The organism is Marisediminicola sp. LYQ134 (assembly GCF_046599635.1).
Taxonomy (GTDB): domain Bacteria; phylum Actinomycetota; class Actinomycetes; order Actinomycetales; family Microbacteriaceae; genus Marisediminicola.
The window spans coordinates 336,127-392,054 of sequence record NZ_JBKIWP010000002.1 but is presented as its reverse complement, the minus strand read 5'-3'; the positions used below and the strand labels follow the sequence as shown (position 1 = coordinate 392,054).

The following is a 55,928-nucleotide window of genomic DNA, read 5'->3' as shown; positions in this document are numbered from 1 at the left end:
TCTCGCCGCGCCATTCGGCCGCGGCGTCGGCGAGCGCCGCGAGATCGACCGTGACGTCGACGGTCGCGGTGGCCGTGTCACGCTCGGCAGGCCCCTGCGGTGGTGCGGCCTCCTGGTCGAGAAAGACGCGGATCGTCACCGCGCCCCCGGCATAACCGACGACCCCGAACGCGAGATTCGGTTCGACGAACGTGAGCGTCGGGAGGGCCGGCGGCGCGACGACCATGGGGGCCTCAACCCGATCGACCACGCGAGTCAACCAGTCGTGCAGCGCCTCTGCTTCCGTCACCAAAAGCGACGGATCTCGAAACGTCCACGACGCGGATGCCGTCACCACGCGCCCCTCGACGACGAGCCAGTTGTCGTCCCAGTCATCACCCGACACCTCGGCGAACTCGTAGTCGACCGGCGTCAGCACGACCTCCGTCGCGGTGCGGGTGTCAGCGAGTCGCACGCGACATCCGTGCGTAGCGGGCCGAACTTTCGGTGCCATCCGTTCTCGTCATCGGGCAAGCCTAGGAGCTCCGATCGCCGTCGCGCCGGGCGTATCGGCATCCGCAGCCCATCTTTGCGGCGCGGATGCCGAAACGGGCGGCGGATGGTGGGCACCGGGCGGCGGGCGGGCACCGGGAAGCCACCACTTCCCGTCGACGACATCCGTGCCTCATCCGCCGGGCACAGTCAGCGTGGGTCGGCTCACACGGGCGCGAGCGGCAGCCTCTCCCCCTCGGGCAACTCCACACGGATGCTGTCACCCGCGCGCACGACGCCACCCGTGAGCACCACGGCCATCACGCCCGCCCGGCGCACGACGGTGCCGTCGGCGCCCCGCCCCACCACCTCGGCGAGCAGGCCGGGCTGGAACCCGTTGATCTGCTGACACGGGTTTCGCAGCCCGGTCACGCGGATGACGGCATCCGACCCCAGGCGCAGGATCGCACCGGTCGGCAGCCCGAGGAGGTCGACGCCGACCGTTGTGAGGTTCTCCCCCAGCTGCCCCGGGCCGACATCGAAACCGGCCTCGGCGAGTGTGTCGAAAAGCTCGGAGTGGATGAGGTGCACCTGCCGGAGGTTCTCGACGGAGGGGTCGCGTGCGACTCGCGAGCGGTGCTGCACTGTCGGGCCGGCGTGCGCGTCACCCTCTACGCCGATGCCCTCCACGAGGGTGATCGCGTCAGCGACGGGTTTGCTGAAGCGGTGGTCGTCGTCGCGTGCGACGGCGACGACGCGCGGCTCGATCGAGGGGGGAACCGCAGACGGAGCTGGCGCTGGCGCTAGTGCTGGTGAGGTCACGAAAAGATTCTGTCGCGCTCGGTGCCGGAGCGCACTCACGCCCGCCCGCGGTTCCGCCGCGCCAATTTGCATCCGCCGGCCACAGATGGGCGGCGGATGCAAGAAGGGTGAGCGGATGTCGGCGGCCCGGGCCGCGCGCAGCGCGCGGCCCGCGCGCCCGCGACCTCAGTCCATCGCGCCGAGGGCATGCACGGCCACCGCGGCCGCTTCGGCGATGAGGCGGTCGTCGCGCGCGGCGTCCGCTGCGCCCCGGCTCGACATGACCGCGATGACGATCGGCGCGCCATCCGTCGGCCACACCACCGCGATGTCGTTGCGCGTGCCGTAGCCACCCGAACCCGACTTGTCGCCCACAACCCACTCGCTCGGCAGGTCGGCCCGCACGAGGGTGTCACCCGTCTCGGTCGCCGTCATCCAGCCCACGAGCTGTGCTCGTTCGGCCGCAGGCAGGATGTCTCCGAGCACGTATTCGCGCAGGGTGTCGGCCATGGCGCGGGGCGTGCTCGTGTCGCGATCGTCGCCCGGAGTCGCCTCATTGAGCTCGGGCTCGATGCGCGACACGGTTGTGGCCTCGCCTCCCGCCTCGGCGAGCAGACGATCGAGCTCGTCGGGCCCACCGACGGCGTCGAAGAGGTAGTTGCCCGCCGTGTTGTCGCTCACGGTGAGCGCGGCGTCGGCGACATCCGCGAGAGTCATGCTCCCGCCGACACGGGTCTCGACCACGGGCGAATACGTCACGAGGTCGTCGGCCGAGACCGTCACGGTCGCCTGCGTCCCGTCGACGCCGAGCAGGTCGAGGGCGGCTCCCGCGGCGAGCGCCTTGATCGTCGACGCGTAGGCGAAACGCTCGTCGGCACGCCACTCGACGATGCCGCCCGTCGCGTCGCTGCCCGACCCGTTCTCGGGGTCGGGTGCAGCGCCGAGCGAACCGATCTGGATCGCCATCACGCCGAGCCGCGCGTCGAACCGTGCCTCGAGCTCCTCGAACTCCGCGCTCGCGTCGACGACAGCGGGAGCCGCGGATGTCGACGGGCTCGGCGTCGGGGCCGCACTCGAGCTCGAGGCTTCCGACGTCGTGCCGCACCCCGAGAGCGCGACCGAGACGAGCGCCGCCGACGCCATCGCGACGACGGCGGCGCCGCGCCTCACGCTCCGCCCCCGAGCGTCGCCGCGAAGCTCGCCGTGCGGATGCGCAAGTCGTGGATGCGCTGGAGGCGCGCGGCCGCGAGGTCGAACCCCTCGTAGGCGAGCGGCGGATCTTTGCGCACGTTGGCGGAGCACTGGAACTCCTGGCACACGAGTGTTCCGACCGTGTTGCCGTTGCGCCCGGCCGGCCCGGGCCGCTTCGCGCTGTAGAAGACCACATCGTTCGGCAACCGCACATCCTGACACCAGGAGCACTGGGCGCGCGAGCGTGGCGAGGCCTCAGCCTGCTTGAACAGGATGCCGACGGGGTCGCCGTCGAGCGTCGGGATGACCGCGTAGGCGCGGCGCGGCTGCCTCGGGTCGCGCCACCCGAGGAAGTCGAGCGACCCCCAATCGAGGTCGTCGAAATCGGTGGGGAGAGTGATGTCGGTCGTCTCCTTGCGGGACGCGTTGATGAACGAGGCGCGCACGGCCCTGTCGGTGAGGGGGAGCATGAGGTGAACCAATCGTGAGGGCTCGGCGGCGGTCGGCGCGGTCCGGACGGTCTGCATGTCTGGACGTCTGGATCGACTGAACGGACCGGGCGGCTCGAACGGAGGCGAGGCAATCCGGTCGCGCTACGGCGAACGCTGCCGAGCGGAGGTGTGGAGTGTGGGGTTGGTGCTGCGCCGGTCGACGACGGACGACACCGCGCGCCGGACCGGCAGAGGGGCGGCTACCTGATGCCGGCGAAGAGCTCGCCGACAACCCCCAGACGCCCGAAGGCTGCGTTCGACCGGATGTTCACACGCCCACACTACGACGCACGCTTCAAGCGCGCATCCCACTGTGGGTGGAGCCGCGGAGGCGTGCAGGGCGTGGCGCATGCTGGCTCCTACTCGGGGCACGAGTGACGCGGCGCACGCACTCGGCGCACCTCAGCGAGGCGCTTCAGCGCCACCCCCGGCACCCCCGACTCCGGCCCCTCCCCCGCCGCTCGGCGCAGCGCCGGCCGTCGGGGCGGTCGACGTGTCGACTCGCACGGTGAGCGAGACGCGGTATCCGGATGTGGTGTCGCCGGTCACGGTCGCGAGCTGCAGTTGCCCGCCGTCGTCGCCGAAGACGTTGTCCGACTCGAGTGAGACCTGTTCGAGGTTGGCCGACGACCCGGCGTACTCGCTCGAGGCATACACGGCGCGGCTCACGTCGTCGGGCAGGGCCACTTGCGACGTCGAGATGGCGGTCGTCGAGTCGGTGATGTCTGCGACATCCGGGTAGACCTCGAAGTGGATGTGCGGCCAGCGGCCCGAGTAGCACGCCGGAACGATGCTCGAGAAGCTCACGAGACCGTCTGCGTCGGCCACTTGCACACCGCGGAGGTACGTCTCGTCCTCCACCCCCGGCGAGTACATCGAATACAACCCGGCCGCGTCGCACTGCCACACGTAGACGGCGACTCCCGCGAATGGCGCGTCGCCGTTCGCCATGTCGAGCACGGTGAGGTCGAGGGTCATCGGCACGCCGGCGGCGGTCGTCCCGCCATCGAGACTGGTGCGGATGTCGCTCCGCACGATGCCCGACCGTTCGAGCACGTCGGGGCCGTTCGATCCGTCGCCCGGATACGGTCCCGCCGTCTCGTCGGGGATCTCGCCCTCGGCGGTCGCGGCTGAGGCGCCGTTCGACCCGCTCACTGTCGATGACCCGGTCTCGCTCGTGCATGCGGCGAGGGTGAGCGCGCCCGCCCCCAGCCCGAGCAGGCTCAGCATCCCGCGGCGGCTCACGAGGGTGCGCATGTCGAACGACGCGCCCTGGTCGACGACCTCCTCATCCGCTCGATCGAGCAGCCGCCCCTCGTAGGCGGGGCCCTGCGGGGTGCGGTCTGGCTCGGGGATGCGGCTCATGGTGGATGCTTTCGGTCGCGAGTGTTCGGTCGCGACGAGCTTTGCGGCGGGACCGGTGAACGCGACATGCGCGGCGTATGAGGTTGCTATGGACGCCCGGGTCGAGGTGCGGGGTGGGGGCGGTCCTGCGCAGGGGCGGGGTGCGTTCCGCGCCTGTTCCCGCGCGCGCGGGGTAGGACTCCACACGAGACACGCCGGGAACGCGGATGCACGCGCGGCGCGCCGCACGTCGGCTCCTGGCGGAGGCCCGCCGGCGCCACATCCGCGCCCGCAAACCCACACACACACACACACACACACGCCGAGCACGACCCCTCGCGCTACGTGCTCTCCCGCACGACGAGCTCGGTGGGGAGGGTGACGCCCGCGCGGTCCTCCCCCGCGATGAGCCCGAGGAGGAGGTCGACCATCTCTTCGCTGATGCGCTCCCACGGCTGGCGCATGGTCGTGAGGGGCGGTTCGAGGCCCGAAGCGAGTCCGGAGTCGTCGAAACCGGCGACCGCGACATCTTCGGGAACGCGGCGACCCGCCCGTCGCAGAGCGGCGAGCGCTCCCGCCGCCATGCGGTCGTTCGCCGCGAACACCCCGTCGATGTCGGGCTCACGCTCGAGGAGTGCCGTCATCGCGGCGGTTCCCGATTCGACGCTGTAGTCACCCGCCTCGACGAGGGCGGGATCGAAACTCTCGCCGAGTTCGTCGCGGTATCCGACGAGCCGGAAGCGGCCGCCCGGGGTGTCGGCGGGTCCCGTGATGGTCGCGACCCGGCGACGGCCGCGGTCGAGGAGGTGTCGCGTGACGGCGCGCGCGGATCGCTCCTCGTCGACCGACACCGCCACGACGTCGCTCTCGTGCCCGAGCGGCAACCCGCAGCACACGGTGGGGATGCCCGCGCGCAGGAGGGTGTCGAGCAGCGGGTCGGATTCGTGGGTCGAGATGAGCATGACGCCGTCGACGTGCCCGGCGGCGACGTAGTTGGCGACGTTCGCGCGCTCGTCCGGCGTGCTCGCGACGAGCAGCACGAGCGTCATCGACCGTCGCGCGAGCGACTCGGCGGCCCCGCGCAGCAGGAGGGCGAACGTGGGGTCGGCGAAGAGGAGATGTTGGGGCTCGGTGAGGAGGAAGGCGAGGGAGTTTGCCCGGCCGGTGGCGAGGCTGCGCGCGGCGTGATTGGTCGTATATCCGGTCGACACGATGGCCTCTTCGACGGCGGTTCTCGCGGGCGCCGACACCCAGTGTCCGCCGTTGAGCACTCGCGACACCGTGCCGTACGAGACGCCTGCCGCGGCAGCGACGTCCCGGATCGTCGGCTTGCGCCGGAGCGCGGTCTCGTCCACGGCTCGGAACTCTACCGTGTCCGAGTGAGGGACCGTCAGAATTCGATGACCCACCTGTAACCGGTCACAGTTAGGTAACGCTCTCGGTCGCCGGCGGCAGTTCGGCTTAGGGTTACGGAACCGACTGTGAACGGTTACAGTCTGTTCGTCGACATCGCGTCGGCACTCAACACCCTTGACTCGACGGAGCGTCATGACCCTCTCCCCCCTGTGGCCCGCGGTGCGCGGAATCGCCTACGGAGGCGACTACAACCCCGAGCAGTGGTCGCGGGAGACGTGGACCGAGGATGTCGCCCTCATGCGGGAGGGTGGAGTGACCCTCGTGAGCGTGGGCATCTTCTCGTGGGCCCTCATCGAGGTAGACGAGAACACGTTCGACTTCTCCTGGCTCGACGAGCTTCTCGACCTGCTGCACTCGAACGGCATCGCGGTCGACCTCGGAACCCCCACGGCATCGCCCCCGGCCTGGTTCTTCGCGCGCTATCCGGATGCCCGCGTCATCAACCGTGACGGCGTGGTCATGGGCTTCGGCGCTCGCGGAATGGCCTCGCCGTCGTCGGAGGCCTATCGCACGGCGGCCGTGCGCATCGCCTCGACGCTCGCCGAGCGCTACAGCGACCACCCCGCGGTCGTGATGTGGCACGTGCACAACGAATACGGCGTTCCCGTGGGCGAGGACTACTCCGAGCAATCGGTGCGGGCGTTCCGCAGCTGGTTGCGCGACAAATACGGCGACCTCGACGGGCTCAACGCCGCGTGGGGCACCGCGTTCTGGGGCCAGCACTACATCGACTGGGATCACGTCGGTGCTCCCGCCGCCGCCCCCTCGGTCGTCAACCCGTCGCAGCGCCTCGACTTCGCTCGCTTCACCGACCACCAGTTGCTCGCGTGCTACGTCGCCGAGCGCGACGCCATCCGCGAGCACGCCGCGCAGCCCATCACGACCAACTTCATGGCCAACCAGGCGTGGACCACCGACCTCTGGGCGTGGGGCCGCGAGGTCGACATCGTCGCCGACGACCACTACCTCTGGGCCGCAGACGAGGAGGGCGAGATCGGCCTCTCGATCGCGGCCGACCTCTCCCGCTCGGTGGGCGGCGGTGCGCCGTGGATCATCATGGAGCACTCGACCTCGGCGGTGAACTGGCAGCCGCGCAACCACGCGAAGAGGCCGGGGGAGCTCGCGCGCAACTCGCTCGCGCACGTCGCTCGCGGCGCCGACGCCGTGCTGTTCTTCCAATGGCGCGCATCACGGTCGGGCGCGGAGAAGTTCCACTCGGCGATGCTCCCGCACGCCGGAACCCGCTCTCGCGTGTGGCGCGAGGTCGCCGCGCTCGGAGGCGACCTCCCCAAGCTCGACGAGCTCCGCGGGTCCCGCGTGAAAGCCGACGTCGCCGTTCTCTGGGACTTCGCGTCGTTCTGGGCGCAAGACCTCGAGTGGCGCCCGTCGAACGACCTCGACCACCGCGAACGCATCCGCTCGTACTACGAGCGGCTCTGGCGCGACGACGTGACCGTCGACTTCGCCCTCCCCGGCCACGACCTCTCGGGCTACCGTCTCGTCGTCGCCCCCGCGCAATATCTCTTGAGCACCGCGGATGCCGCGAACCTCACGCGCTACGTCGAAGGCGGCGGCACCCTCGTCGTCTCCTTCTTCTCCGCGGTGGTCGACGAACGCGATGTCGTGCACGAGGGCGGGTTTGCCGCGCCCCTGCGGGATGTGCTCGGCACCCTCGTCGACGAGCATCTGCCACAGCGCGAGGGGGCGACATCCGCGCTCCGCTGGCACGACGGCTCCGAGGTCGCGGCCGACCTGTGGCAGGAGGACATCTCGGTCACGACCGCCGAGGTCGTCGCCGCCTACACCGCCGGCCCCCTCGCGGGCCAGCCCGCCGTCACGCGCAACCGCTTCGGCGCGGGAACGGCCTGGTACGTGAGCACGCGACTCGGCGACGATGCGATGCGGATACTGTTCGCCGACGTCTATGCGACGGCGGGCGTGCACCTCGGCTCCCCCGCCGATCGCGTCGAGGTCGTCACGCGGCGATCCGACGCCAGCGACTACGTCTTCGCGATCAACCACTCGGACGCCCCGGCGCAGGTGACGCTGCCCATCCGCACCGACGAGTCGGTCGAACTCCTGACGAACACCGCCGTGCGCGACGCGATCGAGGTCGCGGCGGGTGCCGTCGCGATCGTGCGAGTCGCCGCGGAAGGGAGCCCGTGACGACCCTCTCCCCTCCCGAGCCCCACGACCACCACCAACCCCACCACCACAAACCCCACGACCCACAGCTCCACGACATCCGCTCGGACCACCCGGTCTGAGCTCACCCCGGTCGCATCGCCGCGATCCGCCCAGAGGCGGCACGGCGCGACCCCTCTGGAAGGAAACAGCACATGCGCAAGACCCTGGGAATGGGTGCGGTCGCCATCGCCTCCGCACTCGTGCTCGCCGGTTGCTCCGGCGGCGACACCGAGACCGAGACCGCGAGCGGCGACGGCGCCGAACTCGTGATCTGGACGGATGCGGAGCGCGAAGACGCGATCCGCGCCGCCGCCGACGCGTTCGAGGAGGAGACGGGCGCGACCATCACGCTCGTGCAGAAGAACTTCGAAGACCTCCGCAACGATTTCATCGCCCAAGTGCCCACGGGCGAGGGACCCGACATCACCGTCGGTGCGCACGACTGGCTCGGAGCGCTCGTGACCGCGGGCGTCGTCAACACGATCGACCTCGGCGACGCGGCATCCGAGTTCGAGCCCGTCGCGCTCGAGGCCATGACCTACGACGGCCAGCTCTACGCCCTGCCCTACTCGCTCGAGACCGTCGCGCTGCTGCAGAACGTCGACCTCGTCGGCGACGAAGCCCCCACCGATTGGGACGACCTCGTCGAGCGCGGCCTCGAGTCGGGCGCCGAGCGCCCGTTCGTGATCAACACCGCGGGCGAGACGGGTGACGGCTACACGATGTACGGCCTGCAGACCTCCTTCGGCGCTCCCGTCTTCGTGCAAGACGACACCGGGTCGTACACGACCGAGGTCGGCATGGGCGGCGCGGAGGGTGAAGCCTTCGCTCAGTGGCTCTCCGAGAACGGCTCCGACGGAACCGGCTACCTCTCGACCACAATCGACTACGACATCAACCTCGAGCTCTTCCGCTCGGGCGAGACCCCGTACACCGTGCAGGGGCCGTGGGTCGTCAACGAGTTCCCCGACCTCGAGCTCGCGGTCAACCCGATCCCCTCGGCCGGTGGCGAGACCGCCGCTCCGTTCGTCGGAGTGCAGGGCTTCTACCTGAGCTCGCAGAGCGAGAACGAGCTGCTCGCGACCGAGTTCCTCGTCAACTTCCTCGGCCAGGAGGACGCCCAGCGCGCCCTCTACGAAGCGGACCCGCGCATCCCCGCCTACTCGACCGTCGCCGAGGAGGCCGCGTCCGACCCGATCACGGCAGGATTCCTCGCCTCGGCCCAGAACGGCGTGCCGATGCCGAGCATCCCCGAGATGGGTTCCGTCTGGGACCTCTGGAACTCCGCGGAGTCGCAGATCATCTCCGGCGCCGACCCCGTCGACACGTGGAACAGCATGGTCGTCGATCTCGAGAGCACCCTCGAGGGCTGACCCCATCGGGGCCGGTCGGGCGACCCGACCGGCCCCTCCCCGCACGACCCGGCACGACCCGGCACGACCCGGCCCCATCTCACCCACTCCAGTCGAGCCCGACGAGAGGTTCTCCGCATGACAATGAACTCGGCGAAACCGCTGACCGAGGTCGCGAACGAGGCAGTCGAACCGCCGCCCCGCGGCGGTCGACCCCGCGAAGCGCACTCACGTCAGTGGCGCGGGGCGGGCTGGGGCTTCCTCGTGAAGCTCCTCATCATGGCGATCGTCAACGCCCTCGGCGTCATGACGGTGCTCTCGGCCTTCGCGGCCGAATCCTGGGTCGTGCTCGGGGTGGCCGCGGGCCTCGTCATCGTCGCCGACATCGTCTACTTCACCAAGCGCGCGCTGCCCCTCAAATACCTGCTGCCGGGGCTCGCCTTCCTCGCCGTGTTCCAGATCTTCATCTTCGGCTACACCGCCTACATCGCGTTCACGAACTACGGGAGCGGGCACGCCGGAACCCAGCAGCAAGCGGTCGAGGCCACCCTCATCCAGGGCGAACGCCGCGTCGACAGCTCCCCCACCTATCCGATGGCCGTCGTCGAACGGCTCGGCGAGCTCGGGCTCGCGATCGCCGACGACACGGGCGGCGTGCAGGTCGGCTCGGCCGAGAGCGGGCTCGCCGCGGTCGACGGCGCGACCCTCGGGTCGTCGGGCGCACCCACGGAGGTGCCCGGATGGTCGGTTATCCCCCGAGCCCAACTCCTCACCGACACGGCACTGCAGCAGGAGGTCGCCGAGCTGCGCGTTCCGGTCTCCGACGACCCCAACGACGGATCGGTCCGCACTCGCGACGGCACGACGGGTGCCGTCTACACCTCGACCCTCGTGTGGGACGAAGCGGGGCAGACCATCAGCGACACCGCGTCTGGCACCGTCTACACCGCCACCGAGGATGGCCGCTTCGTCGCCGACGACGGAACCGAACTCCCCACCGGGTGGTACGTCAACGTCGGCTTCGACAACTTCCTGCGCCTCTTCGCCAACGCCGACCTCGCACAGCCCCTCCTCATGGTCACGGGCTGGACGTTCGCCTTCGCGATCCTCTCGGTCGGCATCAGCTTCGCGATCGGGCTCCTCGTCGCCCTCGTCTTCAACGACCCCCGGGTGCGCGCGCGCAAGTTCCTCCGCACCCTCTTCATCCTCCCGTACGCGTTCCCGGCGTTCATGTCGGCGCTGCTCTTCCGCGGCATGTTCAACCCCGAGTTCGGTGTCATCAACGACCTCTTCTTCTTCGGCGCCGACATCAACTGGCTCGGTGATCCGTGGCTCGCGCGCATGGCGGTGCTGTGGGTCAACGTGTGGTTGAGCTATCCGTACTGGTTCCTCGTGTGCACGGGGGCCCTGCAAGCGCTCCCGGGCGACACCCTCGAGGCCGCGTCGATCGACGGCGCCGGCCGAGGTCGGGTTCTCAGGTCGATCATCCTGCCGCTCCTGCTCGTCGCGACGGCACCCCTCGCAATCGCCTCGTTCGCCTTCAGTTTCAACAACTTCACCGTCATCTACATGTTCAACAACGGGGGGCCCGCGATACCGGGGGCACCGTATGCACTCGGGTCGACCGACATCCTCATCTCGGCCATCTACGACATCTCGGGAGTCTCGGGCGGTGCCGCCGACTACGGCCTCGCGAGCGCGCTCTCGATCGTCGTCTTCGTCGTGATCGGCATCATCTCCGCGATCGCCTTCCGCCAGACCCGCAAGCTCGAGGAGTTCCAGTGAGCACCACAGTCGCCAGACCGGACCGCGCAGCCGCCCGCCGGCGTCGCTACCTCCTCGACGTCGGGTGGAAGTATCCCGTCGCGATCCTCGTGATCGTCTACGCGACGTTCCCGCTGCTCTACGTCGTGTCGGCCTCGCTCAATCCGCGCGGCAGTCTCGCGGGCAGCTCGTCACTGTTCAGCGCGATCGACTTCAGCAACTTCGCAGCACTCGGCGACACGACCTACTGGACGTGGGCGAGCAACACCCTGCTCATCGGCGGCATCTCGTCGATCGGTGCCGTGATCATGGGGGCGGCCGCGGCATACGCGTTCTCGCGGTTCCGTTTCTCGGGGCGACGCGCGAGCCTCACGGGCCTTCTCATCATCCAGATGTTCCCCCAGGCGCTCGCGTTCGTCGCGATCTTCCTCATGCTCCTCGCGATCGGCGAGACCGTGCCCTCCCTCGGCATCAACTCGAAGCTCGCCCTCATCTGCGTGTATCTCGGCGGCGCCCTCGGAACCAACACGTTCCTCATGTACGGCTTCTTCAACACGATCCCCATCGAGATCGACGAGTCGGCACGCATCGACGGCGCGACCCACGCGCAGATCTTCTGGCGGCTCATCATGCCGCTCGTCACGCCGATCCTCGCCGTGGTGGCACTCCTCGCGTTCGTGGCCGCGTTCGGCGACTACATCCTCGCCCGCATCATCCTCGTCTCCGAAGACAACTGGACCCTCGCGGTCGGGATGTACCAGTGGGTGTCGAACCAGCTCACGTCGCGATGGGGGCTCTTCGCCGCGGGAACCGTGATCGCCGCGATCCCCGTGCTCGCGCTGTTCCTCGCGCTGCAGCGCTACATCGTCGGCGGGCTCACCGCCGGCTCGGTCAAGGGATAACGGATGCCTCCGGCCTCACCATCAGCGGAGAACACCGTGTGACACCCCTCCCGCGCCGACCGGTGCGGGAGACGTGCGCGGCACGCGTCGCGCCGACGAACAGGACGAACAATGCAGACAGTGTGGTCTCGCCGAGTGTCGGGGGGTGCCAGTGTCAGAGCCGGCGCGACCCTCGCCGCTGCGGCTCTCGTGCTCGGAGCACTCGCGGTTCCCGCCGCCAGTGTCGCCGCCCCGAAGAACGGCGACGGCGGTGGGGCTGACGGCGGCGCTTCCGCTGACGGCCCCGTGGAGGCGGGCATCGTCGTCGACGCCGTCGACGGCCTCGCCGACGACTTCATCAACGGCGTGGATGTCTCTTCGGTCGTCGCCCTAGAACGCTCGGGTGTCGTCTTCCGCGACGCGAGCGGCGACCCGACCGACCTCTTCGAGTTGCTCGCCGACTCCGACGTGACCGACGTGCGCGTGAGGGTGTGGAACGACCCGTACGACAGCGAGGGCAACGGCTACGGTGGCGGCGACAACGACGTCGACACCGCGATCGAGATCGGCGAGCGCGCGACCGCGGCCGGCTTGCGCGTGCTCGTCGACTTCCACTACTCCGACTTCTGGGCCGACCCCGCCAAACAGCAGGCCCCGAAAGCGTGGGAGGGTTTGACCGCCGCAGAGAAAGCGGACGCGACCGGCGACTTCACCACCGACGCCCTCGAGCGCATGGATGCCGCGGGCGTAGATGTGCGCATGGTGCAAGTGGGTAACGAGACCAACGGGGCGGTCGCGGGCGAGACGAACTGGGACGCCATGGCGGGGATCTTCTCGGCGGGCTCGGCCGCGGTGCGGGAGGTCTACCCCGAAGCACTCGTGGCCGTGCACTTCACCAACCCCGAGACATCCGGCCGCTACGCCGGTTACGCCGCGAATCTCGACTCGCGCGACGTCGACTACGACGTCTTCGCGTCGTCGTACTACCCGTTCTGGCACGGCACCTTCGACAACCTCACGAGCGTGCTGACCGATGTCGCCGAGACCTACGACAAACAGGTTATGGTCGCCGAGACCTCGTGGGCCTACACGCTCGACGACGGGGACGGTCACGGCAACGTCGTCGACCTCCCGTCGGAGGCGACGCAGTATCCCGTGAGCGTGCAGGGGCAGGCCACAGCCGTTCGCGACGTCATGCAAGCGGTCACGGATGTCGGCGACGCGGGGATAGGCGTCTACTACTGGGAGCCGGCCTGGCTGCCCGTCGGTCCCCCCGAGCAGGTCGAGCAGAACCGTGTTCTGTGGGAGCGCGACGGCTCGGGCTGGGCGTCGAGTTTCGCGGGAGAGTACGACCCCGACGACGCAGGCGAGTGGTTCGGCGGGTCGGCGTGGGACAACCAGGCGCTCTTCGCCCACGACGGCACCGCTCTCGAGAGCCTCAACGTGTTCTCCTACGCCCGCACGGGCGCCGTGGCCCCGCGCGCCGTGGAATCGGTCGAGACCGTGTCGATCTCGGTCGACGAGGGCACGACGGTGGCGCTGCCCGAGACCGTCACGGTGACCTACAACGACGGGTCGACCGAGGAGCAGACCGTGACCTGGGGCGACACCTCGGTCATCGACGGTCGCGGCGAGTACCGCATCGCGGGGGTGACGTCGGCGGGGCTCGACACCCGCGCCGACGTCGTCGTCAGCGCGATCAACCGCCTACTCAACCCGTCGTTCGAAGACGCCGACGCGAGCATGTGGCTCGCGACGGGGCCGGCACTGCGTGTCCGCGCGACCGACGACCCGCGCACCGGGTCGCGGTCTGCCCACTTCTACTCGGCCGACGCCTACGAGTTCACCCTCAGTCAGACCGTCTCCAATCTGCCCGCCGGTCGCTACGAGGCGAGCGGAGCCGTGCAGGGTGACGGCGAAGGCGACACCGGCCGGGTCGACATCAGTGTGTCGACGAGCGGCGGTGCGAGCGAGAGTGCGGCCTTCGAGCTGAACGGCTGGCGCAACTGGTCGACCCCGACCACCGCCGCCGTGACGGTGGCGGAAGGCGAGACGGTCACCGTGACGGTGAGCGGATCCCTTCCCGCTGCCGCCTGGGGATCGATCGACGACCTCTCGCTCGTGAGCCTTCCAGCTCCGGATGTCGAGCCTGAGCCTGAGCCTGAGCCGATCGTCGATGATGCTGTCGCCGCTCCCGCCCGCGGAACGCTGACACACAACAACGGCTGGGACACCGGGCTCCACGACGGGTCGTTCACCGTGAGCATGAACATGTGGTGGGGCGAGAACGCCTCAGTGCTGCGCGTGTTCGAGAACGGCGACCTGATCGACACGGTCGCTCTCGACTACGACGGGGTCCGCGCGCAGCGCGCGGCGATCGACGTGACCGGCAAGCCGAACGGCACCTACACCTACACCGCGGAGCTCGAAAACTCGAAGGGGGTCACCGAGCTCGCCCCGCTCACGGTGCGAGTCACGGATGCGAACCCAGGGACACCCAGACTCTCGCACGACAACAACGACCGCGACGGCGACTACACCGTGACCGCGTCGATGTGGTGGGGCACGAACGCCAGCTCGTATCGCGTGCTCGAGAACGGTGTCGTCGTCGACGAGGGCGACCTCGCCGCAGCGACCCCCGGAGCGCAGATCGTGCGCGTGCCGCTCACCGATCGCCCGCGGGGCACCCACGAGTACGTCGTCGAGTTCGAGAATGCGGCGGGAAGCACGGCGAGCGCTCCCCTGCGCGTGACGGTGCGGTAAGCCGGGGCCCGTCCGGGGACGCATCACGCGCACGTCCCCGCGCGGGTTTCGGAGCGCGAAGTAGGAGCCGGCAGCAGACACGCCGGGTCGCGGATGCTCGCGCGGCGCGTCGAACGCCGACTCCTACTCGCGGCCCGCCGCCGCGACATCCGCGACCCGGCCCCCCTCGAGCCGCACGACGCGATGCGCGAGTGCCGCAGCATCCGCATCGTGGGTCACGAGGCACACTCCGGCTCCCCTCCCCGCTGCCGCGCGCACGGCGCTCCCGACGGCGGCGCGTGTCTCGGCATCGAGGGCCGTCATCGGTTCGTCGAGAAGCAGGAGGTCGGCGCGGCGCGCGAGGCCCTGCGCCACGAACGCCCGCTGCCGCTGCCCGCCCGAGACCTCAATCATCGACCGGGAGCGGATGCCTGCGAGCCCGAGGTCGCGGATGCTCTCGTCGACGATGGCGCGATCGCGCCTGCCGAGCGGTCGCCAGAGGCCCGCCGATGGCCACCGCCCCATCGCGACGACCTCCTCGACCGTGAGCGGCAGCGTCTCGGGAACGGGGGTGGCTTGAAACACGACGGCGACGCGCGATCCGGCAGGTCGGACGAGGGTTCCCGAGCGAGGCTGCTCGAGGCCCGCGATGAGCGACAGGAGCGTCGATTTGCCCGATCCGTTCGCCCCCGTGAGCGCCACGATCTCCCCGGGGAGCACCGTGAGGTCGACACCGTGCAGCACGCCGACGCCCCCGTAGTCGAAGGTCAGCCCGGTCGCATGAACGAGGGCAGTGGCGCGATCGCTGGGGGCACAGGGCGCACGAAGCCCATGGAAAGCGTCGCGATCACCGAGCGCACCACCGTCGGTCGGAGGGTCGTCGGTTCGATCGACGGGTGGTGATTCTGCGGACTGCATGACGGCATCGTACCTACTGATAACGATTCTCAACATCGTGTACGGTGTCCGACGTGCTGTGGATCATCGAGCCGTTTCAGACGGACTTCATGCTGCGAGCGCTCCTCGGCGGAGCGCTCGCCGCCGTGCTGTGCGCGCTCGTCGGCACGTGGGTCGTCGTGCGGGGCATGGCGTTCCTCGGTGAGGCCATGGCGCACGGGATGCTCCCCGGGGTCGCGCTCGCGACCCTCCTCGGCATGCCCGTGCTCCTCGGCGCCGCCGTGAGCGCGACCGCGATGGCGATCGGAATCGGCGCGGTGCAGCGTCGCGGGCGCCTCTCCGCCGACACGAGCATCGGTCTGCTCTTCGTCGCGAGCCTCGCGGCCGGTGTCATCATCATCTCGGCCTCGCGCAGCTTCGCGACGGATGCCACGGCGATCCTCTTCGGCGACGTGCTCGCCATCACGCCCGCCGACCTCGTCGCGCTCACCCTCGCGCTCGGCGTCGCGCTCGTCGCCATCGTCGTGTTCCACCGCGCGTTCGTCGCGCTCACCCTCGACCCGCGTCAGGCGCGGATGCTCGGCATGCACCCGCGGGCCGCTCAGGTCGTGCTCGTCGGTCTCGTCACCCTCGCGGTCGTCGCCGCCTACCAGTCGGTCGGCTCGCTGCTCGTGGTCGGCATGCTCCTCGGCCCGGTCGTCGCGGCGGGCCGCTGGACGCGGCGCATCCACTCGACCATGGCGATCGCCGCGCTCATCGGGGTGGCCTGCGTCGTCATCGGCCTCACCGTCTCCTGGCATGTCGGAACAGCCGCCGGCGCGTCGATCGCGGCGACCGCGATCGCCGCCGCCGCGCTCTCGGCTCTCGTGCGCGCCGTCTCCGACACCCGCCGCTCGGCGCGACTGAGCATGCCCTCCCCCGATCTCCGTTCCCGCGCTCTATCCCCAGAAAGCACCTCCTGATGTCCCGTCCCCCTCACCACTCCCCGCATCGCGCGGCATTCGCTCCCGCCGCGATCGCCCTCACCCTGCTGACCGCGACCGCACTCGCGGGCTGCGCCGACGCCGACCCGTCGGGATCCCCCGCCCCGACAGCATCCGATGGGGTGATCGGCGACGGTCACGGCGCGATCGCGGGCGCCCAGGAGGTCGCCGAACCGCCGCTCCACCTGCTGACCGTCGGCGACGACGGCACCGTGCAGCAGCTCGATCTGCTCGACGAGTCGGTCGACGAGCTCGGCTCCCTCGACGGCGTCACGAGCACGGCGACCGACGGCCGCTTTCTCTTCGCCGCCTCTTCGAGCGCGGGAACTGTGGATGTCGTCGACAGCGGCTACTGGACGTGGAGCCACATCGACCACTTCCACTACTACCGCGGCACCCCGCGGGAGGTCGGCACCCTCGAGAGCGACGGCGGGGGCGAGGCGACCTTCTCGCCGGGAACGGCGACGACGGGCGTGTTCTTCACCGGGTCGGGTGAGGCCGTGCTCTTCGAGACCGCCGGCCTCGCCGACGGCGACATGACCGAGCGCCTCCGCGTCGAGACGACGCCGCACACCGGTCTCATCGCGGGCGTCGGCACGGGCGCCCTCGTCACCCGGGCCGACGCCGAGGGCGAGAGCGCGAACCACGTCGATCTTCTCAACGCCGACGGCGAGACGATCGAGTCGATCGACTGCACCGCCGCGAGCGGATCCATCGAGACCGTCGTCGGCACGGTGGTCGGATGCGCCGACGGCGCGGTGCTCGCCATCCCCACCGACGACGGCGTCGCCGACCTGACCCGCATCGACCACCCCGACGGCACGACGGCACCCGCCGCGACCTCCTTCGCCAATCGCGAGGGCCGCCCCTCCGTCGCGGGACTCGCCGGGCCGACCTCGTTCTGGATGCTCGACACACGGGAGCAGTCATGGAAACTCATCGACGCCGAGAGACCCCTGCAGCAGGTGACCGCGGTCGACGATGCCGACGGCCACGTGCTCGCGCTCACCGACGACGGACGAGTGCTCGTGCTGAGCGGCGAGAGCGGCGAGCTCCTCTCGGAGACCGCGCCGCTGCTCGACGAGACGACCGCCGACCCGAGCCTCCTCGCCGGAGCGACGCTCGTCGCCGACCAGCAACGCGCCTACCTCAACGGCCCCGCCGAGAACCTGCTCTACGAGATCGACTTCGCCGACGACGCCCGCGTCTCGCGCACCTTCGAGACCGACCGTGCACCGCTCTTCCTCGCGGAGACCGGGCGATGAGGGCCGCACGGTTCGCCGCAGCATCCGTCACCCTCGCTCTCACCGCGGGCATGACGGGGTGCTCGACCGAGTCCGACGACCGGCCGCTCATCGTCGTCACGACCAACATCCTCGGAGACATCGTGCAGGAGGTCGCGGCAGACGAGTTCGAGGTCGTGACCCTCATGCCGCACGGCGCCGACCCGCACTCCTTCGAGATCAGCGCGCAGGAGGCCGCGCGGATGCGCAGCGCCGACCTCCTCGTCTCGAACGGGCTCGGGCTCGAAGAGGGTCTCGTGCACCACCTCGACACCGCGGCATCCGAGGGTGTCGAACTCTTCGTCGCGGGCGACAACCTCGAGGCGATCGCCTACTCCGACGAGTCGGCGAACGGCGCACTCGACCCGCACGTCTGGACCGACCCCGAGCGCGTCGTCGACATCGTCGATGCCCTCACACCCGTGCTCGCCGACATCGAGGGAGCGGATGCCGCAACCCTCGCAGAGTCGTCGGAGAACTACCTCGCCGAGATCGCCGAACTCGACGCCGAGATGACCGAGGCGTTCGCGAGCATCCCCGACGACCGCCGAGCCCTCGTGACCAACCATCACGTCTTCGGCTACCTCGCCGAGCGATTCGACTTCCGGATCGTCGGGGCGGTGATCCCGGGCGGCACGACTCTCGCCGCACCGAGTGCCTCCGACCTGCGCGACCTCGTCGCCGCGATCGACGAGGCGGGTGTGCCGACGATCTTCGCCGAATCGTCACAGCCGGATCGTCTCGTGCAAGTGCTCGCGAGCGAAGCCGATCGCGACGTCGCCGTCACAGAACTCGTGACCGAATCGCTCACGACCCCCGACGAGGGAGCAGACAGCTACCTCGCCATGATGCGCATCAATACCGAGCGCATCGCCACCGGACTCTCGCTCTGAGCGTCCCCAGAAAATAGAAGAAACAGAACCCATGAGAAAACGCACCATGTCGAAGGCCGCGATTCCCGTCGCCGTCTTCGCGGCATCCGCTCTTCTGCTCGGCGGATGCTCGACCTCGAGCTCCTCGTCGAGCGACGACGCGGCGAGCGCCCCGGCGGCGAACGCGCAGCCCCGCGTCGCCGTGACCTACGAGGGCGGTGTCGCCGTGCTCGACGGCACGACCCTCGAGGTCGTCGACGAGTTCTCGACCGAGGAGTTCACCCGCGTGAACCCCGCGGGCGACGGACGCCATGTCTTCGTGACCATGTCGGAGGGCTTCCAGCTGCTCGACACCGGCACGTGGACCGATGAGTCGGGCGCGGCGCAAACCGCCGACCCCGAGCTCACCGACCTCATCTTCGAGGCCGACACCGCGGGCCACGTCGTGCGTCACGGCGGCAAGACCGTGCTCTACGCCGACGGCACGAGCGACACGACCATCATCGAGACCGCCGACCTGCTGACCCTCGACGGCGACCTGCCCGAGACGGAGGTCGTCGAGGCCCCGGACGCCCACCACGGCGTCTCGATCGTTCTCGACGACGGCACGTTGCTCACCACGATCGGTGACTCCGAGGGTCGCAGCGGCGTGCGCGTTCTCGACGCCGACCGCGAGGAGATCGCCTCGAACGAGGAGTGCCCGGGTGTTCACGGTGAGGGAACCGCGATGAACGAGGCCGTCGTGTTCGGGTGCGAAGACGGCGCGCTCGTCTACAGCGACGGCGAGATCACCAAGCTCACCGCACCCGACAGCTACGGACGCATGGGCAACGCCTTCGTGACCGACACGAGCCCCATCGTGCTCGGCGACTACAAGAGCGACCCCGACCTCGAGGGCTACCTGCTGTCTGCGGTCGCGCTCATCGACACCGAGGCGATGACCCTCCAGGTCGTCGAGCTGCCCGAGGGTGTGGAGTACACCTTCCGCGACCTGGGTCGCACCCCGGACGACGACGCGCTCATCCTCTCGGCCGACGGCTCGCTCTACGTCATGGACGTCGAGACCGGCGAGATCACCGACGAGTTCCCCGTCGTCGAAGCGTGGGAGGGCCCCGTCGAGTGGCAAGACGCTCACCCCGCACTCACGGTCAACGGATCGGTCGCCTACGTGACCGAGCCGGCCACCGACTCGGTGCACGCTGTCGACCTCGAGACGGGCGAGATCACCTCGACGGGTGAGCTCGACGGCGCACCCGTCGAGATCGCGGTCGCGGCCGGGTAGTCGCCGCCCGCGAGTGCCGACGTCACATCCGCACCCGGCCCGCCGACGTCACATCCGCCGCGGCACGTGGTGCTCGAACACGAGGCTCGTGCGCGTGAACGACACCGAAGGGTGGGCAGACAGGTGATCGACGACGAACTGGCGGATGTGGTCGCTGTCGCGGGTCGCGACGTGCACGATGAAATCCTCCGAACCGCCGAGGAAGAACACCTGCACCACCTCCGGCAGCGCCCGCATCTCGTCGGAGAACGACGCGATGGCTTTGCGGGCCCCCGAGCGGATGCCGACGCTGATGAGTGCCTCGAGCGTGAGGCCGAGCGCCCCCGGGTCGACGTCGGCGTGGAAACCGCGCACGACGCCGCGATCGACGAGCGACCGCACGCGCGTGAGGCACGTGCTCGGCGCGATGCCCGCGAGTTCGGCGAGACGCGCGTTCGAGGTGCGCGCGTCGGCCTGCAGGGCAGACACGAGCACGAGGTCGATCTCGTCAAGGGGGCGAACAATGTTCGCTTGGCCGCCCACGGAAGGATGGTTCGTCATCGAATCCGATGATATCGAGGCCGTGAGCAGAATTTTCGATCAAAGAAACCCCGGCGAAACGAATATCTCGGATGCTTGACCCAGATATCTCCCCGCAGTCCCCGCGAGAACGGAACGGCAATGCTCATCGGCGTCCCCACCGAGGTCAAGAACAACGAGCGCCGCGTGGCACTCACCCCCGCCGGAGTGCACGAGCTCGTGCGTCGAGGGCACAGTGTCAGCATCCAGAGCGGCGCAGGCGTCGGCGCTGGCGTGACCGATCTCGACTACCGCGACGAGGGCGCGACGATCGTCGAGACCGCCGAGGAGGTGTGGGCGAGCGCCGACCTCCTGCTCAAAGTGAAGGAGCCGATCGCCTCCGAATACCCCCTCCTGCGGTCGGGCCAAGTGCTCTTCACCTACCTGCACCTCGCCGCCTCGCGCGCGTGCACCGATGCCCTCCTCGCCTCGGGCACGACATCCATCGCCTATGAAACCGTGCAACTGCCCGACCGCAGCCTCCCGCTGCTCTCCCCCATGAGCGAGGTCGCCGGCCGACTCGCGGCGCAGGTCGGCGCGTACCACCTCATGAGCCCGCACGGTGGGGGCGGCAAACTCATGGGCGGGGTGCCGGGCACCGCGAGAGCGAAGGTCGTCGTGATCGGGGGCGGTGTCGCGGGGGAACACGCGGCCGCGAACGCCCGCGGAATGGGGGCCGACGTCACGGTCGTCGACCTCTCGATCCCCCGCCTCCGCCAGCTCGCGAGCCTCTACCCCGGGCTCGGCACGGCGGTCTCGACGCGCTACGCGATCACCGAGCTCGTGCGCGACGCCGACCTCGTGATCGGGTCGGTGCTCATTCCCGGCGCCGCCGCCCCCAAGCTCGTGACCGACGAGATGATCGCCGCGATGAGGCCCGGGAGCGTGCTCGTCGACATCGCGATCGATCAGGGCGGATGCTTCGAGGGCAGCCGGCCGACGACGCACGACGACCCGACGTTCCGCGTGCACGACACGATCTTCTACTGCGTCGCCAACATGCCCGGCGCCGTGGCGCAGACATCCACTCACGCGCTCACCAACGCGACCCTGCCCTACGTGGTGCGCATCGCGGATGCCGGTTGGCTCGACGCCGTCGACGCCGACCCCGCCCTCGCCGCCGGGCTCAGCACCCACGAGGGCGGGCTCTACAACCGCGAGGTCGCGACGGCCCTCGGCTACCCCCTCGCGTCTCGCTAGCCTCCGCCGCCCACTCCCCGCCCCCCAAAGTACGCAGTTTCCGCGAGCGAACGTCGGATCCCACCGACCCTCGCGGAAATTGCGTACATTCGGGAGGGCGGGACTGCGGATGACCGCTCCCGCCCCTCGAGCGCAAAGGACACGATGAGCGACACAGTGACCGTTCCCGGCATCCCGTTCGACCTCGCGCCCTCCGACGACACCCCGTGGACCGTCGACGACGGCACCGTGACGGTGCACGCGACCGCGCACAGCGACATCTTCGTCGACCCCGGCGGCGGCACCCAGGCGAACGCCGAAACCCAGCTCAACGCCGCGACCCTCCTCGGCGACCCACCCGCCGGCGATTTCCAGTTCAGCGCTCGCGTGAGTGTCGGCTTCGTCGACACCTTCGACGCCGGCGTGCTGCTGCTGTGGTTCGACGAACACCACTGGGGCAAGCTGTGCTTCGAGTTCTCCCCCGACCGCGAACCGATGGTCGTCTCCGTCGTCGCCCGCGGGGTCGCCGACGATGCGAACGCGTTCGTCGTCGACCGCGGCGACACCGTGAGCACGCCCGCGAGCGAAACTGCGACCGAGCACGCCGCCGGCCCCGACTTCGTCTGGTTGCGCGTCTCCCGCGTCGGCGCCGTGTTCAGCTACCACGCGTCGCTCGACGGCGAGCGCTGGCGACTCGTGCGGGCCTTCGCGCTCGACCCACCCGAGCCGAGCGCAACCGTGCGGCTCGGATTCGAAGCGCAGTCGCCCGTCGGCGAGGGATGCGTCGTGACGTTCAGCGACGTCTCGTTCGCCTCGACGACCCTCACCGACATCCGCGACGGATCCTGACTAAACCGACCGCCGTCTCCTAGCCCGACTCGCCCGCGCCGGGCCTGGGCCCGGGCCCGCGAACTAGCGCCTCGCCGGCCTCAGCCCCGCGCCGAGTCACCCTCGTTTCCGCGAGGGTGCGCCGGATCCGGCGTACCCTCGCGGAAATTGCGTACAGAGGAGGGGGCGGGTGCGCGCTGGGCCGACTCGAGGGCCTCCGCCTCGGCGCCGCCGACGGCTTCGCCGCGCGCGACGAGCCCCGCGACATCCGACAGCGGGATCTGCTTGAGGAAGAGCGCGAGAACGAACGAGATGGCGATGAACGGCAGCAGGTACCAGAACACCGGGGCGAGGGCATCCGCGTAGGCCGCGACCACTCCCTCGCGAATGGCGTCGGGCAGGGCGTTCAACACGGCGGGATCGAGGGTGGATGTCGCGGCGGCCGCGTCGGCCGAGCTCGCCCCCGCCTCGGTGAAGACCCCCGTGAGGTTCGAGGTGAGCCTGTTCGTGAAGATCGTGCCGAACACCGCGACACCGAGTGCCGCACCCACCTCGCGGAAGTAGTTGTTCGTGCTCGTCGCGGTGCCGAGCTGCGAGGCGTCGACCGAGTTCTGCACGACGAGCACGACGACTTGCATGATGAGCCCGAGTCCGGCGCCGAAGAAGAACAGGAACACGCAGATGAGCCAGATCGGCGTCTCGGCCGTGAGGGTCGTCATGGCGACCATCGCCGCCGCCGTGAGCAGTGTGCCGACGATGGGGTAGATCTTGTACTTGCCCGTGCGGGTGATGAGGATTCCCGACGCGATCGATGTGCCGATGAGTCCGGCCATCATCGGGAGCATGAGGAGTCCGGATGCCGCGGCCGACGTGCCCGACGACATCTGCAGGAACGTGGGCACGAACGCGATGGCCGAGAACATTCCGAGTCCGAGGGTGAGGCCGATGGCGGTCGCGTTGACGAAGATCGGGTTGCGGAACAGCGAGAGCGGGATGATCGGATCTTTCGCCTTCGTCTCGACGACGATGAACAGAGCGACCGCGACGACGAGTCCGGCTCCGAAGAGCCAGGTCTCGATCGCGTCCCAGCCGTGCGACTGGTTGCCTCCGAAGTCGGTGAAGAAGATGAGGCACGTCGTCGCGACCGACAGCAGCGCGATGCCGAGGATGTCGATGGGCTGGGTCGCGCGCTTCTTGGGCAGCTTGAGCGTGAACCATGCGACCGCGAACGCCGCGATGCCGATCGGGATGTTGATGTAGAACGCCCACTGCCAGGTGAGGTGGTCGACGAAGAACCCGCCGAGTAGCGGACCGCCGACCGCGGAGAGACCGAACACGGCGCCGAGTGGTCCGAGGTATTTGCCGCGCTCCGAGGCGGGAACGATGTCGGCGATGATCGCCTGCGACAGGATGATGAGCCCCCCGCCGCCGAGTCCCTGCATCGCGCGGAACGTCACGAGGGTGAAGAAGTCGCCCGCGAAAGCGCACCCGACCGAGGCGGCGGTGAACAGCGCGATCGCGACGAGAAAGAGCGTGCGCCGGCCGAGCACGTCGCCGAGCTTGCCGTAGACGGGCATGACGATCGTCGTCGCGAGGAGGTATGCCGTTGTGAGCCAGACCTGGTGCTCGACACCCCCGAGCTGGCCGACGATCGTCGGCATCGCGGTCGACACGATGGTCTGGTCGAGGCTCGAGAGCAGCATGCCCGCGATGAGCGCGCCGAAGATGATCCAGATGCGGCGCTGGGTGAGGAGGAGCGGCCCTTCGGTCGCGGGGGTGGTGGTGCGTGTCGCGGAACTCACGAGGCTGCCTTTCGGGGAGCGGTGTTCGGGGTGACGGCGCAGAACGCGGCCAGGAGGTCGGTGATGATGTCGGCGAACTCGCGGGAGTCGGCAGGGTCGAAGAGGTGCTCGGATGCCTGGCGCAGCAGTGTCGACAGCAGCGCGACGGCGGCGAGCGCGCGCGCGTCTGTGGGCTCGACCCCCTCGCGCTGCGCGACGAAGGCCGCGACCTGACGATCGCGCTCGCGGGTGATGCCCATGAAGCGGGCGAGCAGGCGGGGTTCACGCTCGAGCGCGCTCATGAACTCGAGGTGGGTCGCGAGGTCGATCGTCGCGTTCTCGAAGTGCGCGACGACGAGGTCGACGAGGTCGTCGACGACGCCGCCCCAGCCCGATGCGCCCTTCTCGAGGAACGCTCGCGTGAGCGCCTCGAACTCCTCGTCGCTGTCGACCCCGAGCACGGCGTCGTCTTTCGACGGGAAGTAGTTGAAGAAGGTGCGGCGGGAGATGTCGACTTCGGCGCACACTTCGTCGACCGTGAAGCCGGCGAGGCCGCGATCGGCCGTGAGTCGTCGGCACGCGTTCGTGAGCGCGGCGGCGGTCTGCCGCATCCGCTCCTCGCGCCGGTTCGATGTTGCACTCGCATCCATAAGATGCATGTTTGCACTTTGCGAGCAATGGTGCAACTACGCCCTCGGCGTCAGGGCGCGAAGGCGGCGTGGAAGAGAGACCAGGCGCGATCGCCCGTGTGCCGACGCTCGGCCTCGGGAACGCGCGCGATGAGGGCGGCGAACATCGAGATCGCGAGCACGACGTCGTCGGTCGCGGCGTCGGCACGGATGCGTCCGCTCGCGCGCTCCCGCGCAACGATGCGCCCGGTCGTCGCGGTGATGCGCGTGCGCAAGTGCTGGATGCGGTCGTCCGACCGCTCGAGCATCATGAGGTCGATGAGCGCGCTCGACACGAGGGCCTGCTCGAGGATCTCGGCGAGGTAGTCGTCGAGCGTGCTCGACTCGCGATCGACGATCACTTCGAGCGACGCGATGTTCTCGTCGAAGATCGCCGCGATGAGCGTCAATCGATCGGGAAAGTGGCGGTAGAGACTGCCCTGCCCGACCCCGGCTCGCCGCGCGATGGCGCTCAGCGGAGCATGGAACCCCTCGAGCGAGAACACCTCGCGCGCGGCCACGATGAGGGCGCGGCGGTTGTCGGGGCCCGCGCTCGGCCCGCGGTTCTTTCGAGCGGCGGTTTCCACGGGTGTAGCCTAAACCGGACAAGGTTGTCCGCATCCGCGAGCACCCTCCGCACCGCAGAAAGGATGCCGCCCATGGCCTCGTCGAACACCCCGCTCAGCGCCGACTCCTCGATCGCGACCTGGCTTGCCCACCCCGTCGGAGGGCCGATCATCCGCGACATGCTCACGAACGCCGGTCAGAGCCCGGACGCCTTGCGCCCCGTCAGCCGCTTGGCCCTCAAGCGCCTCGTCAAACTGAGCAAAGGCAGTTTCTCCGCCGAGATGATCGATGACCTCGTGCGCCGCGTGGACGCGGGGGAGATCCCGGAGAGCGCCACCGGAACCACTCCCGAGCACCCGGCCGCAGACAGCGCAGCGGATGCCGCAGGTGCCGTCGATGCGCCTCCGACCGTCGAGCGCCCGGAGTGGGTCGAGCGCATCGACACCGGACGCTTCACCGGCAAGACCGTGATCGTGACCGGGGCGGGCTCCGGAATCGGCCGCGCCACCGCGTCGCGCGTCGCGCGCGAAGGCGGGCGGGTCGTCGCCGTCGACATCTCGACCGAGCGACTCGAGGAGTTCGTCGCCGAATACCCCGGCGCCGACATCGTGCCGGTCTCCGCCGACATCACGGACGACGCCGCGATCGCCCGCATCGTCGACGCCGCCGGAGGCCCGATCGACGCCCTCGCGAACGTCGCCGGCATCATGGACGACATGACCCCCGTGGGCGAGATCTCCGACGCCGTGTGGCGCCGCGTGTTCTCGATCAACGTCGACGGCACGATGAAGCTCATGCGCGCCGTCATCCCCGGAATGCTCGAGCGCGCGACGGGATCGATCGTCAACGTCGCCTCCGAGGCGGCGCTCCGCGGCTCGGCGGCGGGAGCGGCATACACCGCGTCGAAGCACGCGGTCGTCGGGCTCACCAAGAGCGGTGCGTTCATGTACGGCCCGAGCGGCCTGCGCATCAACGCCGTGGCCCCGGGACCGACCATCACCAACATCGAGGCGACCTTCGCGTCTCGACTCGGCGAGGACCGTGTTCGCGACGGCATGGCGGTCATGCCCGACCCCGTCGAGAGTGACGCGCTCGCGGCATCCATCACCTTCCTACTGAGCGACGACGCAGTGAACATCAACGGGGTCGTGCTCGCCTCCGACGGTGGGTGGTCGGCGGCCTGACCCTCCGCGGGCGCGCGCATCCGGCCCGGCAATGACAGGGTGGGCACATGGAGCTGTTGATCGTGCTCGTCGTGGGCCTCCTCGTGATCGCCGGTGCGTCGCTTCTCGGCCCGCGATTCGGGGTCGCCTCCCCCCTCGTGCTCGTGACCATCGGCGTGCTCGCGAGCCTCGCGCCCTTCGTTCCGGCGATCGAGATCGAGCCCGAGTGGATTCTCGCCGGCATCCTCCCGCCCCTCCTCTACTCGGCGGCGGTGTCGATGCCGGCGATGAACTTCCGCCGCGAGTTCACGAGCATCAGCGGCCTCTCGGTGGTCCTCGTCATCGGCAGCGCTATCGCGCTCGGGTTCTTCTTCTCGTGGGTCATTCCCGGCCTCCCGCTCGCGTGGGGCATCGCGCTCGGGGCGATCGTGAGCCCGACGGATGCCGTCGCAACGAGCATCGTCAAACGCTCGCCCGTGTCACCGCGAGTCGTCGCCATTCTCGAGGGCGAGAGTCTGCTCAACGACGCCACGGCGCTCGTGCTCCTCCGCACCTCCATCGCCGCCGTCGCGGCCGCGTTCTCGTTCTGGTCGGCGATCGGCGAGTTCGCTTTCGCCGTGCTCGTCGCGGGCGCCATCGGCTACGCCGCCGGTCGACTCACGCTCGTGATCCGCTCGCGCGTGAGCGACTCGACCATCAACACCGCGATCTCGTTCACCGTTCCGTTTCTCGCGTCCATCCCGGCCGAGCTGCTCGGCGCATCCGGTCTCGTCGCCGCGGTCGTCGCGGGGATCACGGTGGGCAGACGCGCTCCCCGCGAACTGTCGCCGCAGCACCGGCTCTCCGACTCTCAGAACTGGCGCACCGTCGAGCTCGTTCTCGAGGGGGCGGTCTTCCTCACGATGGGGCTCGGCGTCTCGGTCATCGTGACCGACGTCGAGCGCGATCACGCGGGTTTCGCCGCGGCCCTGGGAATCGCGGTCGCGGCGCTCGCGCTCATCCTCGTGCTGCGGGCGGTCTACGTGACACCCCTCCTGTGGGGCGTGTTCCTCCGGGCGCGCCGAGGCGAACAGCTCAAACCGCGCATCGCCGACATGCAGGAGACGATCGCCGACCCCGAGCGGGCGAGCGGCGTGTTCGAGAGGTTTCCCCGCGGCATCCGCGCGCCAGGCCCGCAGCGCGACCTCACCCGGTTCTCGACGCGCTTGCGCAGGTCGGTCGCCGACATCGACTACCTCCTCGGCGCACCCCTCGGGTGGCGGGAGGGGTCGATTGTGGTGTGGGCGGGCATGCGCGGGGCCGTCACGGTCGCGGCGGCTCAAACGCTGCCGGCGGAGACACCCGATCGATCGCTCCTCGTGCTCATCGCCTACCTCGTGGCGACCCTCTCGCTCATGCTCCAGGGCGGAACCCTCGCGAGGGTGATCCGCTGGGTCAAGCCGTCGACGCCCGATGCGGCGGCCCTCGAGGTCGAACGGCAGCGTCTCGCCGACTTCCTCGACTCGGTCACAGCGGATGCCCCGACCGATCGTTCCGACCGACGGGGCGCGCTCGCTCGCATCCGCGCCCAGCGATCGGCTCTCCTCGATGCGCGCGACGACGGCACCTTCGATGCCGAGGTGCTCGAGACGGCGCTCGCGAGACTCGATGCGAAGCAGATCACGATCGAGCTCCACGACGACGCCCGCTAGTTCACCGAGGCCCGACTACCCCTTCACCCCACCCGTCGAGAGTCCGCTCTGCCAGAAGCGCTGCAGGTAGAGGAACGCGATGACGAGCGGGATGATCGAGACGAACGACCCCGTGATGACGCTCGAGAAGAGCGCTTGCGAACCGCCCCCGCCGGAGGAGCTCGCCGCCTGCCATTGCGCGAGCCCGACCGTGAGCGGGTAGAGCTCCGAGGAGTTGAGCATGATGAGCGGGAGGAAGTAGTTGTTCCACGTCGCGACGAGGGCGAAGAGCAACACGGTGACGATGCCCGGCCCGAGCAGTCGCAGCGCGACCGTGAAGAAGATCCGGAGTTCCCCCGCCCCGTCGATGCGGGCAGCCTCGAGCAGGCTCGCGTCGACGGCGTCTGCGGCGTACACCCGCATGAGGAACACGCCGAAGGGGCTCACGAGCGACGGCAGAATGATCGCCCACGGAGTATCGGTGATACCCGCGTTGGCGAAGAGCAGATAGGTGGGGAGGGCGAGGGCCGTCGTCGGCACCATGATCGCCCCGAGCACTCCGTAGAACAGCGCCGTCGAGCCCGGAAACCGGTACTTGGCGAACGCGTATCCCGCCGCGGTGGCGAAGAACGCCGCACCCACGGCACTGATGCCCGCGTAGAGGATCGTGTTGAGCATCCACCTCCAGAACACCCCGCCATCGAACGTCGCGAGGTCGACGAGGTTGTCGAAGAGCGCGAACGATTGGCCGAACCAGTATCCGAAGGTCGTGAAGAGGTCGGCGTTCTCCTTGGTGGAGGAGATGACGAGCCAGAGGAGGGGGAGCAGGAAGTAGGCGACGCACGTCCAGACCACGACGGTGAGAACCACGTTCTTGCGGGGGCCCTTCTCCTTCTTCTCCTTCCTCTCCCGGCGCGCTGTTTCGCGGGGTCCGCCCACCGTGGGGGCGGCGCCGATGATGGTCGCCTCGGTCATGAGCGTGCCTCTCTTCTCTGCTGCGACACCTGCACGATGAACGACACGGTCATGATCACGATCCCGAGAACGAACGCGATGGTGGCGGCGTAGTTCACTTCACGGTTCACGAAGGCGAGGCTGTAGGCGTAGAGGTTGGGGGTGAACGAGTCGGAGATCGCATTCGGCGCGATGCGCGACAGGAGGTTCGGTTCGTTGAAGAGCTGGAAGGTGCCGATGATCGAGAAGATGACGGTGAGGAAGATCGCCGGTCGGATGGCGGGGATCTTGATGCTGAACGCCGTGCGCCACTGGCCCGCGCCGTCGATCTCGGCGGCCTCGTAGAGCTCCGTCGGTATCGACCGCAGAGCGGCGTACATGATGATCATGTTGTAGCCGATGAACTCCCACGAGACGATGTTCATCATCGAGCCGAGGACGTTCGACGGCGAGAGCAGGTTGGGCGCGTCGAGACCGAGGAAGCGGAGCACTTGCGCGATCGGTCCGAAGTCGTTGCCGTAGAGGTAGCCCCACATGAGCGTCGCGACGACGCCGGGAACCGCGTAGGGGATGAAGATCGCGAGCCGCGCGAATCCGGCGCCGGCCACCCGCCGCGAGTCGAGCGCGAGAGCGAGGAACAGCGACAGGGCGATCATGATGGGCACTTGCACGACGAGGAAGATCCCCATGCGACCGAGCCCTTCGATGAAGCGGATGTCGCCGAAGGCGCGGGCGTAGTTCTCGAGACCCACGAAGACCTCCCCGCCGAGCAGTCGGCTCGCGAAGAGGCTCAGATACCCCGAGTAGAGCAGAGGCACGACGAGCATCGCGATGAAGACGACGAAGAACGGTGCGATGAGGATGTATGCGGCAGCCGTCTGCTTCGAGGTCGCTGCTGAGCGCCGCCGGGTGACCGGCTTCGCGGTTGTTCCCGCTGTCATGACTCACTCCAATGTGTCGTGCATGAGGTTCGAGGGGCGGAGCAGCGAGTCGCCGCTCCGCCCGGGTGTCACTCGGTGACCGTGAAGCCCTGGTCTTCGGCGTAGCGCTTGATGTCGTTCTCCCACGCGGTCAGGCCCGCAGACAGGTCGCCCCGGTCGGCGATGGCCGAACCGAGTGTCTCGTTGAAGCTCGCCGCGACGTAGTCCTGGAAGGGGAGCCACTGGAAGTCGGCGTCGACCGTGTCAGACACTTCGGCGAAGAGAGCATTGACCTCTTGGCCGCCGTAGAAGTCCGCCTGCACCGACAGGAAGTCCTCGCTCGAAAGCAGTTCGTTCGCGGCGGGGTAGAGCGATTGCTGCGTATTGAACTGGGCGATCGTGTCGGGGTCCGTGTTCAGGAACTCCGCGAACTTGGCTGCCGCGATCGGGTTCTCCGATCCTGCGAGCACAGCGTTCGACGATCCACCGAGGTTGGCCGAGACGGATGCGCCCTCCTCCCACTGCGGAAGGGGCGCGGCTCGCCAGAGCCCCGCGGTGTCTGCCGCGGTTCCCTGCAGAAACACCGGGCCCCACGCGGCGGTGATCCACCCCGCGTACTTGCCGTTCGAGAGCCCTTGGTACCACTGGTCGGTGAAGTTCGGGTCGACGGAGACGAGGTCCCTCTCGATGAGGTCCTGCCAGTACGCGGCGACCTCTTGCGCCTGCTCGCCGTCGAGGTCGACTCCGACCTCTTGACCTCCGTCGTACTGGAACGGCTTGACCCCGGCTTGCCAGAGCTTGCCGATGAACACACCGGCGTCGTTCGGGGGGAGGTTGGTGATGTAGGAGTCGGTGCTGTCTTTCACCGTCTCCGCAGCGGTCGCGAAGTCATCCCAGGTCTCGGAAGAACCGTCGAGTCCCGCGTCGCTGAGGATGTCGTCGCGGTAGAGGTTGCCCATCGGGCCGGTGTCCTGGGGGATCGCCAGAATCTGCTCGTCGCTCGTGACCTGGTTCCACACCCAGGGAACGAAGGCGTCGTCGAGGGCGTCACCGACGTAGGGCCGGAGATCGAGGAGGTCTTCGGTGAGCTGGAAGCTCGGGATGTAGGGGTACTCGAGCTGGATGACGTCGGGTGCACCCTGCCCGGCGGCGATGGCCGCGCGCACCTTCACATAGTGGTCTTGGCCCTGGCCGACGTTCTCCACTTGAACGTCGATGGCCGGATACTGCTCCTCGAACGCCGCGACCTCGTCTTCGATGTCGGGCACCCACGTCCAGAAGTTCAGTGTGGTCTCGGTCTCCATGGCGGCGTCGATGTCGTCTTGCGAGACCTGCTCGGCCGATCCGCCGTCATCCGACCCGCCCGAGGCGCATCCTGTCAGCAGCAACGACACGGTCACGACACTCGCGCCGAGTGAGGCCATGGTCTTCTTCGATCTGGTGTTCACGCTGTGTTCCTTTCGTCATTCCTTGGTGCCGCGCTACGCGCGGGTGTTCTCTTCTTCGAGAATCCGGATGTCGCGGGGCGCGAGGTCGAGCGTCGCGCCCGCCGAGATCGTTTCGCCGGTCTCGAGGTCGGTGCTCGCCTCGGGCACGCGGACCTGAACCGGCTCGCCCGACCAGTTGCTGATGAAGCGCACCGTCCGCCCTCGGGCGGTGGCCCCGGACTGCACGGTGATCGACCCTTCGGGCGAGCTCGTCCAGTCGGCCGCGAGCGGGGTGGGCACGAGCCAGCAGGCGATGTCGGCGGCGAGCTCGGGGTTCGGCACCGTGCCGACGTAGGTCACGCGGCCCTCGCCGTATCGCGCGGTCGTGATCGCGGGAAATCGACCGTGTTCCCGATGCGCGTAGCTCGCGACGACCTCGGCGCCGTCGGGGATGACCCCGTCGATCCACGCGGTGGCCCGCGCACCGTCGGTGACGGGGAATCCGGAGGTCCCGGTCACTGCGACGTCGGCGACGAGGTTCGAGAACTCGTCGTAGTGCATCTGCGCTGCCGCGGTGAGTCGAGGCGGGGCGACCTCGCGTCGTGCCCGCGCCTCGTGGTCGGCGTAGGCCGTGCGGACCCCGACCACGAGGTGGCCGCCCGCCTTCGCGTAGGAGTCGAGCCACGCGAGCTGCTCATCCGTCGTGATGTAGAGCCCCGCGGCGACGAGCACCGGGTGGGCCTCCGCGAACTCGGCGGGAGCGTAGTCGAGCAATTGGGTGTCGTGCAGCACGCGCGCTTGCCTGCCACTCTCGACGATCCCCTCGTGGAACGCGTCGAAGATGCGGTAGTACGACGCCGGGTCACCGTCGTGCGCGTCATCGGTGAACGGGGGGAAGAAGGTGAAGGCCCACTTGCTCGCGTTGGAGTAGACGATGGCGATGTCGGAGTCGGGCTCGTAGCCGTCGAGCTTCGGTCCGACACTCGCGAGGGATCGACCGATGTCGGCGATCTCGCGATAGACCCGGCCCGGCTCGCGACTGTGCGGGAGCACCCCGCCCCAGTAGGTCTCGAAGCCCTCGTTGAGGGTGTGCCACTGCCAGTATTCGATCATCCGCGCGCCGCGCGAGATGAAGGCGTACGCCGCTTGCTTGAGCTGCCCCGGATAGGGCGGGTAGTTCAGCGAGGGGCCACCGATGGCTTGCGCGTTGGTCTCGGTGACGAGAAAACGCTCTTGCCTGCTCGACCACAGTCGATCGGCCTGACGGAACAGTCCGCCGACTCCGCGCGTGATGAAGGACGCGAGTTGGGGCACCGTCGTCGTGAGGTCGAGGCTGTCTTGCATGTCGTAATAGGGGTTTCCCGCGGTGACGTCGAGTCCCGCCGCGAGCGAGGCGTCGTGTTGCGCCGCGCGCGGGTAGGCGATGCACGTCGTGACGAACTGGTCGGCGCTCGCATACTCCCGCACGATGTCCGCTTGCCAGTGGATGAACTGCTCGGTCACGAGGGCCTGGTATTCGCGCCAGGCGAGGTCGTACTGCGGAAACGAGTTGTTGTCGGGCCGCCACAGTTGGTCGAACGACGTGATGCGGTGCGACCAGTACGTCAGGTTCCACTCCCTGTTGAGTGCCTCCGGTGTTTCGTAGCGCTTCTCGAGCCACGCGACGAAGCCGGCGAACGTGCCCTCGTTGTGGAAGAAGTGGAGCCCGGGCTCGTTGTCGACCTGATAGCCGATGACCGCGGGGTGATCGCAATAGGTCGACACGACGGCGCGGATCACGCGCTCCGCATACCTCGCGAACACTGGTGACGAGTAGTCCACCTCTTGGCGAGCACCCCACCCCATCCGCACGCCCGTCGACAGCTCGGTCGCCAGTTCGGGATGCTTCACCTGGAGCCACGGGGGGATCGCGTATGTCGGCGTTCCGAGGATCACCCTGATGCCGCGCTCGTGGGCCTTGTCGAGCACGACCCTGAGCCACTCGGTGTCGAACTCCCCGTCGCGCGGCTCCCACGTCGACCACACGGACTCGCCGACTCGGATGACGGAGAAGCCCGCGTCGACCATGAGGTCGAGGTCGTAGTCCGTCGTGTCGCTCGGTTCGTACTCGGCGTAATAGGCCGCGCCGAAGAGAATCCCCTCGGCGGTGTGTGTGGTCGCGTCATGACGTGCCATTCGGGAATCCTCATCGTCGAGAGTCACTGTTACCGGTAATAGTTACCGGTAAAAGGCACGCTAGACCCTCACTCGACGATGCGCAAGAAGTTTTCTCGCGAAGAGCGGATCAGCGCGGCGGAGCGGTCGATGCGCGCAGAACGAGGCTCGGTCGCACGAAGTCTGTCTTCCATTGGGACGGTTGGCCGTTCATGCGCGCGAGAAGCGCGAGGAAGGCGAAGCGCCCCTGCTCACGGAAGTACATCGGGATGCTCGTGAGCGAGGGGGAGTAGTACGCCGCATCCGGGGAATCGTCCATACCGATCACGCTCACACGACCGGGAACCGCGACCCCGGCCTCGGCGAGCGCGTGCAGAATGCCGAGCGCCATCTGGTCATTTCCGGCGAACACCGCCGTCGGCAGCTCGCCTGCGGCGAGGAGCCCCTGCGCGAGCCGATACCCCGACTCCGCCGACCAGTCGCCTTCGAGCCACGGAGCCGGTGTCAGCCCCCCCTGCCGCAGGAGTTCGTCGTAGGTCCGCGCGCGGATGCGGGCCGCCGGCCAATCGAGCGGACCGGTCACGTGCACTATCCGCTCGTGCCCCAGGTCGAGGAGGTGCCGCATCGCGAGCTCCGCGCCGAGCATGTTGTAGTTCGAGTGGGCGGGAACAGCGCGGTCTTCGTCTTCGTCCTCGGTCTCGCGATAGAGCGGCACGCGAAAACTCGCCGCGTCGAGCCGCTCGCGCATCCTGTCGTTCGGCGCGAAGGCGACGATCCCCGCGACATCCTGTTGATTGACGACGTCGATGGCTTCCGCGAGCGAGCGATCATCGGCGGGATCGAGGGAGACGATGTCGAGCACGTACCCGGACTCCCGGGCGGCTGCGCTCGCACCCTCGAGGATCTTGATCGGGCCGAGCTGCGTCATCTCGTACATGAGCGCCGCGACGCGCTTGCTCTCGCGCGTCGCGAGGCTGCGTGCGGCGATGTTCGGGCGGTAGTCGAGCTTGGCGAGCGCATCCTGCACTCGGCTCTCGTAGGACTCCGAGATGCGGTGGCCCTTGAGAAGTCGCGAGACGGTCTGGTGCGACACCCCGGCCTCGCGGGCGACGTCGTAGATCGTCGCCGGCCGAGAACGGTTTCCCGTCGTCGCATCCATCGTCATCCGCCCTCGCACCACGTCGCCGGAAACAACCCTCTTGCTCGCCCTCGTCGCCCGATGTGCGACCCGCGTAGACCGAAGCCTAACCGGACGCGTGGTTCTGCTTCTCTCCCGAATGCCCTCCCGAGCGAGCGGCCGCAACGCGTCGTCACGCGCGGGCGGCCCCCAGCCCGAACGCTTAGCGTGGAGTCACACCACGCCGCCACCCGAAGGAGACCCCGTGTCTGTCACCGACGAACTGCTGAAGAACAACGAGACCTACGCCGCCGGCTTCTCGGGGCCGCTGCCCCTCCCGCCGTCGAAGCACGTCGCCGTGGTCGCGTGCATGGACGCCCGCATCGACGTCTACCGCGCGCTCGGGCTCGGCGAGGGAGAAGCCCACGTGATCCGCAACGCGGGTGGCGTCATCACCGAAGACGAGATCCGGTCGCTCGCGATCAGCCAGCGCTTGCTCGGCACGAACGAGATCATCCTCATCCACCACACCGACTGCGGAATGGTGACGTTCACCGACGAAGGCTTCAAGAACTCGATCGCCGAAGAGACCGGAATCCGCCCCGCGTGGGCCGCCGAGGCGTTCACAGATGCCGCCGCCGACGTCACCCAGTCGATCCGCCGCATCACCGCGAGCCCGTTTATCCCCCACACCGACTCGGTGCGCGGGTTCGTGTTCGACGTCGCCACGGGCAAGCTCGACGAGGTCGCCGCGCCCTGACGACGACCTGAGCCCGGGTCAGCGTGACCCGGTGACGAACACGGCGAGTTCGTGAAGGTGGAAGCGCCAGCCCTCGATGTGCTCCGATCGGAGAGCGTCGCCGTCATCGAGGCGACCGAATCCACTCTCGGTGACGACGACTCGAGCGGCGCGGTCGTCACCGGTCACCGCGAAGCTCACGACGAGGGAACTGTTCCACGCCGGTTCGGTCCACTGGAACTCGAGAAGCGAACCGGCGTCGACGCGCGTCACGATGCCGGTCGCCGACATCCGCTCACCGTTCTCGGTCCACTGCTCGTGCACGGCCGCGCCGGGGGACGCTTCGGCCCGGAGTTCGGGCCACCACCGGCCCCGCTCCGCCGTGAGCGCGAGCCACACCCTCTCCACCCCCGCCTCGATCTCGGCGGCGACCTCGATGCGATCGTGATGACGGCGATCGTTATTCACGAACTTGCGAAGTCGACGACGAGGTCGGCGAGCGCCGCGGCCGCCGAGTACTGCACGACGTGAGCACTGCCGTCGATCTCGACGAACCGGCCCTCGCGCGCGGTTCGCGCGAGCCGCGTGCACCAGTCGGTCGTCGCGATGGGGTCGCGCGCCCCGCGAACGACGAGCACGCGCTGCGTCACGACGGGAATGCGCTCGAGGAAGTCGTAGTCGAGCATCGGCCGCAACTGCTTCGAATACCAGATCGGCCCCGCGCGCACGTAGTCGGTGAACACGATCGCGTTCGCCACGGGGTGCTCCACGATGGTGTCGGCCGCGAGCCTCGCGACATGGTCGCGCAGCATGTGCTTGCGCGGTTCGCCGACCGGACCGAGCAGCACGACGCCGTCGACACGGTCGGGCAGGAGGATCGCCACTTCGGTCGCGAACTGGGCGCCCATCGAGTGTCCGACGACGGTCACGTGCGTCAGGTCGGCCCGGCGGATGATCGCGGCGACGACCTCGGCGTGATCCCGGATCGAGAGCGATCGCCGCGGCGTGCGATTGAACGCGTACCCGGGCAGATCGATCTCGACGACCCGGTGACACTCGCCGAGGAGGGCGGTGAGGCGACGGAAGTAGCGGTGCGACATCCCGATCCCGTGCAACAGCACGAAGACGGGCGAGTCGTCGGCGACGACCTCGGGGCCCGAGAGAAGCGCGGTCGCGTAACGATCGCCGAGTCGGGCGGTGATCTTACGCTCCAGAGGCATACGGCGACACTACGCGCACGAAGCACCTCAGCCGCGCGAGGATGGAAGCGATGAAACGACTGAGTGGGGCCATGCGAAACCTGCCGCGCGACCTCCGCTGGTGGATCGCCGACTACATCTACGCCGGCTGGTGGCAGGTGCGAGGGGCACTCGGACGGTCGGCGGAGAGCTACCTTGAGGGGTCGCTCCGGCCGATCATCGTGCTGCCCGGCATCTACGAGTCGTGGTACTTCATGAGGCCCACGATCGACCGGTTGCACGACGCCGGTCACCCCGTGCACGTCGTCTCCGAGCTCAGCCGCAACAGACGACCCGTGGATGCCGCGGCCGACCTCGTGGCCGCGTTCATCGCCGAGCGCAATCTGCGCGACGTCGTGATCGTCGCCCACAGCAAGGGTGGCCTCATCGGTAAATACGTCATGGCGAAGCTCGACCCGGACTCGCGGATCCCGCACATGGTCGCGATCAGCACCCCCTTCTCCGGCTCGATCTACGCGCAGTGGATGCTGCTCCCGAGCCTGCGATCGTTCTCCCCGAAGAACGCGCTGACGCTCACCCTGAGCAAGGAGCTCACGGTCAACGAGCGCATCACGTCGGTGTTCGGACTGTTCGACCCGCACATCCCGCGGGGAAGCGAGTTGACGGGAGCAGACAACCGTGTCGTCGAGACCGGCGGTCACTTCCGCATCCTCGACGACGAGCGCGTGATCGACATCGTCACGGCCATCGCGGCGCGCCCCGGCCGCGACTGAGCGCATTCACGCGAGTGGTGCCGGTTCGGTCAGCGCACGATCCTCGGCACCACCGCGACGAGCACGGCGAGCACCACGATCTCGACGAGCGTCTGGGTCACGATCACGAGCGGCACGACAGCGAAAGCCTCGGGCAGCGCGATCGCGACGGGCAGCACGACGAGCGAATTGCGCGTGACCCCCGACATCACGAGGGTGCGACGGTCGGCGGTCGCGAAGCGTCCGAGCCTCCCCCACACGAGCCCGACAGCGACCATGACGATGGCGAACGCCGCGAAGACGGGCACCGCTCGCACGACGATCGCCGCGTCGGCACCGATCGTCGCGACGCCCGACGCCACAACGACCACGAGAGTGAGCACCACGAGCGGCACCATCGCGAGGGCGGATGTGCGCGCCACGACGCCGACCGCAGCGCCCGCCCTCGTGGCCGCGAGCACACCCCACGCGAGAGCGAGGGGCACGAGAAAGACCGGAACGAGCACCCCCGCGACGGCGGCCGGGTCGATGCTCCGCACGATGTCGGTTCCCGTGAAGGCGAACAGGAGCGGCGGTACGGCGAGCACTTGGGCCACGAGCAGCAGCGGCGTCGCGGCCACGAGGCGATCGACCGACCCGCCCGCGAGGCCCGTGAAGGCGACGACGTAGTCCACGCACGGCGCGAGCAGCACGAGCAGCACCCCGAAGACGAGCGCGCGGTCGTCGGCGACCAGTCGGGAGAGACCGAACGCCACGAACGGCACGGCGCCGAAGTTGAGAGCGAGGAGGGCCGCGAGCATCCGCCAGTCTCTCAGGGCGGCCCCGACGCGCGTGATCGGCACCTGCAGAAAGGTCACGAAGAGGAGCACGGCGAGAACCGGGGCGACCGCGGCGTCGAGCACTGCGACCTCGGGCACCACGATCGCGGCACCGACCGCAACGGCGAGTGCCGCGAGGTAGAGCACGAGCTGCCGGCGCTCGAGCCACTCGGTCGCGCGCGTGCCGTCCACCCGTCGAGACTACGGCGCACAGTCGCGTGCCCCGCCCGGATGGTTGACTGGCGCCATGACCCCCACAGCCGAAGAGCACGCCGAACGCTACGACCTGCACGGCTTGCGGCAGCAGATGCTGCGGGAGTCGAGCGGCACGATCGACGACAGCATCCCCGAACTCGCCGCCGCGAGCGCGGATGTCTGCGGCATCGCGATCGTCGACGACGACGGCGACACGCGCACGACCCCCGATGCCGACCTCGAGTTCTCGGTGCAGTCGGCGGTCAAGCCGTTCGTCTACGCCCTCGCCCTCGTCGACGACCGTGAGCGGGTTCTCGACGCCGTCGGCACGGAGCCGACGGGCGAGGCGTTCGACGCCATCGTGCTCGAAAGCGAAACGGGCCGACCCCCGAACCCCATGGTCAACGCGGGCGCCCTGCTCACCGCCAACCTCGTCGACGGGTCGACGCCCGACGAGCGGTTCGCGCGCATCCTCTCGGGCATCAGCGCCTTCGCGGGGCGCGAGCTGACCGTCGACGAGAACGTGAGCCGTTCGGAGCAGCTCCTCGGTGACCGCAATCGCGCCCTCGGCTACCTCATGCGCTCCCGCGGAACGCTCGACATCGAGGTCGACGACGCCGTGTCGGTCTACGCGCGAGCGTGCTCGATCGTCGTCACCGCCGAGGTGCTCGCGACGATGGGAGCCACGCTCGCGTTCGGTGGGCGCAACCCCGTGACGGGCGAGCAGGTCGTGCCGCGGCAGGTCGTGCCGATCGTGCTGAGCATCATGGCCACGTGCGGAATGTACGACGGCTCCGGACGATGGATGCGCCGCGTCGGACTGCCGGCCAAGTCGGGTGTCGCGGGAGGTCTCGTCGCCTCCGTGCCGTGGCAATTGGGGCTCGGCGTCTACAGCCCCCCACTCGATGGTGAGGGCAACAGTGTTCGCGGCGTGCTCGCGTGCGAGAAGCTCTCCGACGACATGGGTCTTCACGTGTTCGGTCCGCCACGGGATGAGGCACGCTACCGTTGACGGCGCACTCGGCCGGCGACGGTGACCATACACTGACGATTCGCTGAGTCAACGGGTAGCCCACGCGGGCGCGTTCGCGGTGAAATGGGTGTCCACAGCTCGCCTTCGTCATTGGAGTCCGTCATGACCAAATCGCCTAACCGTCTCCTCGCTACCGTCTTCGGCGTCGTCTACCTGCTCATCGGTCTGCTCGGCTTCACCGCGACGGGCGACGTGCCGAGTTTCTTCTCGACCGAGGGCGGGCTCCTCCTCGGCATCTTCGAGGTCAACATCTTCCACAACGTCGCGCACATCCTCATCGGCGCCGCTCTCACCATCGGCGGGGTCTCCGGGGTTCGTGCCGCGAAGGGTGTCAACATCTTCGTCGGCGCGGCCTACCTGCTCCTCGGCATCGCGGGCCTCTTCCTCATCGGCACCGCGGCCAACGTGCTCGCCATCAACGCGGCCGACAACGTGTTGCACTTCGCGAGTGCCGCCGTGCTCCTCGCCGTCGGAATCGGTGCGGACAAGGCGTCGTCGCCCCGCGCGGCCTGATCGACCGGCTTGTGGAGAGGGGGAAGCCGATCGTGTCGCAGATCACTCGCACGTGGCTCGCATTCGCCGCGCTCGGAACCGGGCTCATCCACCTCGCGCTCGTCGTCGGGCTGCCGCTCCCCCTCGGCATCCTCCTCGGCGCCCTCGGCGCGGCCGAGTTCGCGTGGGCGATCGTCACGCTCGCCCGTGATGATCTCGTGGCGCCGCGCATCGCGCGCGTCGTCGCCCTCGTGCCCGTGCTCGGGTGGAGCGTCATCGTCGTGACGGCCACGATCTTCGACGTCTCGGGGCTCGCCTCCGCCCTCCCCGTTCTGCCGATGGCTGTCGCGACCCTCTTCGAACTCGTTGCCGTCGCCATCCTCAGTTCGGCCCTCCGACCCGCCGAGCGCGTCGCCGAGCACACGACCGACACCCGAGAGGCACCGTCGGCACCTGCGCTCGCACTAGCGACTCCGAGCGTCTCCACGACCCACCCGGTGCGCTACCTCGTCGCCCTCACCGCGGGTGCCGTCGTCGTGGGTGCCCTCACGACACCCGCTCTCGCGGCGACAGAGGCTGGGCGCCACGCGCAGCCGCACGGCTCGCACGACGGGTCGGCCGTGACCCCGAACGACGTCGAAGACGCCGTGTCGATCGACGACCTGGTCCGGCCGGGGCACGACGGGTCGCACGAGTAACCGTCCGAGAGATCGCACGCGGGTTCTGGTGTTCTCGGGCCGGTGCTCCCTATACTTAGGGTCACCTAACCTGCCGAGGATCGGAGAGACCGGATGAGCGCTGTCACTCCCCTGTCGCGAGTGCTCGCCGAGCGCTGCACCGATTGCGGCGACTCAGCGGGCGTCGCCTTCATGACCGGGCTCCTCACGGGCGAGGGCACGCGCGACGACTACATCGCGCTCGTCGCGCAGCACTACTTCATCTACGAGGCCCTCGAAGCCGTCACCGAGTCGATGGCCGCGCGGCCGGAAGCGGCCCCCTTCATCACCCCGCACCTCACGCGCCTCCCGGCGATCACCGAAGACCTGCGTTTTCTCCTCGGTGACGACTGGCGTGAACGCGTCGCCCCTCTCCCCTCGACCGCGGCCTACGTCGATCGCATCCGCTCCGTCGCCGGCGAGTGGACGGGCGGGTTCATCGCGCACCACTACACGCGCTACCTCGGCGATCTGTCGGGCGGCCGATTCATCCGCTCGCTCCTGCAGCGACGTTTCGGATTCGACACGAACGGTGTCGGTTTCTACCTCTTCGATCAGATCGCCGAACCCCGGGCGTTCAAGTCGACCTATCGCGAGCAACTCGATGCCGTCGACTGGACGGATGCCGAGCGCGAACGGGTGATCGACGAGGTGAGTGTGGCCTACCGCTTGAGCACCTCGGTGCTCTCGAGTCTCGCCGAAGCGAAACTCCAGGCCGCCTGACGGACGTCGCTTCCGGGTGGTGTCGCTCCGTATCGCTGCGACGCGGTCGGGCGGGCGACGCGGCGTGAAGGCTACGGGGCCGACACAGCCCGTTCGACGAAGTCGAGCATCGTCGCTGACGCGATCGTCAGGTCGACGGAGTCGTCTTCTGCCCACCGGTCGAGCACCCCGTTCTTGGCCGCGGAGATCAGGTGGGCGACTTCGCGGGCGTCGAACGCCCGAAACTCGCCCGTGGCCTGACCCTCGTTCAGCAGTCGAGTGAGGGCGTCTGTTTCGGCCGTCGAGACAGTGTCGAATGCGCGGGCGAAGTCGGCATCGCGATGGTTGGCCATGACTTCCGCCATCGCGCGGAACTCGACACGGCGCCCGGCGAAGAAGTCGAGCTCCGCATGAATGCCGGCGCGGAGACGCTCGGCCGGAGTCGACGCTTCAGACGTGTGTGCAGCGATGTGCGCTTCGCACTCCTCGAACAGGCGGAGCGCCACCCGCCGCAGAATCTCGTCTTTGCTCGCGAAGTGATAGGTGATCACGCCTTTGCTGACCCCGGCGTGTTCTGCGATGCGCGCGACCGTCGCGGCGGCGTAGCCGACATCCGCAAGAACTTCCGCGGCCGACCGCTCGATCTGATCGCGCCGGGCACGACCACCGACCGTGCCTCGCTCGACTGCCTCTTCGGCGCTATTCGTACGCATGTCCAAATTCTAGTACGCTCGTACTACCGAGAGGAAGGGAGGGTAAGCATGAGCGCAGCGCGAGGCGAAACCGATCGAGGCGTGCGAGTGGTGCAACTGACCGTGTTCTCGGTGCTCATGATCCTCATCGGGGCACTGCTGTCTGTGGTGTACGCGAACCCGATGGTCCGGTTGGCTCCGTTCGACAGCCCGATCGTGAACCAGACCCTGAACTATCAGCTCAGCGCTCTGCCTGTGGCTGGCTTGGCCTTGCTCGTCACATTCGTGTTCGCCCGAAAGATCCGTTTGAGCTACTTCACCCTGAAGCGAACCGGACCGATGAAGCCTCTCTTCGGGCGGTCGGGCAGCGGCAGATGGGAGACCGACGCGTGGATCATCGGGCTCCTGATGGCAGCGACCATCGGGCTCACGAGCTTCTTCCAGTTCCTCCCGACCGGGTTCTCCTTCCAGTGGGCGTACGTCGCACTGGTCATTCCCTTCGCCGCCATGAACGCGTTCACCGAGGAGGTGATCTTCCGGCTCTCCTACGTCACCATGGGCGCCAACTCCACAAGCTCTCGCGCCTACGGTCTCGCGATGGGGTCGATCGTGTTCGGCGTGAGCCACTACTGGGGCGTCACACCGAACGGCATCGTCGGCGCGCTCATGTCGATATTTCTCGGGTTCGTGCTGGCGAAATCCATCCAGGAGACCAAAGGATTCTTCTGGGCGTTCGTCATCCACTTCATGCTGAACATCGCGACCATGGCCTTCGTGCTCAACCAGGTGACGTAGCGAGAATCCCGCGAATCGCAGCCCACTGCAGCAGCATGATGGTCTTGCCGTCGGCGATGCGTCCGTTGTCGATCATGTCGAGCGCGACGTCGAACGGAAGCTCGAGAATCTCGATGTCTTCACCCTCGTCGGCGACACCCCCGCCCGCGCTCGTCCGATCGCCGGGGGTGTAGCTTGCCGCGTAGAAGTGGATGCGCTCGGTGACCGAGCCGGGGCTCATGTAGGCGTCGAAGACGTGGGTCAGTTGGCCCACCTCCACACCGAGTTCTTCGCGCGCCTCCCGACGGATCGCCGTCTCCGGGTCGTCTTCGTCGAGGAGGCCCGCAGCGGCTTCGACGAGCATGCCGTCGGGGTGGTCGTTCACATACGCGGGAAATCGGAACTGCCTGGTCAGAAGCACCGTGCCGCGAGCCGCGTCGTAGAGCAGGATCGTCGCACCGTTGCCGCGGTCGTAGGTCTCCCGCTGCTGGGTCGACCACTGACCGTCGCGGCCCCGCACGTCGAACGTCGTGCGGCGGAGCACGTGCCACCCGTCGGAGGTGACCTCGACGTCGCGCACGATGACATCCGGGTTTCGGTCGAGGTTCCGGCCAGTCTGGTCGAGGCCGGTGCGGCCGCGGGAGTCGCTCACCTCTCGACCTTAACGGACGCGCACGACGCCGATGATCTAGCAGCGCGGGCTCAGACGCCGGATGCGCGCGTTCCGACGGTTCACCTGCGGGCTCTCGCTCCTGCGGCCATCCAACCGCCCATCCGATCACACCGAAACGCGGCGCGAGCAGTTGTCAGGACTCCATACACCTTGTGCGCATTTAACCCTGTACGCCCGGCACGGCTAGACGAAAGCCGACGTCGCCGAGCGCTCCGAGGAGTCGCCTCAAATCGCCGAGCGATTCCTGGCCGCCTGAAATCACCAACGCTGTTCACAGTTTTCGGGTAGTTGGAACGGGTGGTTCGTGCGAGCCTGAGGTCATGTCGATGTCTGAGCCGTTCATGCCGAAATCATCCGCCGACCGCGATGCCTCCAGCGACGCGGACGCCCCCGTACCCACCGAGTCGCCTGAGTCTGCCGAGTCCGCCGATACCGAAGCGCCCGACTTCTCTGCCATCGACACGCCGTTTCGCACCCCGGATCCCGGTGCGCGCCTGAGCGAAGACGATGTGCACAGCGACGTCGAGACCGACGACACCACCGCCCACGACGCCTGAGAGACAGCCTCACCCTCGTCGGGCGACGAGCTGAGACGCGAAGGCGTGAACGGCTGCAGATGCTTCAATAGCCGCATGTCCAACCCGCCGAATATCGCACGAGTTCTCGTTGAGGGTGTCGAGGTCTCGCGAGACCACGACCTCAGCGCAGAACGGACGTTCGAGTTTCAGACGGACGAGGGGAACTTCTACCGCGTAGTGGCCGCAGAGTCAGGGCGGCAGCAGACATGGACGGTCACCAAACTCGAGGAACGCCGGGAGATCCCGGCCGGGACTGTGCGACACGAGAAGCCCTGGTTGATCTTCGGCTCCATTGCCCACCATTACTTCAGGCCCGGAGCGCACGTTTCCTCTGGCTTCCAGAACGATCTCTGGAACGCAGTCCAATCACTAGCCGTCTGAGGGCGATCGCCGCGCCGGTTGGCGGGGTGCCGCTCGCGAGTCGGGCGACGTGCCGAGTCGTGGCTCAATCCCGTGCCGGGTTGTGGGTCAGGCGCGGATCGCCGGAATCGCTTGCGCCTTCTCCATGAACCTGCGCACGTCGTCGTCGACGATGATGTCGGAGGGCCGCAGGTCGCGGGAGAGGTAGAGCCCGTCGAGTTCGGTGATGCGGCTGAGTGCGACGTAGGTCTGTCCCGGCGCGAACGACCTCTGGCCGAGGTCGACGATCGCGCGGTCGTAGGTCTTGCCCTGCGACTTGTGGATAGTCACGGCCCACGCGAGACGCAGCGGAAACTGCTGGAACTCCGCGACGATGTCGCGCTTGAGCTCTTTCGTCACGGGAGAGTAGGAGTACTTGAACTTCTCCCACACCGCGGGCTGCACCTCGTGTTCGGTGCCGTCGATCTCGACGAACACCGTCGACGTGATGCGCGTGACCGTGCCGACCGAACCGTTGACCCAGCGTTGGTCGGCATCGTTGCGCAGAAACATCACGCGCGCGCCGACCTTCAGCTCGAGGGCGTCGTCGGCAGGGAAGGCTCGACCGCCGAAGTCGCCCGTGATCGACGCGCGCGCCGTGAGCGTGCGCCCGGGGAGGGCCGCGAGCGATCGCGCGTTGATCGAGTTGACGGTGTCGTTGCGCGTCGCGAGGGTGATCGCGCCATCCGTCGGCGCGGGCCTCGCTCCGGTCTCGTTGAGTCTCTGCGCGATCTCGGCCGTCACCACTCCGTGCCGCACCGCGTTGAGCATGTCTTTGAACTCTTCTTCGTGCTGGCGGTGGATGACGCTCAGCTCGTAGATGCGAAGGTCGGCGTCGTTCCACACCTTGGCGTCGAAGAACCACATCGAGCGGTACTGATCGGTGAAGTAGGCGCGCTCATCGGCGTCGCCCGGAACGGGGGCGAGCTGATACGGATCACCGAAGAGCACCACTTGCACTCCCCCGAACGCCTCGAACGGGCGCTGGCGCGCTTGGCGCAGCGCGCGGTCGATCGCATCCAGGAGGTCGGCGTTGACCATGGACACCTCGTCGATCACGAGCGTCTCGATGGTGTTGAGCAGTTTGCGCACGTCGGCCGTCTGGTCGATCTCGTGGTCGGCGATGACCCCGATCGGCAAGCGGAAGAGTGAATGGATGGTCTGGCCACCGACGTTCAGCGCCGCGACACCGGTGGGCGCGCAGATGACGAGCTGTTTCGAGGTGTTCCACGAGAGGTGGTTGAGCAGAGTGGACTTACCCGTTCCCGCGCGCCCCGTCACGAAGATGTGCTCGCGCGTGGTCTCGATGGCGTCGTAGAGCGCCTGTTGCTCGTCGGAGAGCGAGAAACCCGCGGAGTCGATCATCCGGCCTCCCCCGCTGACGCGACCCGAGCGAGTCGCCGATATCCGTCGACCAATCTACCGCGACCCGTGCCGCAGCACGGTCGACGCGGCGATGTGGGGAGACGCCCTCGCGAGCGTCGGCGCTTAGGATTGCCCCATGATCGACGCGACTGGGGAGGAGCGTCCGCCCCTCCGGGTCAATCGTCTCGCCGTGTGGACCGTCGCCCTCGTGCTGCTCGCCATCGGCTTCGTCTCGACGATCGTGGCCCTCAACTCGACCGTCTACAGCTCCTCGGGGTTCGTGAGCGGCTACCTCGCGGCGCTCGAACGACGCGACGTCGACTCCGCCCTCGAAACACCCGGCGTCGACCTCCCCGAGGGCGACCACTTGCGCACGCTCCTCGCTCCCGGGGCTCTCGGCGAATTGCGGGACCACCGCATCCGTTCCGACACAGTGAGGCCCGATGGCACCCATCGCGTGATCGCCGACTACACGATCGACGGCACCGAAAGCAGCACCGTGTTCGAGGTCACCTTCGAGGGCACGAGGTTCGGCCTCTTCACCGAGTGGTCGTTCACGACGAGCCCCGTGAGCGTGCTCGACATCCTGCCGCGCAACGACGCCCGATTCGACGCGAACGGCACCGTCATCATCAGCGACAGCGGCGCAGGCGAACCGGTGTCTGCGCTCGTGCTCACCCCCGGGTCGTTCGCCCTCGGCCACGAATCGACCTACCTCGTGGCCGAGCCGGAGACGATCCTCGTGGTCGAACCGGCGTCGGTCGTCGAGGCGACGGTCACCGCGCGAGCGAACAACGACTTCATCGACCTGCTGCAGACCGAGCTCGACTCGCTCCTGGATGAGTGCGCGACCCAGACGGTGCTCCAACCCACCGGTTGCCCGTTCGGCCAGCCCATCGCCAATCGCCTCGACGGCACCCCCGAGTGGTCGATCGAGGCCTACCCCGCCGTATCGATCGCGCCGGGCCCGACTGCGGGCACCTGGCAGGTTCCGCGCACACCGGGCACCGCGCGCCTCGCGGTCGACGTGCAGTCACTCTTCGACGGAACCCTGTCGCGCTTCGACGAGCCCGTCGACTTCACCGTGAGCTACCTCATCACGTTCACCGACGACAACGAGATCTCGATCCTACCGCAGTGACCGCGAGGTCGTGGCCTCGGGCGAGCGGCCGTGCGGCCGTCCCCGCACCGGTGCCTGCGATCAGCGACGCTCGCCGAGCCCCGCGAGCATGTCGTTGTATTCGGTGAGGTCGGCGTCACCGTCGCGGTCCGCCTTGCGGTCGAGTCTCGTGGCATCCTTCGTATCGCTGCGGAACCACATGAACGACACGATGATGGCGAGAGCGATCGTCGGAATCTCGCCGATGCTCCACGCGATGCCGCCGCCCGCCTGTTGGTCGGCGAGAGCGGAGAGGCCCCAGTCCCGCCCCATCGCGCCGTACCAGTCGGCGAGCAGGAGGCCGGTGCCCTGCATGAGGGAGAGCCCGAAGAAGGCGTGGAACGCCATCGTTCCGAGCAGGAGGAGAAGCCGCAGCGGATACGGGGCCCGATACGGCACCGGGTCGACCCCGATGATCGACTGCACGAAGAGGTAACCCGAGATGAGGAAGTGCACGATCATGAGCTGGTGTCCGATGTGATCCTCGGTCGCCCAGCGGAAGGCCGGAGAGTAGTAGAACGCCCACAGCGACCCCGTGAAGATCACGGCCGTGACGATGGGGTTGGCGAGCACACCGGCGATCTTCGAGTGCACACCGAGCATGAGCCACTCGCGCGGACCCCGACTGCCGTCGGATCGCTTGCGGATGGCGCGGAGCGCGAGAGTCACCGGCGCCGCGGGCACGAGCAGCACCGGGATCATCATGCCGAGCATCATGTGTGCGAGCATGTGCGCGCTGAAGAGGTACTTCTCGTAGGCGTTGACCCCGCCGTTGGTCACGTAGAAGAGCATCGTGAGCCCGAGCATCCACAGGATGGTGCGGTGCACGGGCCAGGAGTCGCCCCTCCGGCGCAGACGCACGACGGCTGCGAGGTAGAAGAACGCGAGGAACCCGATCGCGAGAACCCAGATCACGTCGAGCCGCCACTCGGTGAAGTAGCGTGCGAGAGTGAGCTCGGGAGGCAGCGGCTCACCCGTGAGGATGTACGACGGGGTCGTCGTGACCTCCACCTGCGGAACGAGGGGGTCGGTGCGCGCGAGAGCCGCGGCGACGCCCGATGCCACACCCATGAACGCGAGTTCGGCCACGATGAGCCACGAGAACGCCGCCGTGCGCGACCCGTCGGCCCGCTGCATCCGCCCGATGAGAAAACGGCGTTGCACTGCCCCGAAGATGCCGAGGGTGATGAGGGCCACGACCTTGACGAGAACGAGGATGCCGTAGGGCCGCACGAGACCGTCGAACGAGCCGACGCGCAGCGCCGCGTTCACGTAGCCGGAGACCGCCACGACGATGAAGCTCACGAGGGCGAAGCTCGAGTACCGCCCCACGATGACGCCGATGCGCTCGGTGTCGAGCGTCGAGCGCACCGCGATGATCGCGAGCAGCCCCCCGAGCCAGATCGACGCGAAAACGAGGTGGAGTCCGAGCGACGAGATCGCGGCGTCGTGACCGGACGCCCCCGCCGAGTGCCCCTGCAGCGCGAGCGGAATGAGGCCGACGACGGCGAACGCGGTGACGAACAGGAGGAGGGTCTGGTTGCGCACCGCGAAACACAGCACCGTCGTGGTCGCCGCGACGAGGGTCGTCGCGAGCCACCACTGCCCGAGCTCGACCTGGGTCACGAACTGGCCGAGCAACTCACCGAACTGGGGCTCGAGCGAGAGCGGCTGGAGGTAGAGATTGAGGAAGGTGAAGAACCCCGTCGTCGCGGAGGCGACCGCCCAGAACGCGGCACCCGCGGCGGCGAAATCGAGCACGCGGTCGAACTCGGGGCGCTGCCTGCTGAACACGAAGCACGCGAGCACGAGAGACCCGATCGTCGCTGCGGCACCGATGTTGACGAGCATCTTGGCGATCGGCAACCCGTAGCGCACGACAGGGCCGGGGTCGGCGAACTGCGGGGGCCTCGCCCCGCCGCCGACCTGGAGGGCGACGAGAAGACACACGACGGCCACAACGAGAAGGGCCGCCGGGGCGGCTATTCGAACGGACCTCGGCACCGGATAAGCCTAGGCGAGAGCGGCTGGGCGCCGGTCGGGAAGGGCGCCATCGACGCGACAGGGGACGGCTCCCTCGCGGGTGCCGTCCCCTGTCGGAAACGCGGGTAACCGAAATTACTTGGCAGCAGCCTTGAGCTTGCTACCGGCGCTGACCTTGACTCCGTAGCCTGCAGCGATCTGGATCGCCTCACCCGTCGAGGGGTTGCGGCCGGCACGAGCGGCACGGTGCGTGCGCTCGACGGCGAGCCATCCCGGGATCGAGACCTTGGTGCCTTCGCCGACCGAGGTCGCGAGGGTGGAGAACAGTGCGTCGAGCACGCCGTTGACGGTGGCCTGGCTCTGGCCAGACTCAGCGGCTACAGCTGCGACGAGCTCGGTGCGGTTCAGTGACTTGTCAGCCATTAGGTGTCCTCCTCGGACGTTGTGTTGCAGTACAGGTCTGCTCGGTCAGAACAGTCGAGTGACTGGTTTCCAGTTCATCCTGCGAGAAACCCGCAGAACCGCCTGTAATTTACCAGCTGGACTTCGTGATTCCGGGCAATTCGCCCCGGTGCGCCATGTCACGGAAACGAACTCGTGAGATGCCGAACTGGCGCAGGTTGCCTCGGGGGCGTCCGTCGATGGCGTCGCGGCCGCGAACGCGCACGGGCGAAGCGTCGCGGGGGAGCTTCTGCAGACCCAGGCGGGCCTCCTCGCGCTGCGCGTCGGTCGACGTCGGGTCGACGAGGGCCTTCTTGAGTTCGAGACGCTTGGTGGCGTAGCGCGCGACGATGACCTTGCGCTGCTCGTTCTTGGCAATCTTGCTCTTCTTAGCCATGCTTAGCGCTCCTCGCGGAATTCGACGTGCTTGCGCACAATGGGGTCGTACTTCTTGAGCACGAGGCGGTCGGGGTCGTTGCGACGGTTCTTTTTCGTCACGTAGGTGTATCCGGTGCCGGCCGTCGAGCGGAGCTTGATGATCGGGCGGACGTCTTGCTGCTTAGCCATTAGATCTTCTCCCCACGGGCAAGGAGATCCTTGACCACGGTCTCGATGCCGCGAGCGTCGATGACCTTGATGCCCTTGGCGCTCAGCGTGAGTGTGACGTTGCGGCGAAGCGACGGCACGTAGTAGGTCTTCTTCTGCACGTTCGGATCGAAGCGACGCTTCGTGCGACGGTGCGAGTGCGAGATGTTGTGTCCGAAGCCGGGAATGGCGCCGGTCACTTGGCAGGTTGCTGCCATGGTCTTCTCCTGTTCTACCGTAGGACGCAGACGAATCTGCGAGGCCTACCCAAGGTTTCTTGTCGGCGTGCACGACCCGGGAAAACGAATAATCCGGGGATCTGCACACAGGGAGAGCGGAGAACCCGCTCGCCAACCTGCAACACTATCGGTTCGACGCCCCGGAGACAACTCCGGATGCCTGCAATCCCGGGGGTCAGGCCCGGGCACTCGTGCCGCGGTGCGGCTCAGGACACCGACGCCGCCGCCGCCGCCGCCGCCGAGCACGCTCGACACAAGCCGAAGACGTCGACCACGTGGCTCGGTTGCGTGAACCCGTTCTCGGTCGCGACCTCGTGCGCCCACGCTTCGACGGCGTGCGCCTCGATCTCGACGGTGAGTCCGCAGTTGCGGCAGATGAGGTGGTGGTGGTGCTGACCGGGGGTGCACGCCCGGTAGAGCGCCTCGCCCTGATCGGACTGCAGGGAATCTGCTTCCCCCTCGACCGCGAGGTCGGAGAGCGCGCGATAGACGGTCGCGAGCCCGATGGGCGACCCTGTGTCGCGGAGCTTCGAGTGGAGCGATTGCGCACTCACGAAACCGTCGTTGCCGCCGAGTGCCTCACGCACCGCTTCACGCTGCCAGGTGTTTCTCTTCACGACCACGATCTCACCCTTTCCGTCGCCAGTTTATGCCGCGCGAGCTGTGACCCCGGTGGTCTTACGGCGCCCGCGGCGAGGGCCGACGAGTCGGCACACGACGTAGATCGCGAACGAGATGGTCGTGACGAAGGGGCTGATGGGCAGGGAACCCGCGAGCGAGAGCATCGTGCCTCCGACCATCGAGACGACCGCGAAGACGACACTCAAGAGCGGCGTGAGGAACGGTGAAGCCGTCACGCGCATCGCGGCCGCAGCGGGCGTCACGAGCAGGGCGAGCACGAGAAGCGCCCCGACGATCTGGATCGACACCGCCACGGCGAGCCCGAGCAAGACCATGAACACGACCGAGATCGCCGTGACCGGGAGGCCACGCGCGCGCGCGACATCCGCGTCGACACTGGCGAAGCTCAGCGGCCGCCACATGATCGCGAGGCCGACGATGACGACGACCGACAGCGCCACGAGCAACCCGAGGTGCTCGTTGTCGACCGACACGATCTGCCCCGTGAGCAACCCGAACTGGTTGGCGCTGCGGCCCGGATAGAGCGCGAGAAAGAGGATGCCGAGGCCCAGGCCGAAAGGCATGAGCACGGCGACGATCGAGTTGCGTTCCCGCGCGCGCACCCCGAGGGCTCCGATCAGGAGTGCCGCGATGAGCGACCCGATCGTCGACCCGAGCACGACGTTCGCGCCGAGGAGAAGCGCCGCGGCAGCGCCGGCGAACGACAGCTCGCTGATGCCGTGAACCGCGAACTGCAGGTCGCGCTGCATGACGAAGACCCCGATGAGGCCCCCGACGATGCCGAGCAGGGCCCCGGCGTAGAGCGAGTTCTGCACGAGCACGAGCAACTCGCCGTAATTCTCGAAGCTGAAGAGCGTCGACCACACCTCGGTCATCAGTGCCCGCCCCCACCGTGGTGCTCGACGTGGTGCACGTCGTGGTCGTGGGCCCCGTAGCCGTCGGGTGCACCGATGACGATGATGCGGCCCCGACTGCGGATGACCTCGACGGGAGTGTCGTACATGTAGGAGAGCACCTCGGAGCGCAGCACCTCGTCGGGCGTGCCGATGCGGAACTGCCCGCCCGCGAGATAGAGCACGCGGTCGACCATGCCGAGGATCGGGTTCACGTCGTGCGTGACGAAGACCACCGCGGTGTCGAGCTCGCGGCGCTTCTCGTCGATGAGATCGCTCACGGCACGCTGGTGGTGCAGGTCGAGAGAGAGCAGAGGCTCGTCGCACAGCAGGATGCGCGGGTCGCCCGCGATCGCCTGGCCGACGCGGATGCGCTGCTGCTCGCCGCCCGACAGCGTCGCGACCGGCGAATCGGCGTAGTCGCTCGCCCCGACCGACGCGAGCACGGCATCGACGCGCTGTCGCACGGCCGCGGATCGCACCGGGAGCCCCCAGCGGTGGCCGTCGATGCCGAACGCGACGAGATCGCGGGCGCGCAGAGGAGTGCCCTGCTCGAGCAGCTTCTGCTGCGGGATGTAGCCGATGTCGCGGCTGCCCCTGGTCACCTTCTGGCCGAGGAGTTCGACGGTGCCCGACGTGAGCGGCTGCTGCCCGAGAATCGTCTTGAGCAGGCTCGTCTTGCCCGTGCCGTTCGGACCGAGCACGGCGAGGAACTCGCCCCGCTCGAGCTCGAGGTTCAGGTTGCGCCACAGCGGCCGGTCGCCGAACGAGAGGGTCGCGTTGCGGAGGCTCAGAACGGATGCGTCGCGCGACGAGGTCACTCGAGGTCTCCGATCGGGATGGGACTGCAGACATCCGCAGCTCGGGTCCGCCCGCGGAAGCATGGTGATTGTGATTCTCATTATGACGGCTTTGCCTGACAGCGGCGACTCGTAGGCTGCCGTCGTGCCCGAAGGAGACAGCGTCTACCGCCTCGCGGAGCGGCTGCGGCCCGCCCTCGACGCGCGGCTCATCGTCGAGGGAGAAACCCGATCCGGCGACGCGGCGGGCACGTCGCTTGCGGGGTGGACGATCACCGGCCACGACACCCACGGCAAACACCTCCTCACCCGCTTCGACAGCGGGATGACACTGCACACGCACTTGCGCATGCAGGGGTCGTGGACGATCACCGCGCCGGAGCGCCGCATTCCGCGCCGCCTGCTGCACGACGTGCGCGTGCGCATGCAGACGAACGAAGGCCACACGGCGTGGGGGATCGACCTCCCCGTCGTCGACCTCACGCGCACGGCAGACGAAGCCACGGTCATCGGCCACCTCGGGCCCGACCCGCTGCGGGCCGACTGGAACGCGGATGACGCGGTGCGTCGCATCGCGAACGCCCCGGGCCGCTCGGTCAACGCGGCGCTCCTCGACCAGCGCAACCTCGCCGGGCTCGGCAACCTCTGGGTCAGCGAGGTGTGCTTCCTCCGCGGACTCGACCCGTGGAGGCGTGTCGGCGACATCGACGTCGCGGCGCTCGTCAGCACCGCATCGCGCGCACTGCGCGCCTCGGTGACCGTTCCGGGCATGTTCCAGACCACGACCGGGATCACCCGGCGCGGCGAGCGGCACTGGGTCGTCGGCCGCGCCGGCCGGCCGTGCCTGCGGTGCGGCACCGCCGTCTCGGTGCGCGGCGAGGTGGCGGGCGACCCCGAACAGCGACGCACGTGGTGGTGCCCGCGGTGCCAGCCCGCGTCGGCACCCGCGGGCGCCGACTAGTCGATCGCCGCCGAGATCTCGTCGATGTTCGACGACATCCAGGTGAGATAGGACTCGCCGTCGGGCAGGGTCTCGGTCAGCGACACGACCGGCACGCCGGCATCCTCAGCGGCGTCGCGCACCTGCTCGGTCTCGGGCCCCGCCGTCTGCTCGTTGTAGGCGAGGATCGCGACCGAACCGTCGTCGAACAGCCCCAGGGTGTCGCTGAGCACGGCGGGGGAGACATCCGTTCCCTCCTCGATCGCCTCGGAGAAAGCGTCGGGGGTGCGGTTCACGAACCCCATGGCCTCGAGGAGGTAGACGGGAACCGGCTCGGTGATCGCCGCACCCGCGCCGTCGACACCGGCCTGGGCGTCAGTGGCCCGGGTCTCAAGGGTCTCGAGCTCGGCAGCGAAATCGTCGTAGTTCGACTCGAACGTCTCGGCGTTGGCCTCGTCGAGCTCGCCGAGCTCGTGGGCGAGCTCGTGGGCAAGCTCGTCGACGGCACCGAAGCTGTACCAGACGTGCTCGTTGAAACCCTCGATGTGGGCGTGGCCGTCGTGGTCGTCGTCGGTGTGGTCGTCGTCCCCGTGGTCGTCGTCCGCGTGGTCATGGTCGTCCTCGGCATGCTCGTCATCCGCGTGATCCTCATCCGCATGCTCGTCACCGTCGATGAGCCCGGAGAGTTCGCTCGCGTTGAGCACGACGACATCGTCGGAACCCGACGCCGAGAGCATCGTGTCGATGAAGGGGTCGTATCCGCCGCCGTTCTCGATCACGACGTCGGCTCGACTCAGCGCGAGCTGGTCCCTCGCGGTCGCCTCGTAGCTGTGGGGGTCTTGAGCCGCCCCCGAGATGATGGGCGTGACATCGGCGAGGTCCCCCGCGACGACCGCGGCGATGTCGCCGTACACGTCGGTCGAGGTCACGATCTGCAGTCGCGCATCGTCACTCCCCGACGGGTCGGCGGCGGGGGCGCATCCCGCGAGGGTGAGCGCGGCGATGGACACTCCGCTGATAAGGAGGGTCGAGGTGGCAAGGCGTGAGCGCATGGGGGACTTCCTAAGACGTCAACTGATCGAAATGAGTTTCGTTATCAGTAACGGTACCCCACGCCCCGCCCACAGAACGCAATTTCCGCGAGGGTATGCCGGATCCGGCGTACCCTCGCGGAAATTTCGTTCTCTCGGGGTGGGGTGTGCGCGGGGGCGGGGCCGCGCGCTACTCGAGGAGGAGCGCGGGCTCCTCGATGATGCTCGCGACGTCGGCGAGGAACCGGCTCGCCACGTCGCCGTCGACGACGCGGTGATCGAAGCTCGCCCCGACCGTCGTGACGAACCTCGGGCGCACCTCGCCGTCGTACACCCACGGGCGCTGCTTGATCGTGCCGAGGGCGACGATCGCGACCTCGCCCGAATTGAGGATCGGGGTTCCCGTGTCCATACCGAACACACCGATGTTGGTGATCGTGATCGTGCCGCCCGCCATGTCGGCCGGCGTCGTCTTGCCGTCGCGCGCCGTGAGGGTGAGCTGCTCGATCGCCTTCGCGAGGTCGAGCAGCGAGAGGTCTTGCGCGTCTTTGATGTTCGGCACGAGCAGCCCGCGCGGGGTCGCCGCCGCGATGCCGAAGTTGACGAAGTGTTTGACGATGATCTCCTCGTCGGTCCACTGCGCGTTGACCGTCGGGTTGCGGCGCACGGCCCAGATCATCGCCTTGACCATGATGAGCAGGGGGGAGACCTTGACTCCGGCGAAATCGGTCGAGGTCTTGAGCCTCTTCACGAACTCCATCGTGCGCGTCGCGTCGACGTCCACGAAGAGGCTCACGTGCGGCGCGCTGTATGCCGTCTTGACCATCGCGGTCGCGATCGCCTTGCGCACGCCCTTCACCGGGATGCGCTCCTCGCGCTCCGGCGACCACTCGGGGGTCTCGATGTTGCGGAACAGGCTCGCCTGGCTCGCCGCCCGCACGACGTCGTCGCGCGTGATCTCGCCGACGAGACCGGTGGCCTGCACCGATTGCAGGTCGACCCCGAGGTCTTTCGCGAGCTTGCGGATGGGCGGTTTCGCGATGATCCCGAGGGCGGATGCCGCGGGCACCGAGCTCGGGCGCACGGGCGCCGCCGGGGCGGGGCGAGGTTCGGTCACGGCTGCCGGGGCCGCGGGTGCCGTCTGC

The 55,928-nt window shown here is 68.4% G+C and carries 56 protein-coding genes (2 of these 56 only partly in view); 24 read left to right on the top strand and 32 right to left on the bottom strand.

Translation table 11 applies throughout. The features are described 5' to 3' along the window. The 6 genes from ACLHIH_RS10380 to ACLHIH_RS10355 all read right to left on the bottom strand — a co-directional run. On the bottom strand, positions 1-454 hold the 5' portion of the coding sequence (locus ACLHIH_RS10380; protein ID WP_411316720.1) for a hypothetical protein. Its footprint begins 26 nt before the window's first position; the window shows 454 of its 480 coding nt (coding positions 1-454); its start codon is at positions 452-454; the stop codon falls past the left edge of the window. A gap of 242 nt (positions 455-696) precedes the next feature. Further along, positions 697-1,239 carry an MOSC domain-containing protein gene (locus ACLHIH_RS10375; protein WP_411317285.1) on the bottom strand — a complete coding sequence of 181 codons (543 nt, stop codon included), beginning with the start codon at positions 1,237-1,239 and terminating at the stop codon, positions 697-699. A 219-nt stretch (positions 1,240-1,458) separates the two neighbouring features. Then, positions 1,459-2,442: a class A beta-lactamase gene (bla, locus tag ACLHIH_RS10370; protein WP_411316719.1), complete on the bottom strand. Its 984-nt coding sequence runs from the start codon at positions 2,440-2,442 to the stop codon at positions 1,459-1,461. After that, positions 2,439-2,933, bottom strand: a complete 495-nt coding sequence (locus tag ACLHIH_RS10365; RefSeq protein ID WP_411317284.1) for an FBP domain-containing protein — start codon at positions 2,931-2,933, stop codon at positions 2,439-2,441. Before ACLHIH_RS10365 ends, bla begins: the two co-directional genes overlap by 4 nt. Before the next feature lie 423 nt (positions 2,934-3,356). Then, positions 3,357-4,319, bottom strand: a complete 963-nt coding sequence (locus tag ACLHIH_RS10360; protein ID WP_411316718.1) for an intradiol ring-cleavage dioxygenase — start codon at positions 4,317-4,319, stop codon at positions 3,357-3,359. A gap of 320 nt (positions 4,320-4,639) precedes the next feature. Further along, entirely contained in the window at positions 4,640-5,653 is a 1,014-nt protein-coding gene (locus tag ACLHIH_RS10355) for a LacI family DNA-binding transcriptional regulator (protein ID WP_411316717.1), read from the bottom strand. Between the two features lie 193 nt (positions 5,654-5,846). Here ACLHIH_RS10355 and ACLHIH_RS10350 point away from each other — a divergent pair, with 193 nt between their 5' ends. The 5 genes from ACLHIH_RS10350 (at position 5,847) to ACLHIH_RS10330 (ending at position 14,661) form a co-directional block, all read left to right on the top strand. Beyond that, positions 5,847-7,880: a beta-galactosidase gene (locus ACLHIH_RS10350; protein ID WP_411316716.1), complete on the top strand. Its 2,034-nt coding sequence runs from the start codon at positions 5,847-5,849 to the stop codon at positions 7,878-7,880. 173 nt (positions 7,881-8,053) lie between these two features. Beyond that, positions 8,054-9,274, top strand: coding sequence for an extracellular solute-binding protein (locus tag ACLHIH_RS10345; protein ID WP_411316715.1), 1,221 nt, complete (start codon positions 8,054-8,056; stop codon positions 9,272-9,274). Between the two features lie 117 nt (positions 9,275-9,391). Beyond that, positions 9,392-11,038 (top strand): ABC transporter permease subunit, encoded by a 1,647-nt coding sequence (locus ACLHIH_RS10340; protein WP_411316714.1) that lies wholly within the window; start codon positions 9,392-9,394, stop codon positions 11,036-11,038. Next, positions 11,035-11,919: a sugar ABC transporter permease gene (locus ACLHIH_RS10335; protein ID WP_411316713.1), complete on the top strand. Its 885-nt coding sequence runs from the start codon at positions 11,035-11,037 to the stop codon at positions 11,917-11,919. Before ACLHIH_RS10340 ends, ACLHIH_RS10335 begins: the two co-directional genes overlap by 4 nt. 120 nt (positions 11,920-12,039) lie before the next feature. Beyond that, the gene (locus ACLHIH_RS10330) at positions 12,040-14,661 is read left to right on the top strand and encodes a glycosyl hydrolase 53 family protein (RefSeq protein ID WP_411316712.1); all 2,622 of its coding nucleotides are present in this window, start codon (positions 12,040-12,042) and stop codon (positions 14,659-14,661) included. 123 nt (positions 14,662-14,784) lie between these two features. On the opposite strand, the gene aztA is transcribed toward ACLHIH_RS10330, so the two are convergent. Further along, positions 14,785-15,558, bottom strand: coding sequence for a zinc ABC transporter ATP-binding protein AztA (aztA, locus tag ACLHIH_RS10325; RefSeq protein WP_411316711.1), 774 nt, complete (start codon positions 15,556-15,558; stop codon positions 14,785-14,787). Between the two features lie 53 nt (positions 15,559-15,611). Here aztA and aztB point away from each other — a divergent pair, with 53 nt between their 5' ends. The 4 genes from aztB to aztD are packed head-to-tail and all read left to right on the top strand — an operon-like array spanning position 15,612 to position 19,957. Next, positions 15,612-16,499, top strand: coding sequence for a zinc ABC transporter permease AztB (aztB, locus tag ACLHIH_RS10320; protein WP_411316710.1), 888 nt, complete (start codon positions 15,612-15,614; stop codon positions 16,497-16,499). Beyond that, positions 16,499-17,785 (top strand): ABC transporter, encoded by a 1,287-nt coding sequence (locus ACLHIH_RS10315; RefSeq protein ID WP_411316709.1) that lies wholly within the window; start codon positions 16,499-16,501, stop codon positions 17,783-17,785. The genes aztB and ACLHIH_RS10315 overlap by 1 nt, the downstream gene beginning before the upstream one ends. Continuing rightward, positions 17,782-18,696 (top strand): zinc ABC transporter substrate-binding protein AztC, encoded by a 915-nt coding sequence (gene aztC / locus ACLHIH_RS10310; protein WP_411316708.1) that lies wholly within the window; start codon positions 17,782-17,784, stop codon positions 18,694-18,696. The genes ACLHIH_RS10315 and aztC overlap by 4 nt, the downstream gene beginning before the upstream one ends. Positions 18,697-18,727: 31 nt before the next feature. After that, positions 18,728-19,957: a zinc metallochaperone AztD gene (gene aztD, locus ACLHIH_RS10305; protein ID WP_411316707.1), complete on the top strand. Its 1,230-nt coding sequence runs from the start codon at positions 18,728-18,730 to the stop codon at positions 19,955-19,957. A 48-nt stretch (positions 19,958-20,005) separates the two neighbouring features. Here aztD and ACLHIH_RS10300 read toward each other — a convergent pair whose 3' ends face one another. Continuing rightward, a complete protein-coding gene (locus tag ACLHIH_RS10300) occupies positions 20,006-20,497 on the bottom strand; it encodes an Lrp/AsnC family transcriptional regulator (RefSeq protein ID WP_411316706.1) in 492 nt (163 codons plus the stop codon). Between the two features lie 120 nt (positions 20,498-20,617). On the opposite strand from ACLHIH_RS10300, the gene ald reads away from it, so the two are divergent. Both ald and ACLHIH_RS10290 read left to right on the top strand, forming a co-directional pair. Next, complete coding sequence (gene ald, locus ACLHIH_RS10295; RefSeq protein ID WP_411316705.1) at positions 20,618-21,715, top strand: alanine dehydrogenase; 1,098 nt, start codon at positions 20,618-20,620, stop codon at positions 21,713-21,715. 144 nt (positions 21,716-21,859) lie between these two features. Continuing rightward, complete coding sequence (locus ACLHIH_RS10290) at positions 21,860-22,543, top strand: DUF1349 domain-containing protein (protein WP_411316704.1); 684 nt, start codon at positions 21,860-21,862, stop codon at positions 22,541-22,543. A gap of 80 nt (positions 22,544-22,623) precedes the next feature. Here the strand turns inward: ACLHIH_RS10290 and ACLHIH_RS10285 are convergent, their stop codons facing one another. The 3 genes from ACLHIH_RS10285 to ACLHIH_RS10275 are packed head-to-tail and all read right to left on the bottom strand — an operon-like array spanning position 22,624 to position 25,558. Next, the gene (locus ACLHIH_RS10285) at positions 22,624-24,324 is read right to left on the bottom strand and encodes a DHA2 family efflux MFS transporter permease subunit (RefSeq protein ID WP_411316703.1); all 1,701 of its coding nucleotides are present in this window, start codon (positions 24,322-24,324) and stop codon (positions 22,624-22,626) included. Beyond that, positions 24,321-24,953, bottom strand: coding sequence for a TetR family transcriptional regulator (locus tag ACLHIH_RS10280; RefSeq protein WP_411316702.1), 633 nt, complete (start codon positions 24,951-24,953; stop codon positions 24,321-24,323). The genes ACLHIH_RS10285 and ACLHIH_RS10280 overlap by 4 nt, the downstream gene beginning before the upstream one ends. Before the next feature lie 50 nt (positions 24,954-25,003). Then, a complete protein-coding gene (locus tag ACLHIH_RS10275; RefSeq protein ID WP_411316701.1) occupies positions 25,004-25,558 on the bottom strand; it encodes a TetR/AcrR family transcriptional regulator in 555 nt (184 codons plus the stop codon). Between the two features lie 72 nt (positions 25,559-25,630). On the opposite strand from ACLHIH_RS10275, the gene ACLHIH_RS10270 reads away from it, so the two are divergent. After that, positions 25,631-26,722 carry an SDR family NAD(P)-dependent oxidoreductase gene (locus ACLHIH_RS10270; protein WP_411316700.1) on the top strand — a complete coding sequence of 364 codons (1,092 nt, stop codon included), beginning with the start codon at positions 25,631-25,633 and terminating at the stop codon, positions 26,720-26,722. 47 nt (positions 26,723-26,769) lie between these two features. Next, the gene (locus ACLHIH_RS10265; protein ID WP_411316699.1) at positions 26,770-28,392 is read left to right on the top strand and encodes a cation:proton antiporter; all 1,623 of its coding nucleotides are present in this window, start codon (positions 26,770-26,772) and stop codon (positions 28,390-28,392) included. Positions 28,393-28,407: 15 nt separating this feature from the next. Here the strand turns inward: ACLHIH_RS10265 and ACLHIH_RS10260 are convergent, their stop codons facing one another. From ACLHIH_RS10260 to ACLHIH_RS10240, 5 genes are all read right to left on the bottom strand, one after another. After that, a complete protein-coding gene (locus tag ACLHIH_RS10260; RefSeq protein ID WP_411316698.1) occupies positions 28,408-29,346 on the bottom strand; it encodes a carbohydrate ABC transporter permease in 939 nt (312 codons plus the stop codon). Further along, positions 29,343-30,266 carry a carbohydrate ABC transporter permease gene (locus ACLHIH_RS10255; RefSeq protein WP_411316697.1) on the bottom strand — a complete coding sequence of 308 codons (924 nt, stop codon included), beginning with the start codon at positions 30,264-30,266 and terminating at the stop codon, positions 29,343-29,345. Before ACLHIH_RS10255 ends, ACLHIH_RS10260 begins: the two co-directional genes overlap by 4 nt. A 68-nt stretch (positions 30,267-30,334) precedes the next feature. Beyond that, a complete protein-coding gene (locus ACLHIH_RS10250) occupies positions 30,335-31,693 on the bottom strand; it encodes an ABC transporter substrate-binding protein (protein ID WP_411316696.1) in 1,359 nt (452 codons plus the stop codon). Positions 31,694-31,726: 33 nt separating this feature from the next. Beyond that, positions 31,727-33,847: a beta-galactosidase gene (locus ACLHIH_RS10245; RefSeq protein ID WP_411316695.1), complete on the bottom strand. Its 2,121-nt coding sequence runs from the start codon at positions 33,845-33,847 to the stop codon at positions 31,727-31,729. Positions 33,848-33,956: 109 nt separating this feature from the next. Beyond that, positions 33,957-34,985, bottom strand: a complete 1,029-nt coding sequence (locus tag ACLHIH_RS10240; protein ID WP_411316694.1) for a substrate-binding domain-containing protein — start codon at positions 34,983-34,985, stop codon at positions 33,957-33,959. Positions 34,986-35,208: 223 nt separating this feature from the next. On the opposite strand from ACLHIH_RS10240, the gene ACLHIH_RS10235 reads away from it, so the two are divergent. Continuing rightward, the gene (locus ACLHIH_RS10235; protein WP_411316692.1) at positions 35,209-35,703 is read left to right on the top strand and encodes a beta-class carbonic anhydrase; all 495 of its coding nucleotides are present in this window, start codon (positions 35,209-35,211) and stop codon (positions 35,701-35,703) included. Between the two features lie 18 nt (positions 35,704-35,721). Here the strand turns inward: ACLHIH_RS10235 and ACLHIH_RS10230 are convergent, their stop codons facing one another. Both ACLHIH_RS10230 and ACLHIH_RS10225 read right to left on the bottom strand, forming a co-directional pair. Continuing rightward, positions 35,722-36,150 (bottom strand): SRPBCC domain-containing protein, encoded by a 429-nt coding sequence (locus ACLHIH_RS10230; RefSeq protein ID WP_411316691.1) that lies wholly within the window; start codon positions 36,148-36,150, stop codon positions 35,722-35,724. Then, on the bottom strand, positions 36,147-36,902 hold the full coding sequence (locus ACLHIH_RS10225; RefSeq protein WP_411316690.1) for an alpha/beta fold hydrolase: 756 nt from the start codon (positions 36,900-36,902) through the stop codon (positions 36,147-36,149). Before ACLHIH_RS10225 ends, ACLHIH_RS10230 begins: the two co-directional genes overlap by 4 nt. Before the next feature lie 50 nt (positions 36,903-36,952). On the opposite strand from ACLHIH_RS10225, the gene ACLHIH_RS10220 reads away from it, so the two are divergent. Then, a complete protein-coding gene (locus ACLHIH_RS10220) occupies positions 36,953-37,654 on the top strand; it encodes an esterase/lipase family protein (protein ID WP_411316689.1) in 702 nt (233 codons plus the stop codon). Positions 37,655-37,683: 29 nt separating this feature from the next. Here the strand turns inward: ACLHIH_RS10220 and ACLHIH_RS10215 are convergent, their stop codons facing one another. Next, positions 37,684-38,643 carry an arsenic resistance protein gene (locus ACLHIH_RS10215; RefSeq protein WP_411316688.1) on the bottom strand — a complete coding sequence of 320 codons (960 nt, stop codon included), beginning with the start codon at positions 38,641-38,643 and terminating at the stop codon, positions 37,684-37,686. Between the two features lie 55 nt (positions 38,644-38,698). Here ACLHIH_RS10215 and glsA point away from each other — a divergent pair, with 55 nt between their 5' ends. The 4 genes from glsA (at position 38,699) to ACLHIH_RS10195 (ending at position 41,610) form a co-directional block, all read left to right on the top strand. Beyond that, entirely contained in the window at positions 38,699-39,658 is a 960-nt protein-coding gene (gene glsA / locus ACLHIH_RS10210) for a glutaminase A (RefSeq protein WP_411316686.1), read from the top strand. 123 nt (positions 39,659-39,781) lie between these two features. Further along, positions 39,782-40,192, top strand: coding sequence for a DUF4383 domain-containing protein (locus tag ACLHIH_RS10205; protein WP_411316685.1), 411 nt, complete (start codon positions 39,782-39,784; stop codon positions 40,190-40,192). Between the two features lie 32 nt (positions 40,193-40,224). Beyond that, positions 40,225-40,869: a hypothetical protein gene (locus ACLHIH_RS10200; RefSeq protein WP_411316684.1), complete on the top strand. Its 645-nt coding sequence runs from the start codon at positions 40,225-40,227 to the stop codon at positions 40,867-40,869. A gap of 93 nt (positions 40,870-40,962) precedes the next feature. Continuing rightward, positions 40,963-41,610 carry a heme oxygenase (biliverdin-producing) gene (locus ACLHIH_RS10195; RefSeq protein ID WP_411316683.1) on the top strand — a complete coding sequence of 216 codons (648 nt, stop codon included), beginning with the start codon at positions 40,963-40,965 and terminating at the stop codon, positions 41,608-41,610. Positions 41,611-41,681: 71 nt separating this feature from the next. Here the strand turns inward: ACLHIH_RS10195 and ACLHIH_RS10190 are convergent, their stop codons facing one another. Further along, a complete protein-coding gene (locus ACLHIH_RS10190; protein WP_411316682.1) occupies positions 41,682-42,302 on the bottom strand; it encodes a TetR/AcrR family transcriptional regulator in 621 nt (206 codons plus the stop codon). 48 nt (positions 42,303-42,350) lie between these two features. Here ACLHIH_RS10190 and ACLHIH_RS10185 point away from each other — a divergent pair, with 48 nt between their 5' ends. Continuing rightward, positions 42,351-43,076, top strand: coding sequence for a CPBP family intramembrane glutamic endopeptidase (locus tag ACLHIH_RS10185; RefSeq protein ID WP_411316681.1), 726 nt, complete (start codon positions 42,351-42,353; stop codon positions 43,074-43,076). Here ACLHIH_RS10185 and ACLHIH_RS10180 read toward each other — a convergent pair. Further along, the gene (locus ACLHIH_RS10180; RefSeq protein WP_411316680.1) at positions 43,060-43,707 is read right to left on the bottom strand and encodes an NUDIX domain-containing protein; all 648 of its coding nucleotides are present in this window, start codon (positions 43,705-43,707) and stop codon (positions 43,060-43,062) included. The genes ACLHIH_RS10185 and ACLHIH_RS10180 overlap by 17 nt on opposite strands. Before the next feature lie 347 nt (positions 43,708-44,054). On the opposite strand from ACLHIH_RS10180, the gene ACLHIH_RS10175 reads away from it, so the two are divergent. Both ACLHIH_RS10175 and ACLHIH_RS10170 read left to right on the top strand, forming a co-directional pair. After that, positions 44,055-44,285 (top strand): hypothetical protein, encoded by a 231-nt coding sequence (locus tag ACLHIH_RS10175; RefSeq protein ID WP_411316679.1) that lies wholly within the window; start codon positions 44,055-44,057, stop codon positions 44,283-44,285. 75 nt (positions 44,286-44,360) lie between these two features. Beyond that, positions 44,361-44,687, top strand: a complete 327-nt coding sequence (locus tag ACLHIH_RS10170; protein ID WP_411316678.1) for a hypothetical protein — start codon at positions 44,361-44,363, stop codon at positions 44,685-44,687. 87 nt (positions 44,688-44,774) lie between these two features. On the opposite strand, the gene ACLHIH_RS10165 is transcribed toward ACLHIH_RS10170, so the two are convergent. Continuing rightward, the gene (locus tag ACLHIH_RS10165; protein ID WP_411316677.1) at positions 44,775-46,070 is read right to left on the bottom strand and encodes an ATP-dependent RecD-like DNA helicase; all 1,296 of its coding nucleotides are present in this window, start codon (positions 46,068-46,070) and stop codon (positions 44,775-44,777) included. Positions 46,071-46,206: 136 nt separating this feature from the next. On the opposite strand from ACLHIH_RS10165, the gene ACLHIH_RS10160 reads away from it, so the two are divergent. Then, a complete protein-coding gene (locus ACLHIH_RS10160) occupies positions 46,207-47,211 on the top strand; it encodes a hypothetical protein (protein WP_411316676.1) in 1,005 nt (334 codons plus the stop codon). Between the two features lie 60 nt (positions 47,212-47,271). On the opposite strand, the gene ACLHIH_RS10155 is transcribed toward ACLHIH_RS10160, so the two are convergent. The 8 genes from ACLHIH_RS10155 to ACLHIH_RS10120 form a co-directional block, all read right to left on the bottom strand. Beyond that, the gene (locus tag ACLHIH_RS10155; RefSeq protein ID WP_411316675.1) at positions 47,272-49,233 is read right to left on the bottom strand and encodes a cytochrome c oxidase assembly protein; all 1,962 of its coding nucleotides are present in this window, start codon (positions 49,231-49,233) and stop codon (positions 47,272-47,274) included. Between the two features lie 114 nt (positions 49,234-49,347). Further along, the gene (locus tag ACLHIH_RS10150) at positions 49,348-49,635 is read right to left on the bottom strand and encodes an HU family DNA-binding protein (RefSeq protein ID WP_411316674.1); all 288 of its coding nucleotides are present in this window, start codon (positions 49,633-49,635) and stop codon (positions 49,348-49,350) included. A 109-nt stretch (positions 49,636-49,744) separates the two neighbouring features. Further along, complete coding sequence (gene rpsN / locus ACLHIH_RS10145) at positions 49,745-50,050, bottom strand: 30S ribosomal protein S14 (protein ID WP_411316673.1); 306 nt, start codon at positions 50,048-50,050, stop codon at positions 49,745-49,747. 2 nt (positions 50,051-50,052) lie between these two features. After that, on the bottom strand, positions 50,053-50,220 hold the full coding sequence (gene rpmG / locus ACLHIH_RS10140) for a 50S ribosomal protein L33 (protein ID WP_022901381.1): 168 nt from the start codon (positions 50,218-50,220) through the stop codon (positions 50,053-50,055). After that, positions 50,220-50,456, bottom strand: a complete 237-nt coding sequence (rpmB, locus tag ACLHIH_RS10135; RefSeq protein ID WP_411316672.1) for a 50S ribosomal protein L28 — start codon at positions 50,454-50,456, stop codon at positions 50,220-50,222. The genes rpmG and rpmB overlap by 1 nt, the downstream gene beginning before the upstream one ends. Before the next feature lie 227 nt (positions 50,457-50,683). Further along, a complete protein-coding gene (locus tag ACLHIH_RS10130) occupies positions 50,684-51,094 on the bottom strand; it encodes a Fur family transcriptional regulator (RefSeq protein WP_411317283.1) in 411 nt (136 codons plus the stop codon). Between the two features lie 30 nt (positions 51,095-51,124). Beyond that, positions 51,125-51,994 carry a metal ABC transporter permease gene (locus tag ACLHIH_RS10125; protein ID WP_411316671.1) on the bottom strand — a complete coding sequence of 290 codons (870 nt, stop codon included), beginning with the start codon at positions 51,992-51,994 and terminating at the stop codon, positions 51,125-51,127. Next, positions 51,994-52,806 (bottom strand): metal ABC transporter ATP-binding protein, encoded by an 813-nt coding sequence (locus ACLHIH_RS10120; RefSeq protein ID WP_411317282.1) that lies wholly within the window; start codon positions 52,804-52,806, stop codon positions 51,994-51,996. Before ACLHIH_RS10120 ends, ACLHIH_RS10125 begins: the two co-directional genes overlap by 1 nt. 151 nt (positions 52,807-52,957) lie before the next feature. Here ACLHIH_RS10120 and ACLHIH_RS10115 point away from each other — a divergent pair, with 151 nt between their 5' ends. Beyond that, entirely contained in the window at positions 52,958-53,773 is an 816-nt protein-coding gene (locus ACLHIH_RS10115) for a DNA-formamidopyrimidine glycosylase family protein (RefSeq protein ID WP_411316670.1), read from the top strand. Here ACLHIH_RS10115 and ACLHIH_RS10110 read toward each other — a convergent pair. Together ACLHIH_RS10110 and ACLHIH_RS10105 are read right to left on the bottom strand one after the other, a co-directional pair. Continuing rightward, on the bottom strand, positions 53,770-54,804 hold the full coding sequence (locus ACLHIH_RS10110; RefSeq protein ID WP_411316669.1) for a metal ABC transporter solute-binding protein, Zn/Mn family: 1,035 nt from the start codon (positions 54,802-54,804) through the stop codon (positions 53,770-53,772). The two genes, ACLHIH_RS10115 and ACLHIH_RS10110, sit on opposite strands and share 4 nt — an antisense overlap. Before the next feature lie 169 nt (positions 54,805-54,973). Beyond that, positions 54,974-55,928: the 3' portion of a dihydrolipoamide acetyltransferase family protein gene (locus ACLHIH_RS10105; RefSeq protein WP_411316668.1), read on the bottom strand. The gene runs 470 nt beyond the window's last position; the window shows 955 of its 1,425 coding nt (coding positions 471-1,425); its start codon lies beyond the right edge, outside the window; the stop codon is at positions 54,974-54,976.

Coding starts and splice junctions, on each gene's coding strand:
- ACLHIH_RS10365 (WP_411317284.1), bottom strand. CDS start 2,933: ATGCTCCCCCTCACCGACAGGGCCGTGCGCGCCTCGTTCATCAACGCG.
- ACLHIH_RS10360 (WP_411316718.1), bottom strand. CDS start 4,319: ATGAGCCGCATCCCCGAGCCAGACCGCACCCCGCAGGGCCCCGCCTAC.
- ACLHIH_RS10350 (WP_411316716.1), top strand. CDS start 5,847: ATGACCCTCTCCCCCCTGTGGCCCGCGGTGCGCGGAATCGCCTACGGA.
- ACLHIH_RS10345 (WP_411316715.1), top strand. CDS start 8,054: ATGCGCAAGACCCTGGGAATGGGTGCGGTCGCCATCGCCTCCGCACTC.
- ACLHIH_RS10340 (WP_411316714.1), top strand. CDS start 9,392: ATGACAATGAACTCGGCGAAACCGCTGACCGAGGTCGCGAACGAGGCA.
- aztA (WP_411316711.1), bottom strand. CDS start 15,558: ATGCAGTCCGCAGAATCACCACCCGTCGATCGAACCGACGACCCTCCG.
- ACLHIH_RS10315 (WP_411316709.1), top strand. CDS start 16,499: ATGTCCCGTCCCCCTCACCACTCCCCGCATCGCGCGGCATTCGCTCCC.
- aztC (WP_411316708.1), top strand. CDS start 17,782: ATGAGGGCCGCACGGTTCGCCGCAGCATCCGTCACCCTCGCTCTCACC.
- aztD (WP_411316707.1), top strand. CDS start 18,728: ATGAGAAAACGCACCATGTCGAAGGCCGCGATTCCCGTCGCCGTCTTC.
- ACLHIH_RS10300 (WP_411316706.1), bottom strand. CDS start 20,497: ATGACGAACCATCCTTCCGTGGGCGGCCAAGCGAACATTGTTCGCCCC.
- ald (WP_411316705.1), top strand. CDS start 20,618: ATGCTCATCGGCGTCCCCACCGAGGTCAAGAACAACGAGCGCCGCGTG.
- ACLHIH_RS10290 (WP_411316704.1), top strand. CDS start 21,860: ATGAGCGACACAGTGACCGTTCCCGGCATCCCGTTCGACCTCGCGCCC.
- ACLHIH_RS10280 (WP_411316702.1), bottom strand. CDS start 24,953: ATGGATGCGAGTGCAACATCGAACCGGCGCGAGGAGCGGATGCGGCAG.
- ACLHIH_RS10270 (WP_411316700.1), top strand. CDS start 25,631: ATGGCCTCGTCGAACACCCCGCTCAGCGCCGACTCCTCGATCGCGACC.
- ACLHIH_RS10265 (WP_411316699.1), top strand. CDS start 26,770: ATGGAGCTGTTGATCGTGCTCGTCGTGGGCCTCCTCGTGATCGCCGGT.
- ACLHIH_RS10260 (WP_411316698.1), bottom strand. CDS start 29,346: ATGACCGAGGCGACCATCATCGGCGCCGCCCCCACGGTGGGCGGACCC.
- ACLHIH_RS10255 (WP_411316697.1), bottom strand. CDS start 30,266: ATGACAGCGGGAACAACCGCGAAGCCGGTCACCCGGCGGCGCTCAGCA.
- ACLHIH_RS10245 (WP_411316695.1), bottom strand. CDS start 33,847: ATGGCACGTCATGACGCGACCACACACACCGCCGAGGGGATTCTCTTC.
- ACLHIH_RS10240 (WP_411316694.1), bottom strand. CDS start 34,985: ATGGATGCGACGACGGGAAACCGTTCTCGGCCGGCGACGATCTACGAC.
- ACLHIH_RS10225 (WP_411316690.1), bottom strand. CDS start 36,902: ATGCCTCTGGAGCGTAAGATCACCGCCCGACTCGGCGATCGTTACGCG.
- ACLHIH_RS10220 (WP_411316689.1), top strand. CDS start 36,953: ATGAAACGACTGAGTGGGGCCATGCGAAACCTGCCGCGCGACCTCCGC.
- glsA (WP_411316686.1), top strand. CDS start 38,699: ATGACCCCCACAGCCGAAGAGCACGCCGAACGCTACGACCTGCACGGC.
- ACLHIH_RS10205 (WP_411316685.1), top strand. CDS start 39,782: ATGACCAAATCGCCTAACCGTCTCCTCGCTACCGTCTTCGGCGTCGTC.
- ACLHIH_RS10195 (WP_411316683.1), top strand. CDS start 40,963: ATGAGCGCTGTCACTCCCCTGTCGCGAGTGCTCGCCGAGCGCTGCACC.
- ACLHIH_RS10190 (WP_411316682.1), bottom strand. CDS start 42,302: ATGCGTACGAATAGCGCCGAAGAGGCAGTCGAGCGAGGCACGGTCGGT.
- ACLHIH_RS10185 (WP_411316681.1), top strand. CDS start 42,351: ATGAGCGCAGCGCGAGGCGAAACCGATCGAGGCGTGCGAGTGGTGCAA.
- ACLHIH_RS10175 (WP_411316679.1), top strand. CDS start 44,055: ATGTCTGAGCCGTTCATGCCGAAATCATCCGCCGACCGCGATGCCTCC.
- ACLHIH_RS10170 (WP_411316678.1), top strand. CDS start 44,361: ATGTCCAACCCGCCGAATATCGCACGAGTTCTCGTTGAGGGTGTCGAG.
- ACLHIH_RS10165 (WP_411316677.1), bottom strand. CDS start 46,070: ATGATCGACTCCGCGGGTTTCTCGCTCTCCGACGAGCAACAGGCGCTC.
- ACLHIH_RS10160 (WP_411316676.1), top strand. CDS start 46,207: ATGATCGACGCGACTGGGGAGGAGCGTCCGCCCCTCCGGGTCAATCGT.
- ACLHIH_RS10150 (WP_411316674.1), bottom strand. CDS start 49,635: ATGGCTGACAAGTCACTGAACCGCACCGAGCTCGTCGCAGCTGTAGCC.
- rpsN (WP_411316673.1), bottom strand. CDS start 50,050: ATGGCTAAGAAGAGCAAGATTGCCAAGAACGAGCAGCGCAAGGTCATC.
- rpmG (WP_022901381.1), bottom strand. CDS start 50,220: ATGGCTAAGCAGCAAGACGTCCGCCCGATCATCAAGCTCCGCTCGACG.
- rpmB (WP_411316672.1), bottom strand. CDS start 50,456: ATGGCAGCAACCTGCCAAGTGACCGGCGCCATTCCCGGCTTCGGACAC.
- ACLHIH_RS10125 (WP_411316671.1), bottom strand. CDS start 51,994: ATGACCGAGGTGTGGTCGACGCTCTTCAGCTTCGAGAATTACGGCGAG.
- ACLHIH_RS10110 (WP_411316669.1), bottom strand. CDS start 54,804: ATGCGCTCACGCCTTGCCACCTCGACCCTCCTTATCAGCGGAGTGTCC.